Below are 53,961 nucleotides of genomic sequence, written 5' to 3' on the forward strand. Positions count from 1 at the left end.
CGTCAAGCTGAGCTGACCGGACACACACCGAGCCGCCACCCCACCAGGGGTGGCGGCTCAATGGCCTTTCCCGTCAGGTGGGGCGGCGGAAGTCGGCGACGTCGAGGAGCCGGTCGAAGCCGGCCGACACGTAGGTTGCCACGGCGCCGGTGTTGCTGCTCGGGGTGCACACCGTCGCGGTGGAGGAGCCCATCTGTCGCAGCGCGGCGGCTGCGGCGACGGTGATGGCGCGGCCGTATCCGTGGCCGCGGTGGTCGTGATGCACACCCATCGGTTCGAGCAGGCCCGGTCGGTCAGGTCCCGGGACAGTGGGGTCCACGGTTCGTCGGCCACCCAGCCGCTACGACGGAGAAGGTCCTGAAAGGCGGCGCCGGAACGGGCCTCGACGATCTGGGTGACGCCGGGCAGCGCGGTCAGCAACCCGGCGGCGAACGCGGCGTCGTCGTCGACGGCCGGGGTGATGCCCATGCGGATCAGCCCGTCGTCGGCCATGCCGGCGGCCAGGATCTGCCCGTCACGGGTCCACACCCGGACGGCCTCGGCCAGCTCCCGTGTGCCGAAACGCCAGTGCCAGCCGAGGTCGCCGGGGTGGAGCCAAGCCGTGACATCAGGAGGGGATCGTCCCCGGCCCGGATCGCCGCTCACCACAGTGGCCCGCAGGCCTGTTGCCGGACGGCCGGTGCCCGGCGCGGGTGCGTGACCCGCGCCAGGAGACAGCCGGACTACCGCGGGAATCGGTAATACAGATGTGTCACGCCGTCACCGGGCGTGATTCGAGTTGGTTCCAGTTCCTTCCAGCCGGTACCGATGTGGTCCCAGAGCCGGACCCCCGCTCCGAGCAGCACCGGTACCTGATGCAGATGCAATTCGTCCAGCAGGCCGGCGGCGATCGCCTGCTGGACGATGCTCGCACCGCCCGACACGAACACGTCACGTTCGCCGGCCGCGTCCGCGGCCTGCTCGACCGCGGACTCCAGTCCCTCGGTGACGAACGTGAAGGTGGTGCCCACCCGGTGCAGCGGCTCACGTTTGCGATGGGTGACCACGAACACCGGGGCGTGAAACGGCGGCTCCTCACCCCAGGGTTCTTCGCCGAAGTCGAACATCGAACGGCCCATCACGTAGGCGCCCGTGCCGGCGAACTCCTCGGCGACCAGGTCCGACGAGACCGAGGTCCGGCCACCGGTCATGCCCTGCCGTTCACGCCAGGCGGCCAGCTCGAACACCCAGTCGTGCACCCGGTTGTGCACGGGGAACCACTGCTCGGGATCACTGGCGCCGACGAACCCGTCGACTGAGATCGACATGGCGGCGACGACGTTGCTCATCGGCTCTCCCCGATCAGGTGGTGCAGGTGGACGACACCGGAGTCGAACGTGCGCGAGGCGGCCAAGGACATGTCGACGCGCTTGCCTTCGCGCGGAAACAACCGTGTCCCGCTCCCGAGAGCGATGGGGAACACCAACAGCTTCTTGCGGTACGTCACGTCGCTCCTCTTGCTCGTGATCAGTGACAGCGACAACTTTCGGTCAGCGGATGACCACCTTCAAGATCGGTTATGGGTACGGTCGTTGCGCCGGATGCAACGACGGAGGACGGATGCTGGAACGTTCCGAGACCGAGGTGCTGATCACCCTGGCCAAGGAGTTGCACTTCGGTCGCACCGCCGATCACTTGCGGTTGACCACCGGCCAGGTCAGCCGCATCGTGCAACGTATGGAGCGGCGCATCGGGACGGCTCTGTTCACCCGCACCAGCCGCATCGTCGCCCTCACCCCGATCGGCGCCACCCTGGTGGAGGAACTCGCACCCCACATCGAAGGCATCGACGCCGCCGTGCGGCGAGCGGTCGAGGCCGGGCGAGGGGTGACGGGAACGCTGCGGACCGCGTTCCTCGGTGCCGCCGCCGGCCAACTGCTGCTCAAGGCAGTCGCCCTTTTCGGTGTCCGCCACTCCGACTGCGAAGTTCACATCCACGAGGCGCAGGTGCACGACGCCTACGACCGCCTCCTCACCGGGGCGGTGGACGTCCTGATCGCCGTCCTGCCGGCGCATGGGGTGCAGGTAGGGCCGGTGTTGTTGTCCGAATCGCAGTTACTGGCCGTTCCCCGTCGCCACAGCCTCGCCACTCGGTCCGAGGTGACACGGGAAGTGCTCGCCGACCACCCGGTCGTTCAAATGCCGGACACGATGCCCAAGGCGACCCGGCACTACCGCATTCCGCCCATGACCCCCAGCGGACGTCCCGTGTCGCAGGGCCCGGCCGCCAACACCTTCCCCGAGATCCTCGCCCTGGTCGCGGCAGGGAAGGGTGTGTTCCCGGTCGGGGCGCACGCAGCCCGTTTCTACCCCCGGCCCGATATCGCCTACATCCCGATGCCCGATGCGCCGCCCGTGCAATGGGCTCCCGTGTGGCTCAAGGCCAACGAAACCGGCATTGTCCGCGCCTTCATCGGCTGCGCGACGGAGGCGGCAGAAGAATAGAACCGGCGTCGATGCTGCGACCGTCCAATACCGATGAGCCGGAAAAATTCGCCGGCCTTTGCAAATCATGATCATTTCGTACGGTCGGCAGCACCTGGCGGTGCCGGCCCGTTCGACGACCGGGCGCCGCCGGGACCATCCGCGCCACACCGGCGTCGTTCCGGGCGCTCAGCCGATGACGGTGACGGACAGGGCCGTCATCTCGGCGACGACATCGGCGCGCACCCCGATCACGATGTCGCTGCCGTCCATCCTCACCTCGTGACCGGTGACCGCGGTTCCCGTCGTCTCGTTCCAGACCGTGACACAGGGACGTCCACCGAGCGTCGCCGGATTCCGGAAACGGAACTCGACGAGACCGTCGGTCACCCGAATGCCGTGGCCGGTGGGGATCAGCACCGAGAACCTCAGCACCGGCGCCGGTCCGATGACCTCGATCTCTTGAGACATGACCCGAGTCTGCCCGCTTTCCCGGCGGCACGTAAGCAGAACCGGCTGCCGGCTCAGTCGATGCGCTGACAGATCGGGATTCGCAAACCGCGGCCGGGATGACCGATGGACTTTCGGCCCGCGAGCAGCGGGCTGACGGCCCTCGTCCGGCGTGGCACGGTGACGGTTGGGTAGAGGAGTGCACCGGTGATCCGATTCGAGGAGTGGCCGTGTTCACCACCGTCGAGACACTCGCAGAGCAACCTTTCCTGGCCGGGCTGACCGAACATCAACTGAGCCTGCTGGCCCCGCTGACCAGCCGCTCGATGTTCCACGCCGGCAACCGGATCTTCCGGGAGGGAACCCCGGCCGACCAGTTCTGGCTGCTCACCTCCGGCCACGTCTATCTCGACAGCGAGGTGCCCGGGTACGACAACTTCGTCCTGGAGAAGCTGCGTTCTCCGGCGGTCCTCGGTTGTTCGTGGCTGTTCCCGCCGTACCGGTGGCAGTTCGGCGCCGTCTCGGTCGACACGACGCACGCGCTGACGTTCAACGGTCCGCTGGTTCGTGCGCTGTTGCAGAGCGACCCCGGACTGGGTCACGAGCTCACCACCCGGTTCCTGCAGGTGATGGGCGACCGGTTGCAGTCGGCCCGCCGGCGGCTGGCCGACTGTCAGCGCGCGACGGGACATCGCACCAACCTGTGACGTGACCGCTCATCGCAATCGGTCTGGAAGCAGCAGCAGGACCGACAGCACCAGCGGGATCCCGAGCCCGACCATGTTGCCGATCGCATGCCAGGTCGTGAAGACGCCCAGGTGCAGGGCGTGCCACAGGAAGTGCTCGACGTTGAAGATCAGCCAAGCGCCGCCGGTGACACGCAGCAGGGCGAACGTCGGCCGGCGGAAGGCGAGCACGCTCAGCACCGCCAGCGCCAGGTAGAGACCGCCGACATCGCGGACGAGGTGCTCGTTGTAGGGCCCGAGCCGGGACACCCAGCCCCAGCCCGGCGCCGGGAAATCGTGGTGGAACGACAGCGGGAACGCCGCCGCCCAAACGCCGACGACGATGGCCACGACGGCCAGCACGAGAACGCAGATCCGCTTCCTGCCCAGAGTCATACCCATCCGACGATCACGGCCGGCCGGATGTGACAGGCCTTCACGCCGGCAAAGATCTCAGAGCCAAAACAGACTGGCGCCGCAAGCCGGATGGGCCATCCGCGTACGGAATCCTCGGCATCGATGCAGGTAGAGTGGCCGCAGCAATCGGCGCCGGTCAAGTTCATCGTGACCGGCCGTCTCACCGCGGGGGTCGGATGAGTGTCGGTGACTGGCGTTCGGCGCCGCTCGGCCGGGCGACCCTGGTCGTCCTCGAGGCTGGACCCCGGCCCTTGGAGGCCGTGCTCACCACCGGCGAACTCGACCGCCTGCGGCCGGTCCTGGAGACGACCGCCGACGCGGCCCGTGAGGGCGAGTTCAGCAGGATCCGTCTGCGGGACGCCGCCCGCGCCGCCATCGGCCGCGACCCGTTCAGCCAGGCCGCCGCGGAGCGGGACGCCGACGAGCGCTGGCGTCCGGCCCTGATGTTCGGCCTCGGGCTGACCATGGTCCTCAGCACGGAGCGCCCGCTCTGGATTCGCGTTGTCGGCGGCCTGTTCCTGGCCGGTGCCGTGGTCGACCTGGTTCGGCTGCTTCGCCACCTGCGCCGCCGCCGCGCATTCCGCAACGCCCGCTGACTTCGGGGCGCCGCCCTGGGCCGCCCGCGGGCAGCCGGACACGCTGGCGGTCCGCAACCGTCACGGCCACGGCGGTTCCTTGGGCGGTGGTAGGGAGGAGTAGCGGGCGAACCGGCTGTTGAAGTGGGCCAGATAGTAAATTTTGTCGCCACGTTCGAGCTCCAGCGGTGGCGGGTCGGCGACTGTGCCGCCGTCGACGTTGTCGAAGCGGACCTGCAACCGGGGCCTGTTCCAACGGTGGGCGTACTCCTGAGCCTGCTCGGGACCGTCCCACAGCGCGCCGAACCGGCGGTTGCCGCTCGGCTCCCATGGCCGGGTCAGGGCGATGTAGACGGCCGGGCTGTGGACCGGCCGTACGCGAAAGTTCGTCAGGCCGCGCAGTTCGATGATGATGTGGATCAGGCGGTGTCCCGGTCCACGATGACGGCCGACGACGTTCACGCGGCGGTAGGAGTCGTCGAAGCCGGTGCGCAGCACCCACAGCCGCGCGCCGGGACCGAATCGGCGCAGGCCGGATCGGATCCGCAGGCCGCCGTCGCCGGTATTCGTCTCAGCGGCGACGTTCGCCACGACGCACCAGGTGAGTGGTTCCACGGAACGATGATCATCGCACGTGGCGGCGCAGGCAAACCCTTTGTGGTGTCGTTGAGCCACCCCCGGGGCGCCGGTACAGTGACGTGATGGTCGCGGCCCTGCTTCCGTTCCGTACCATCGACAGCCTTCTGCGGCCGAACCTGGAACCTGCCGCCGGCCTGTATGTCATCCGCGACGCGGACGAGTGGTCCCGGCAATGGGCGGCATCGCCCTCTGAACAGCTCTCCGTGCCGCCGGTGCCGGCAGTGGACTGGCAGACCGAGATGTGCGTCGCCATCGCGCTGGGAGGATGTCCGAGCAGCGGATACAGCGTTCTGATCGATGGGATCGTGGTCGAGGATCACGGGTTGACGGTCGTGGCGTGGGAGATCCGGCCTGGCCCCACCTGCGGGACGACCTGTGCCATCACCTATCCGTTCCACGTGGTGGCGGCACCTGCCCACCCCGCCACGCCCACGCTCTACCGACAGATCGCCTACCAGGACTGCGAGGCGAGCGGGGCCGTGGTTGACCAGGGTGGCCGTGACCGGCCGGGCGCCACCGCCCGGCGCGATCGCCGGTGTCGTCACGTCGGTGAGGAACAGCTCCGCTCGCGAACCGTTCCACATCCGGGGCGCGGCCGCGCTCACCGGGGTGGACGGGAGCGCGAGCACCGGTAGCAGGACCAGGACAGTCACGGCGAGGACCGTCCACGGTCCGCGGGACCGGACGTTTGACACCCCCACGCGCACACCCCCTGAGCAGCGCCTTTGCCGCCGAGGGGAGTCTAACGGGGTGAAAAGCCACAAATAGGAACGTTCGCCGTTCATTATCTCGAAACCTTGCCGAAAACCTTTTCATAAGTCAGGGTGGACACCCATAGATGGCAGGCTATTCGTTGCCGACTGCGGGCCCCCACTCGCGGACGCCTGCAGCCACCGTGACCAGGCGACCGCGCCGAAACGGCCGAAACGCCGCGCGTCACCATCCCCATCGATTGGTGGTGTCACAGAATGCAGCTTCCCCGTGCGCGAACATGGCGACCCTGGCTGGTCGTCCTGCTCGCCATCACGCTGCTCACCGGCGTATCCCTCGCGCCGCGGCTCGTCACGCCGGCGGCCGCGGCCGCCAAGACCGTCTACATCCCCGCCCGCTGGACCCAGACCGGCGAGGTCCCCTGGACCGCCAACCGCAGCCGTGAGTCCACCAACTTCATCCTGCTCTGGGGCGAGAAGTCCGGCACCAACCCGGTGGCGGCGCCGTCCCCCTACAACTTCGACCCCGCCAACATCATCAGCCAGCTCGAAAACCTCTACAGCTTCTACGTGAACACCATGCAGTTCACGCCGGAGACCGGGCTGCTGGCCCAACACAAGATCATCGTCATCATCACCAACACCTGGAACCGCACCGAACTCAACGCCTGGGCGACCGGTGGCAGCGTCGACGGGCGCGTGGGCGTCATCAATCTCGCTCCCGGCGCGGCTCTGCCCGGCTCCTGGGGCGTCGCGCACGAACTCGCCCACGTCTTCCAGAACTACACGTTCCTGGGCCGCTCCGGTTACGGCTTCACCGACGCGTCGGCCGGCACGTTCTGGGAGACCAGCGCCGAGTTCATGGCCATGCAGGCGCTGCCCACGACGGCGGCCGGTGACCTGACCCGCTGGCTGCGTTCGGAGAACCTGTACTACTCGTCGAGCCGGCATCACTACGGCAACTGGATGCTCGCTCAGTACATCAAGGACCGCGACGGGCTCGCCATGTTCAACCGCATGTGGAACGAGGCCCGCAGCACCGAGCACCCACTCGAGGTGTACCGCCGCATCACCGGCATCACCCAGGCCGAACTCAACCGGCGTCTCGGTGAGTACGCCACCCGGACGGTCACGTACGACTTCGGCAACCGGTCGACATTGATGCCGTTCATCAACAACGTGTACGGCGCCGGGTTCCTCAACGCGTACAACGGCGGCAACGTCGAGGCGGTCAACGCGGGTCTGGGGCACTACCGGATCAACAGTCGCGTCGCGCCGTCCGACTACGGCTTCAACAAGATCAAGCTGGTGCCGTCAACTGACGGTGGACTGGTCAAGGTGCGGCTCAAGGGGCACGCCGAGACCGGCGCCACCGGCTGGACGTTCGGGCTGGTCGCCGTCCGCAACGGCACACCGCGCTACTCGCCGCTGTTCACCGGCACCGACGGCCAGATCGACTTCCAGCTCCAGACCGGCGAAACCGACGTCTGGCTGGTCGTCACCGGCACACCCGGCGCGGTCCCGCACTACGGCTTCCTGGACGGGTACACCAAGGCGCGCCGGTTCCCGTACGAGTTCCGCGTCTCCGGAGCCACGCCGTCCGGTTTCGAGCCCGGCCACGTGAAGCCGAACCCGACCGGCGGCGGCCGCTGGCACCCCAACGGCGGCGGCTGGGTCGCGGCGAACGCCAGCGTGGCGGCCACCGCGTACGTCGGGCCCAAGGCCGCCGTGATGGGTGGCACGGTCACCGGCAACGCCCGGATCGAGGGCCTCGGCTGGGTCAACGGCGGCACCGTCGGCGGCAACGCGGTGGTCAAGGACAACGCCCTCATCCAGGGCGGCGCCAACCTGTCCGGCAGCGTCGTCGTCGGTGGCGACGCGGAGATCGCCTTCGCCTGCTCGTCCGGCACGTACCTGCTGTTCAACCCGGACCGCCGATGCGACGGCGCCGGCGGCGAGACCGACATCAACCCGGCCTTCACCGCCTTCCCCAGCGCCGACCTGGCGATCAACGGCGCCACCACACCACCGCCGGCCACGGACAACAAGGCCCGCGCCGCGACCGCGTCGGCCTCCTACACCTCGCCGTGGGAATCGGTGAACGCCATCAACGACGGCCTCGAACCGGCCTCCTCCAACGACACCGTCAACCCGCGGTGGGGCACCTGGCCGGAAACCGGCCAGCAGTGGGCCGAGCTGACCTGGCCGAGCGCCACCACCCTGAACCGGGCCCAGGTCTACCTGTTCGACGACGCCGGCGGCGTGCGAACGCCCGCCTCCTGGAAACTTCAGTACTGGACCGGCAGCGCCTACACCGACGTGCCCGGCGCCGGCGGCTACCCGGTCAACGCCAACACCTACAACACCGTCACGTTCACCGCGGTCAGCACGACCCGGCTCCGTGTCGTCATGCAGGCGAGCGGCACCGCGTCGGTCGGCCTCCTCGAGGTGCGGGCCTACTCCTCGTAGAACCTGCCCGACCCGGACGGGCTGCTCACCGCTCAGGCCGCGCGGCGAGCAGCCCCGCCGGATCCTTTTCTCAAGGGCGATTGTGTACGAACCAGGCGTCACCGGCGGGCAAGGCGACGGCGACCTCCCAACGGGTGAGCTGCAGGTCCGGGGCGAGCGCCAGAAGCTGGCCGGCCGCGGCCCACGCCTCATCACCCGGAGCCGGGCGACGACCCACCTGAAACTGGAGCATGGTGCCCCACGACGCGACCAGACGGGCGTCCCAGCGATGACGCCACTGCGCCAGCACCTCACCGAGCTTGTGCTGGTCCTCGCGGGTGAGCGCGCCGTAGAAGTCCACCCAGTACGCCGAGGCACGGACGTCGCCGGCCGGCAGCAACATGAGCAGCACACTGTCCGGCGTGTACCAGTAGTCGGTCTGCGTGACGAGCCGAACCCGGTCGAGCACACGTGCGTGCAGGCCGGCGTCCGTGAGCAGCCGGTCGTACAGGGCCCGCTCCAGCGCCGGAAGCGAAGTGGGCAACGGTACGCCGGACGCCAGGGCCGTCAGGTCGACGCCGGTCATGCCACGGGCGTAGTTCTCGACCTCACCGTGGCCGACCTCGTCGTCCTCCCGGAAGTGACGGTAGCGGAGCCAGGGCTCGGACGACTCGGCCGCCGTGGCGAACGCGTGCACCTCCGAATCCGGCGGCGGTTCGGACGGCTCCCGCACCGTGTCGTCGAAGTCGTCGGTGACCAGGACGGCCTGGTACCCGATGATCGGTGCCAGTGCGTCGGCGGCCTGCCAGGCCTCGTACAGATGATGGGGGTCGACGTCGGAGACCAGGACGGTGCCCGACGGGCCGTGCCCGATCGGCAGGCCGGCCAGCGGTGTGCCGGCGAAGGCGGCTTCCAACTGATCGAGGTCGTAGCGCACGGTGACAGTGTCCCCGATCATCGGCGCGCCGTGGGGGTGGCCGGCCCCCAGCGCGATTGTCAGGGGCGGAGGGCGGCGAAGAGAAGGCGGTCACGCTTCTCGCCCCGGATGTGCAGGTAGTCGCGAAGGTGGCCCTCGTACTCCATGCCGATCTTTTCCAGGACGCGCCGGGAGGCGATGTTGGCGGGATCGCAGGTGGCGGCGACCCGGTGCAGTTCCGCCTGTTCGAAGGCGTAGGCGAGCACAGCCGCGGCGGCCTCGGTGGCGTAACCCTGACCCCAGGCGGACCTGGCCAGGACGTAGCCGAACTCGCCGCGGCGGTGGGCGGCGGCGGTGACCCGCAGTTCGACGGCGCCGATCAGGGTGCCCGAGCGTTCGACGGCGAACGGGTGGACACCGTCCGGCGGGCGCACCGCCGACGAGACGAAGTTCTCCGTGTCAGCGGGGCTGTTCGGGCCCCAGTCCATGTAACGGACCACCTCGGGGTCTCCGGCGTAGGAGTGGACCGCCGGGACGTCCTCGAGGCGGAAGGGCCGCAGGTGGAGACGCGGGGTCCACAGTTCGCTCACCCGGTCACCCTATCGATCTTCGGTCGCCGGGTTCTCGCACGGCGAAGAACCCTTCGGGATGAGGCCGAGCGAGTGCCCGAGTGGGGCACCGGTGGGCCGTGACCTGGAGGTGCCCGATGGCGTTCGATGACAAGGTCGACAACAAGGCCGAGGAGATCGGCGGCAAGGTCAAGGAAGGCGTCGGCAAGGCCACCGGCGACGAGCGCCTGGAAGGCGAGGGTAAGGCCGACCAGGCCGGCGCGAACCTCAAGCAGGCCGGCGAGAAGATCAAAGACGCTTTCAAATCCTGACCATTCACCGTACGGGCGGGCTGTGGCGATCTCGGCCGTGGCCCGTCTGCCGTTCCCCAGGACAGAAACGACGGCGCGGAGACGCCAGCCTCGGCCGCGGGCGCCCGCTACCATCGCCCGGAAACACGCCGGACACCGGAGGAAACGTATGGCGGCGTTGATGACAGTGGGACAGGTGCGGGACCGGGCGATGGAGCTCGGCATCGCGGTTGGTCCGGCCGAGGACGACCTGCGCGATCAGCCGTTGTCCTACTACGGCGAGGACGTCGCCGGTGCGCTCATCGACATGTTGGAGGGATGGGGCGCCGGTGTTCGGATACACCCGAAAGTGGATGGTCTCCTGGAGGGCTACCGGGACCTGTTCGACCGGTTCGCTGCCAGCAGCGGAGGCGCGGTGACCATCACCGACGTGGAGCTCCTCGACGGAGCCGACGGTGAGCGCATCCGGATGCTGGTCAACGGCGACGAACTCGTCTGGCACCTGGAGCACCAGTCCGACCGGTACATCGACACGCTGATGGTCTTCGAGATCGCCGATCGGCTGACGCCGCGCGACGACACGGACCCGCGGGTCTTCGTCGAGGTTCACGACGCCGACGAGCAGTCCGGGTACGTCTTCGCCGATCCGGCGGCCCTGTCGATCCTGATCCGGGAGCTCGGCATCGAGCAGGCCTGACCGGACCGGCCCCCTCGAGGCCATGCGCGCGGTGACTCCGCGCGCATGCCCCTCTGCCGTCCCGGGCCGGTGGGGCGGGCGGCACGTGACAGGGTGGGTGGATGGAGATCTGGATCAACCCTGAGTGCTCGAAATGTCAGTCCCCCTTTCGATTCTTGATGCGAGAACAGCGACACCTTCGCCACCACGGTCAGCGTGGCCGACCTGGCCGCCCGCGGGATCACCGGCACGGTCTACTACGGCTACCGCGCCTGGGGCCCCGACTGGACCTACGCCGCAGGCTGGACGAAGGGCTCGACCGCCGGATTCGTCTCCGATTGGGGTTGAACCGATTGCCGGCCGAGTCGACTGTCGACTCGGCCGGCAATCGGTTCAACCCCAACAAGCTGCTCATCGACCCGTACGCCAGGGAGATCAGCCACGACCCGCTCACCCCGAGCCGGACCAGCGCGGACGGATACCGCTCCGGCGCCGGCCGCGCCGCACCACCCGCCGGCAAGCAGTGGTACCGGGTCACCGACACCTCCACCTGGGCCGAAGGACCCGGCCAGGTGGCCGGCCCCGGCGCGGAGGCCCTCATTGGGGGCCTCCACCGCGTACGTGCTGCGCGCCCGGGCCGTGCTCCTGCTCGTCGCCGACGGCGGCGAGCCTCCGCGCCGACATCCAGGAATGTGTCGTACCCCGGCGGTAGGTTGCGCCGCGTGGAACACACCGGGACATCGAACGCCGTTGCGTCGGAGGACGTCTTCGTCCTGCCGGGCGCCTGGCTGAAGCACCTGCATCCGCGTCGCGGCGGCGCCGCGACGCTGCCATACGTGGCCGATCCGCAGGCACGTGCCAAGATCGACTCGATCCTTGCCGAGCGACACCACGACGTGGCACGGATTCTCGCCGCGGCCTCCACTCCGGAGGCCATCCGGGCGGCGGCCGCCCGGTGGCTGGCCGGGGCCGCCGAGCCCCTGGGAGCGGCCGCGGTCGCCATGGTCATCCGGGCGGACGGGGCGACCCTGGCAGACGCGTGGATCGATCAGCACGGGCTCCGGTTCGCGGCGCTCGCCGCGGCCGAGATGCCGACGCTGCTGCTCGCCGACGACGAGCTGCCACCCGGCTGGCACAACGCCCCCATGGCCGAACCCGGGATCCGGCGCCGGCAGCCCGGCGACAGCCCCCACGAACCGCCGACGGGCCTGAGGCAGCTGTTGAGAGTCCGAGCCGCGCTCGCGTCCACGCCGGAGGAGGAGTTCGACCAGATCGTCGCCGCGCTGACCGGCCACCGTGCGGGACCGGAACACGCCCGGGCCGCGACTTCGGTGCTGGTTCCGCGAGCCGACTGGGTGGAGCAGGACGTCACCGACACGCTGTCCGCTGATGATCGCTACAGGTCCGGGATGTTGCTCTACTCGGTGACGACCGCGGCGCAAGCCGGAGCGCTCGCCCGCATGGTCGACCTCATCGAGGCCGCCGCCGACGACCTGGTGATCACCCTCGCCGACGGTGTGGGCCCGGCCATCGCGCCCGTCCTGTTCTACTGGATCGACGAGGAAGACACGAACTACCTCTCCAGCGGCGCCGTGCCGCGTCTGCTCTCGACGCTGGCCGCACTGCCCGGCGACGACGCCATGCGCGGCCTGCTGTCCCGCTCCGGCCGCCGCAGTGTCAAGGCGGCCCTGGTGAAGTCGGCCGAGCGATTCCCGGCACGGGCCATGCGCATCCTCGCCGAGGCCGGCGGCGAGATGCTCCGCGTACACGTGAACAACCACCTCGACCTGGTCGACCAGGTCCTTCCGCTACTCAGCCCGGAGGCGGCCGGCCGGGTGCGGGCCGCGGCGGTCCGCAACGACGTGGCGACGGCTCCGGCGTCCGCGGTGCCGCCCGTGCTGGCCGACCCGCCCTGGCAGAACCGCACGAAGGCCGCCAAGCCACCCGTCGTCTCCGGCCTCACCTGCACCGACGCGGCGCGGGCGCACTGGCTTGCGGGCGAACGGCAGGACTGGGCGGAACGGGCCGACTGGTACCGGAACGAGCCCACCACCGATTGGCACGCCCTCGCCGAGGAGGTGATCAACGGAACCCGCCGCTGGTCGGATGAGCCCGGCCGGTTCTTCACCCAGGCACCGGAAGACGTGGTGCGCGCGGCGCTCACCCGGTGGAAACCGCGCGCCGACTACTACTCGTACCGGTGGCTCGCGGTCACCGCGGCCAGGTTCGGCACCGACCTGCTGCCCGCTCTGCTGACCGTCGCCCGGGCGTCACCCGCCGACCACGGCCCACTGCTCATGCCGTTCACCTCACCCGAAGTGGCGGCACAGATGGCGGACTGGTCGGCGCGGCTCAAGTCGATGCGCCGCATCACCCGGCAGTGGCTGCTGCGGCATCCGGCGGCTGCCGCCCGCGCCCTCATCCCGGCCGCCCTGGGCAGGGCCGGCAACGCCCGCCGCCAGGCCGAGCGTGCCCTGCTCGTCCTGCACGACCACGGCCACACCGCGCTGATCCGGGAAGCCGCCGCCGGATACGGTCCGGAGGCCGCCGCCGGAGTGGAGACGCTGTTCACCGCCGACCCGCTGATGGCCCTTCCGAGCCGGATGCCGACGCCGCCGCCGTGGGCGGCGCCCGGTGTGCTCCCGCCGGTGCGGCTGCGTGACGGCTCCGGCGCCCTGCCCGCCGAAGCCGCCGCCACCATCGTCCTGATGCTGATGATCTCCCGCACCGACGACCCGTACGCCGGCCTCGACCTGGTCCGGCAGGCCGTCGAACCGGCCGACCTCGCCGAGTTCGGCTGGGCGCTGTTCGAACAGTGGCAGGCCGCCGGAGGCATCGCCAAGGGCAGCTGGGTGCTCGACGCGGTCGCGCTGACCGGCAACGACGAGATCGCCGCCCGGCTCGCCCCGCTGATCGTCTCGTGGCCCGGCGAGGGACGCAGCGCCGCCGCGGTCGCCGGGTTGTCCGTGCTGGTCGGCATGGGTACCGACGCGGCACTACTGCACCTGCACCGCATCTCGCAGAAAGCCAAGTCCACGCCGCTGCGCCGCGCCGCCGCCGACCGGATCACCGAGGTCGCCGAGACACTCGGGCTCACCGCCGAGCAGCTGGCCGACCGGCTGGTGCCCGACTTCGGGCTGGACGCCGACGGCAGCCTGCGGCTGGACTACGGGCCGCGGCAGTTCGTGGTCGGTTTCGACGAGCAACTGCGGCCGTTCGTCGTCGGCGCGGACGGCAAGCGGCTCAAGGCGCTGCCCAGACCGGGCGCCCGGGACGACGCGGAGCTCGCCGAGGCCGCCTACCGGAGGTTCACCGCGTTGAAGCGGGACGTCCGCAAGATCTCCACCGAGCAGGTCAAGCGGCTCGAGCAGGCCATGGTCATCGGCCGGCGCTGGACAGGGGCGGAGTTCCGGCGGCTGTTCGTCGAGCACCCGCTCATGTGGCACATCGGGCGGCGGCTCGTCTGGGCCCATTTCGGCGACGACGGCGCCGTGGTGGGCGCGCTGCGGATCGCCGAGGACCGCAGCCTCGCCGACGTCGAGGACGAACCCGTCGACCTGGGTGAGGGCGACGTGGTCGGCGTCGCTCATCCGGTCCAGCTGGCCGCGGACACGCCCCGGTGGGCGGAGGTGTTCGCCGACTACCAGATTCTGCAACCGTTTCCCCAGCTCGGGCGGCCGGTGTACACGCTCACCGAGAAGGAGACGGCCACCGGGCGACTGGAGCGTTTCGAAGGCGTGACCGTGGCGACCACCAAGGTGATCATGCTGGACCGGCGTGGCTGGAGCCGCCAGGAAGCGGCGAACGCCGGAATCCAGCCGGGCTTCGACCGGCCGGCCGGCCCGGGGCAGGTCCTGTCCGTCCATCTCGATCCGGGAATCGTCGGCCAGGTCGGCTTCGACGCCGAACAGAAGCTGGTCGCGGTCTACCTGCACGACGGCAGCGCCCACGCGTGGGGCCTCACCGACGAACAGACACTGCCCCTGAGCGGCCTGGATCCCGTCACCGCGTCGGAGGTGCTGCGCGACCTGACCGACGTCACCACCTGACCGCGACCGGCTCGCCGGCGGGTGACAGTGGCGTGGCCGGTCCCTTCCACCCGCCGGCGCCGGCGACGGCCTCGTTGCCGATCTTGGGATTCGGTAGCGTGTGCCGCCATGAAACGCCGGCATCGCCTCATCGCCACTGATGCCGCCACCGGACCGATCGGCCGGCCGACGACGGTGGAACGGGTCGTGCTGCTGTCCCTCGCGGCCGCGTCGGCTGCGATCTGGGCGGTCGGCGTGACCGTGCTACAGCCGCTGAGTGAACCGGCCGGGCCGGGCGCCAGCGGTGAGAACAACACCTACTGGGCCCGTGAGCTGCGCTACGGCGCGCTGCTCGCCCTGATCCTGGTGTTGATCGTGACCGCCCGCGGCGACCGCCGGGCCACCCGCACGGTGTGCCTCGGCGGTCTCCTGTGGCTGGGAGCCGACCTCGCCCTGGACCGGATCGACCAGATCTCCGCCAGTGTCCCGCTCGCGGCCGGCGCGGCCCTGATGGCGATGGTCGGCTGCCTGGCCGTGTGGACGGTCCCGGGTCTGCCCCGCCCGGCGACACTGCTCACCGTGGGGACCGTTGCCGCGGTAGCAGCCGGGTTCGTGACGATCACCGAGTCACCCACCGACACCGAAGCCGCTCTCCACCTGGGTAGCGCGGCGGTCGGCTCCCTACTGGCCCTGATCGCGGTCGCCGCCGGAGTTCGCGCGGCCGGGATGTCGTGCGGAGCGCGCCGACCGACCATGCTCTCGGCGGGCCTCCTCGTGGCGCTGACGCCGGCACTGCTGCGATACCTGTCCCCGCAGCCGTCCGGGTGGCGGGTCCTCGGCGCCTTCGCGATCACGGCGCTGCTGGTGGGCATCATGTCCGCACTCGCCGCCGGAGAAGGCGGCTACCCGGTGGGGGTGGCCGTCCTGTCCGCGGTCCTGCTCCCCGTGATGTGGTTTCCGCTCGTGCTGGCGAGCGTCATCCTGCACCTCGGCGCGCCGTTCACCATGCTGGCCGCCAACCCACCGGTCAACGCCGCCGACGAGGACGTCCTCCTCGTCCTCCTGGCCATCCCGATCGGCCTGATCCTCGGCCGTGTCATCCGGGCCTTCGTTTCCCTGCGCCCCGCCGACGACCCGGTGTAGCGGCCGTCCGCACAGCCGGCGTCCCTTCTCGTCCGGCACGCGATGCCGGAGATCGATCCGGCCGTTCCGGCGCAACAGTGGCGGCTGAGCGCGGACGGCAGGGCCGCCGCCCGGGACCTGGCTCCGCTGATTCCGCCGACCGCCAGTCAGTCCTACGCGGTGGCGGAGAGGCTGACGAAAGCGGTCAGCGGCAGCAGCAGGAAGACGCCGGGGATCACGGCGCTGCGCCAGGTGCGAGTGGTCAGCCGGGCCACGGTCTCCGCCAGGAAAAGGACCACCAGCACCGACGCGGCGGCCAGACCCACCGGGCGGCGGACCGTGCCGACCAGCAGGCACACCGCGGCGCCCAGCTGGACCGCCGCGAACGGGCGCCACAGCCACTCCGGGTAGCCGTAGCGGCCGGGGACGTCCAGCTCCTTCACGTAGTCGGCCGGCATCCGCAGCTGCACCGACGCCTGCCAGATGAGGAACAGGCCGGCGAGCACGGGCAGCAGTAGTAGGTGTCCGTCGGTCACCCGGACACCCTACGTGCCGGTGATCAGGAGAGGTCGGCGGACTCACCCAGGGCGATCCGGGCGTACGTCGTCTCGCTCTTGAAATCCATCCAGGCGTCGAAGTTGGCGAAACCGATGTCGGTGGACAGCATCCGGTCATGGATCGGGAAGGCACGCAGCGGGGCGATCGCCCGGGTCATCTCGATGGCCTCGCGGTGCTTCGCCCACGGCGCCGCGGCCGGCACCAGCAGGGTGGTGACGGGCGTTTCCGGTACGAAGTACGAGTCGCCGGGGTGGTAGACGCCGTCCACGACGTAGCCGAGGTTGGCGCACCCGGGCAGTCCGTCGATGATCTCGGCGTGCTGCCCGCCGACCGCGGTCACCCGGAAGCCGGCGGCCTTGAACTCGTCGCCGGCGCCGACCACCGTGACGGTGGGCAGCAGCGCCCGCACCGGCTCCGGCGCGAAGATCTGCAGTTGACGTGATGCCGTCAACTCGTTGATGCGTTCGGCGTCAACATGGTCGTCATGTTCATGGGTGATCAATATGTCGGTGACCCCGTCGAACGCCGCCGCCTCGGTCCACACACCCGGATCGATCAACAGACGACGATCGCCGTTCTCGATCCGGACACAGGCGTGGGTGAATTTGGTCAGTCGCATCGCCTCACCCTAGTAGTGCTCTGTCGTGTGTACTCGGAAGTCTTTCATCGATCGGATTGAGGACATGCCGATGTCGACCGACCCGCTTCGTATGCTGTCCGCGGGTGCATTCCTCCATGGCACAGCGATTTCGCAGAGCATGACAGCGGTCAATCCGCCGGGTGGTCCAGAGCTGCGGCGTGGCCCGGTTGGGTGCCTGACCGCCTGCAGGGGAAGGGCCGGATCTCGCGGTGTTCGCCTGCATCGGGCACAACACCGGTGTCAGGCCCTTCCCTGTCCGCTGTCGGCGACCATTCGGACCTCGCCTCGCTTGTGAGTGAGTCACCGGACGGGCGCTGGCGAGTTCACGTAGCAGCGTGGTGGTTCGTCGCTGCTCGATTGGATCGCCGAACGGGGCCGCGGCGAACTCGGTGATGCCGGTGCCCTCGAGACGCCGGACGGCACGCGCCACCGTCTCCTCGTCGCCGACGATCGCGACGTCGGCGGGGCCGGTCACGCCCTCGCGGTCGAGGACCGCACGGTACTCGGGCACCTGGCCGGCCATGCCGAAACGCTCCGTGATGCGGGAGCGTGCGCCGGCCTCGTCGCCGGTGACACAGACCGGCAGGCCCGCGACGATGCGCGGGGGCGCGGGGGCCGCTTCGCGGATCAGGGGTACGACGTGCGACTCCAGTGTCCGGGGACCGGTCATCCACGTGATCGCGCCGTCGGTGGACGATCCGGCCAGGCGCAGCATCGCCGGGCCGAGGGCGGCCAGCAGGACCGGTGGGGGTGCGGTTGCCGGCAGTTCGACCGTACCGATGCTGGTCAGAAATCGACCGGTGTGGGTGACCGGCTCGCCGCGCAGGAGCGGCAGCAGGATGGATAGGTATTCGCGCAGGTAGCGGACGGGTTGCTCGGTGGGGAGGCCGAACATGCCGGCGGTCATCGCGCCGATGCCGAGGGTGAGGCGGTTGCCGGTGGCGGCCTGGACGGAGAGCGCTTGCCCGGCCAGCAGTAACGGATGTCGTTGCCGGACCGGGACGACCGCGGTGCCGAGACGGATGCCGGGCGCGTGGGCACCGGCGACGACGAGAGCGGTGAGGGCGTCCCAGCCGAGGGCCTGCGCCGCCCACACGCCGAGGCCGTCGGCGGCGGTGACCTGGTCTTTCAGGTCGGCGGCGCTCGCCGGGCCCCGGACGTCGCCGATCACGATGCTGATGTCCATGCGTGTTCTCCTCGCAGGGTGGCAGCACGATCCGGCGCCACCGGATCGTTCGGCCGCCGGGTCATGGTTCCGGAGTGGTTCTCCGGTACGATACGGAGAGGTTCTCCGGATGGGAAGAGTGGGATGAGAAGCGACGCACGGCAGAATCGCGACCGGGTGCTGGCCGCGGCGCGGGAGGAGTTCACCGCGCACGGTGCGGCCGCCTCGCTCAACAAGATCGCGCAGCGGGCCGGGGTCGGGCCGGGCACCCTCTACCGGCACTTCCCGTCGGCGCAGGCGCTGCTCGTCGCGATCATCACGACGGACGTGGCGGCGCTCGTCGATCACGGGCGTGAGCTGCTCGGCCATCCGTCGCCGGGCGAGGCCCTGCGGATCTGGCTGCGGGCCGTGGCGGTGCACGCGACCGCGATGCGCGGGCTGGTGGCGACCGAGTTGCTGGGTGCGGACCCGGCGCTGGCCGAGTGCCATGACCGGATCCGGGCCGTCGCCGGGAATCTGTCGCAGCGTGCGGGGGTCCGTGACGATGTGGACGATCTGTTGACGGTCGTCAACGCGGTGGCCTGGGCGAGCGAGCGGCATCCCGGGGATCAGGGGCGCCTCGACCGGCTGCTGACCCTCGTCACCCGGGGACTGCCATGATCCGATAGCGTGCCGACTCGTGAACCCCCTGCTGCGAAGGTTCGTCGATCTCCTCGAGGACGGGCTGGCGCCCGACGGTTTCGTGCGCCGCGGGCCGGTCTACCGGCATCTCGACGCCGACGGGAACGGCATCGTCCTCGACATCCAACGGACCACCGCGATGTACGGGGAGGTCGAGTTCTTCGTCAACGCCGGGGTGCTGCTCGGCCCGTACGTTCGGTATTTCCTGGATGACGAGGATCCGCGCCTGGACGTCATGCCGCGTCACGGTGTCTGGGAGCACCGCCTGGTGGCGGAGGACGGTGACCACCGGTTCTCGCTGGCCGATGAGGCCGGCGCCGACCGTGCCGCCGAGGTCGTGCTGACCTGGACGAGGGCGAACCTGCCCCGGCTGAAGGGCTGGCTCGGCGACTACGACGCCATGCTCGCCGCCGTTGCCGAGGACGGGGAACGGGCCAGGCAGGCCCGCGCCGAGCAGCTCGCCTCCGGGGAGTGGAAGGCCGGTCGCTGGCCCGACGGGACGTGGCGCGAGAAGGTCATCCGGCTGTACCGGGATGCCGAGCGCGGCGACGTCGGCGCGGTCAGCGCGTTGATCGGGACAGGGAAGGCCGTCGACCCGGACTCGGTCCACGCGGCCGCGCTGGCCTACGCCGAACAGCGCCGCACCGAACGGAAGGGCTGACCGACATGGGGTACTCGGGTCTGGTCGTCGTCGCGCGTACCGGTGACACCCGCCTCGACGATCTGGCGTGCATCGAGGATCTGCTCGTCGTCGCGCGCGGTGAACTGCGGGTGGGTGGCTGGCGGATCGGCTTTCTCGGGCAGAACGACGACACGTCACCCGGGCGGCTCGCGGCGGATCTGGCGCTGGAGACGGCGGCGCCCGCCATCGCGATGTGGGTGGTGGACAGCGACTGCGCCTTCGCGGTGGCGGAGCATCCCTCCGGGGAGCGGGTCGAGTTCTACCTCAACGAGGAGATCGTCAAGGAGCTGGCGGGGGACGACTTCGAGCCGCTCAACAGCGAGGCCGTCGCCGGGTTGATCCGCTGGGCCGGCGGCGGCGACCGCGATCGGCTGGCGGCCGCCCTGGAGGAGAGTCCCGGCCCGTTCGGCGACGGCATCTACGCGTTCGCCGAGGCGCTGGGGATCGGGCCGTTGCCGCCGGCGTGACGCCGGGTGAGTCCGCTGCCCCCAGTTTGAGCCGGGGGGCATCTGCCTCCAGCTTGAGCCGGGGGGCCCGCTGCCCCCAGCTTGAGCCGGGGGCAGCGGTCACCTCAGAGGACTGTGCAGGCGGTGCCGTTGAGGGTGAAGGCGGCCGGGACCGGGTTGGTGCCGGTCCAGCTGCCGAGGAACCCGAACGTGGTGGAGCCGCCGGCCGGGACGTTGCCGTTCCAGGACGCGTTCGTGACCGTGACCGAGGTGCCGGTCTGGACGGGCGAGCCGCCCCACAGCTGGGTGACTTTCTGGCCGCCGGTGAACTGCCAGTGCAGGTTCCAGCCGGTCAGTGCGGCCGGGCCGGTGTTGCCGATCTTGACCTCGCCCTGGAAGCCGCCGGGCCAGCTACCGGTGACCCGGTAGGTGACGGCACACGACGACGTGCCGGTCGACGGGCTGACGCTGGCGGAGGGACTGACGCTGACGGACGGGCTTACGCTGGCTGAAACGCTGGCCGACGGGCTGACGCTCGTCGAGACGCTGGCCGACGGCGATGTCTCGATCTTGCTGGGGTCGACCACACCCCAGTACGCCTGCTTGGCCTGCAGCCGTGTGTCGAACAGCAGCGGCGCGTCCTTGCGGGTCACCGGGAACGTGTCCAGCCACGTGTTGTCGTCGGCCAGGCCCCACAGCGTCACCGAGGTGATCTCACCCGGGTACTTGCGGAACAGGGCGAACATGTCGCGGTAGACGTATGCCTGCTTGAGAAGACGGTCCGCGGGCGGGGTCGTGAAGTTCTCACTGTTGCTCGTGTAGATGCTGACGTCCATCTCGGTGATCTGTTGATCAATGTTGAGTGGAATGAATTTCGTCAACATTGATTCAGTATCGGCGATGGTCGGCCAGTTCACGTTGATGTGCATCTGGTGGCCGACGCAGTCGATCGGTACACCCTCGGCCTTGAGTGTGCTGACCAGGTTGAACAGGTGATCACGCTTGGCCGCCACGTTGGTGTTGTAGTCGTTGATGCACAGCTTGGCGTGCGGCGCCACCTCACGTGCCACCCGGAACGCCGTCCGGATGTAGTCGAGACCGGTCACGTTGTACCAGCTGCTGCGCCGGTTGCCGTCCGACTGGCTCTCGTCGATGACCTCGTTGACCACGTCCCACACGCCGATGTCGGTGCCGTAGTGGGCGGCCACGTTGCGGATGTGGTTCTCCAGCCGGGCGAGCAGCAGTCCCTTGTCCTCGGCGGTGGCGGTCATCGGCTGACCGTCGGCGCCGGTGAACACCCAGGCCGGCGTCTGGTTGTGCCAGACCAGGGTGTGGCCGCGGACGGCCAGGTTGTTCGCCTTCGCGTACGCCATCAGCGGGTCCGCCTGGGCGTACGTGAAATTGTTCTCGGACGGCTCGGTGGCGTCCCACTTGAGCGCGTTGCCCGGGGTGACGCTGTCGAAGTGCTTGTTGAGCAGCTGACCGTGCTCGGTCACGATCTCCGCGCCGGTGATCGCCGCACCGACCGGGAACTCGGTGACCACGTCCTTCACCGACGGGATCCCGGTCTGGATCGGCAGCGCCGGCACATAGCTGGCGGTCACGTCGTCAATGTGGAACGAGCCGGTCGTCGACGAGGTCTCCACATAGACGCGCAGGAACTCGACGTCGGAGGCGAGCGTGTACCGGCCGGTCAGGTTCACCCAGGATCCGCTGGTCACCGCGGTGTTCCCGACGACCTGGTCGTAGGCGGCGACGCCACCGGTGCGGCGCTCCACACTCAGGCGGGCGTTGTCCGAGCCGCTGGCCATCCGGACCCACACCGAGATCGTGTAGGCGGTGCCCTTCTCGAAGGTGTCCAGCACGTCGAGCGACGGCCCCTGCCAGGCCGCGGTCCGCCCGGAGACGAGCAGGCTGCCGGTGCCGCCGTGCGCCTGGGCGGTGCTGTGCGCGACGGTCTCGGCCGACCGCCCGGACCAGCCCTGGACGGTGCCGTCCTCGAAGTCGCTGGTCAAGACGGTGATGGGGGTGGGGTCGTCGGCCGCATGGGCGGCCACGGTGACGGTTACGGCGGCCGCCGGGATCGCCACCAGGAGGGCGGCTATGGCCAGCCGGGGGAGAGCGCGCATGCGCGGCTCCTTCGGGGGGTCGTGACGGGGATAGAGCGACATCGTTGCATGGGAGCGCTCCCATTACAACGGCGTTAAATCTCTCATCGGTACGCCGTTCGCCGCCGTTGCGCGCGGTCGGGCGGAAACGACGTTATCGGGCGGTACGGCACCTCGGGGCCAGCGGCCCCGAACTCGGAAAAGTGCCGATTTGCCGGTGATTAGGCTGCTCGACATGCTGGTGCGACGTACTGCGGCGGCCTTCGGCGCGGCGGTCATTGTCGAGCGGTCCGCTGTGGCGGCTCAGGCCGAGCCGTCCGAGCAGGACACCGCACTTCTTGTGGGCCGCGCGGCGGCTGGTTGACGACATGCTTTCTTACTAGAGTCCTAGGAAGCCCTGGCAGTGGTGCGATGGGTCGCATCATGGTCAGGGCTTCATCGACAGGGGAGGAGACGCGGTGATCCGCCAGTTCGAGTGGCGTGACTACGACGCAGTGACCCGCGTGTGGGAGGCCGCCGGCCGCGAGGTCGTCCCGCGTGGCGAGCTCGAGGCGAAACTGGCCCGCGACCCCGAGCTCTTTCTCGTCGCCGAGACCGGCCGCCGGATCGCCGGGGTCGTGATGGGCGCCTACGACGGCCGCCGGGGCTGGATTCTGCGTCTCGCCGTCCACCCCGATCACCGTCGCCAGGGCATCGCCACCCGCCTCGTCGAGGCGCTGGAGGCCCGGTTCGTGCGTCTCGGCTGCCCGCGGGTCAACCTGCTGGTGCTGCCCGACAACGAGTCCGGGCTGCGATTCTGGCAGGAGCTCGGCTACCTGCCGTGCCCCGACGTGCTGTGCACGAAGCCGATGCAGGGCGGCGCCGTCAGCGCGGGCTGAGGCGATTCAGCGGACAGCCCCGCGCCGGACCTCGCCTCCGGCGTCACCGCGCCGGTGTTCCGGGCAGTGCTCGCCGTCAGTGGGGGCTGAGGCCGCTCAGCAGCGCGGACAGCCCCGCGCCGAACTCCGCCTCCGGCGTCACGGCGCCCGCGTCCCGGGCGGTGCTCGCCATCAGCGGGAAGTCGCTCTGCGCGGCGATCACCTTGGTGCCGGCCCCGGCCAGCGGGCCGAGATGCTGCAACTGGAGCACGCCGACCATGTAGCCGGTGATCGCCCGTAGCGCGGTGACCCGGGCCGGGCCGTCGTAGCCCGCCGCGGTGAGGATCCCGAGCACGGTCTCCGACCAGCGCAGCAGACGCGGTGACCGGTGCCGGTGGGTCATCAGCAGCGGTACCACAGCCGGGTGTGCGCTGACCGCCACGCGTACCCGTTCGGCGAGTGTGCCGATCTCGCCGCGCCACGGCGTGTCACCGCCGTCCGGGGTGGTGTCCACGTCGGCCAGTACCAGTTCGACGACCAGTGCTTCCAGCTGTTCGCGACCGTCGACGTACCGGTAGAGGCCCATCGTGCTGGTGCCCAGCTCGGCGGCGACCGCGCGCATGGTGAGCGCGTCGAGCTTCTCGCGGTCGATGACGGCGAGCGCGGCGGCGGCCACCTGGGCGGTGGTGAGGGAGCGCGGTCTCGGCATGGCGCGCATAGCGTACCGTCTGATTTTAAGCGTACGATGTACGCCTACGATGTCAGGAGGCCTCATGCTGTCGCTCACCGCCGTCCAGGACGGCACGCCCGTCCCCGTACCGGATCCGGTCCGCATGGTCCATCTGCAACTACGCCGCTTCGCCGGCTGCCCGATCTGCCACCTGCACCTGCGCTCGTTCGTCCGCCGCCACGCCGAACTCGAGTCGGCCGGCATCCTCGAGGTGGTCGTCTTCCACTCCACCACCGACGAACTGCGCCCCCACGTCACCGACCTGCCGTTCCCCGCGATCGCCGACCCGCAGCGCCGCCTCTACCGCCGGTTCGGCGCCGAACCGTCCGCCCGCGCCCTGCTCAACCCGCGCGTCTACCCCTCGGTGATCCGCGCCGTGACGGTCGGCACCGTCGAATTCCTGCGCGGCCGGGCGAAACTGCCGTCACGCACGCCGACCGGCGGCCGCCTCGGCCTGCCCGCCGACGTGCTGTTCGCCCCCGGCGGCGATGTGGTGGCCCGCAAGGCCGGCACGCACGCCGACGACCAGTGGTCGGTCGACGAGGTCCTGGAGCTGGCCCGGTGACCACGATGACGAACGCCGACCAGTACGAGGTGATCGGCGGCGGCTTCACCGAGCCGCTCCTGGCCGCCGCCGCCATCACCACGGGCGACCGGATCCTCGACATCGGCTGCGGCTACGGCGCGACCACCCGGGCCGCCGCCCTCCGATCCGGGTCCGGACTCGCGCTGGGCAACGACGTCAACCCCGCGATGGTCGCCGCCGCCCGCGAGTCCAGCGCCGGCATCCCGAACGTCACCTTCGAGGCCGGCGACGCGCAGATCCACCCGTTCCCGGACGGCGGCTTCGACGTGGCGGTCAGCCGCTTCGGGGTGATGTTCTTCGCCGACCCGGTGGCGGCCTTCGCCAACATCGGCCGGGCGTTGCGGCCCGGCGGCCGCCTCGCGATCGCCGCGGTCGGCCGGCCCGAGGACAACGACCTGCCCGCCCTGCTGGCCTCCGCGATCCCCGGCGCGGACAACGTGCACGCCCTCTCCGACCCGGCGTATCTCACCGCGGTCCTCGACGATGCCGGCTTCACGGAGATCACCGTGAGCCCGGTCGCCACGACGATCACCCTGGCCGGCGGCCCGGAGCAGGCGGCCGGGTTCCTCAGCGAATGGGGAGCCTTCCGCGACTTCCTGGCCCCCGAACGCCACGCCACCGTCATAGCCGCACTGGCCCGAGCCGCGCAGCCGTTCCGCACCGGCCGGGGGATCCGGTTGCGCAGCTCAGCATGGCTCGCCGGCGCGACCCGACCGCCCAGCCATCATCCTAGGATGCCGTAGGAGATGTGCGGCAAGCCGCACCACCAAACCCCGAAGGACGGCTTCGCCGACGACCCGAGGGTTACGGGGCCGGTGAGGGAGGGCGGATCTGCGGGGACGGCCAGGCCGCGGCGACGGCTGCCGGAGTCAGGCCGGTGAACTCTCGGGCGTCGCGGTGCAGGTGGGACTGGTCGGCGTAGCCGGCCGCGGTGGCCACGCCGGCGATGGGCTGCCCGGCGGCGAGCAGATGGGTGGCATGGTCGAAGCGGGCCAGGCGGGCAGCTCGTTTCGGGACGACGCCCAGCTGGGAGCGGAACCGGGACCACAGCCGCTGGCGGCTCCATCCGACCTCGCCGGCCAGGTCGTCGACGCGGGCTCGGCCCCGGCTGGTGCCGGATGCGGCGCCAGGCGTACGTCACCTCCGGATCGACGGGCCGTCCATCGTCGAGCATCCGGCCGAGCAGACCGATGGCGATCGCGAAGCGTTGCTGCCACGCCGGAGCCGTGCGCAGGCGTTCCTCGGTCTCGCCGGTCCAGACGTCGTGAAAGGCGGCCGCCGTGCCGGTGAGGTCGGCGAAGGAGCCGGGAAGGGCGGCCGCGACGGTCGGTTCGAGCCGGATCTGCAGGAGTTCGCCGTCCGAGCCGGCGGTCCGGGCGGCGCCGGGCAGGAGGCCGATGACGACGCTTCCCGACATGCGGCAGCCGGCTCCGGCGGGAGGTGGGAACGCAGGAGCGACACCCGGGTTCTGGTCTTCGGTCCTCCCGGCAGGCGCGGATGCGGCATGCGGGGTCAGGTCAGTGGTGAATCGGCCCGGTCCGAGGTTGAGCAGCAGGGTGACGGCAGGGTGGGCGACCATGGCGATGTCCACGACGGCCGGACCGCGGTGGGTGAACCCGGCCATGCGGACGCCGGGCAACGGGATCGGGGCGCGCGGGACGGCGATGTCGACACCGGTCCAGTCGAAGGCGGCCACGAGCAACGACCAGGCGGCGGTGAAGGAGAGCAGGAGTTTCGTGGTCTCGTTCGGGGCTTCGAGCATGGGCACGTGCCCGACGCCCGGTAGCAGTTCGACGCGGGCGCCGGGGATTCGGGCGTAGTCGTGGACCGAGTCGGGATGCCAGCGCGGGTCAGCGGCGCCGCAGACGGCCAGCACCGGCAGGCCCAGCGTGGTTCCTGGTCGGGTTCGGCGCGTTGCCCACCGGCCGGATCGCTGCGGCGGTGGAGGCGCTGGCGTCAGTGCTGTGATCGGTCAGGCCGACTCCGGCGACCCAGTGGCCGGCACGGGCTGATTGACAGGTCGCCCCTCGCCGAAGTCGTGGTGCAACCATGTGGTTCGGCCTTTCACCTCGGGAGTGAGGAGGGGACCGTCGAGCAGGTGGCGGTGGCGTGCGGGCCGTGTGCGGTGTTCTCGGCGAGCACGACGTTGCCGCCGATGGTGACCCGGCAGCCGATCGTGGTGTTCGCGCCGCTACCGGTGGCGCGGGCGGTGAGGGTGACCATCATGGGCGGTTCCACCAGCGATCGGGTGGTGGCGGCACGCCAGGGAACGGCCGCGTGCAGCTGGGTGGGGGACTGGCCGTACTCGTACGCGTAGGTGATGTCGGCCTTGCCGTCGCCGGTCACTTCGAGCGCCACCTCGACCGGCATCTCAAGCAGGGGCACCCGGTCGCCCGTCGACGGGGTGGGCGCGGCGGCGGGCGGTGGTGCCTGTTCGGACGATCCGCCGAAGCCACAGGCCACGGCGCCGCAGGCGAGGGCGGCGAGAGTGATGACGGTGATTCCGTTGCGGCGCACGGCGGTGATCATATGGAGTCGGCCAGGCGGCGGCACTCCCGCTGGTCGTAGGGCAGGCCGACGTTGCGGAAGACGAGAGAGCAGCTGCCGTCCCGGGGTCTCCAGAGCCGATCGTTGGCGGCCAGCGCCCTGAGGAAGGCTCGCTGTGCCGGGGTGAGTTGGCGGCCCTCCACATACGGCTCGGGGAAGGCGTAACCGAGCAGGATGCCCCAGGTATCGCCGAAGCCGGTCCCATTGTCGTCGACGGCGATCGCGCAGGCGGCCTCGGTGATCTCGTCGAAGTCGGCGGTGCGGCGGACGGCCACTTCGATGAGTTCGGATCGGGAGATGCCGGTGGGCAGTGGCCCGGCGAGCGCGCCAAGAATGAGGGCCCGGCCGTGGGGCTCGTCCTGATGGATGAGGGCGGCCCGGAGGCGGACGGCGGGGTCGGGGTGGGTGAGCCGGTCGCGGACGTCGGCGCCGACCATGCCGAGGCAGTAGAGCCACTGTTCCGGGGTGCCGTCGCCGTCGACTGCCCAGCCGTCGAGGCGGGCAGCCACGTCGCCGCGCTGGTCGGCGAGCTGCGGCAGTTGGGCGATCCTGGAGAGGGCGAAAGCGCGCAGCACGGTCGGACCGGCCTCGGTGAGAGCGAGTACGACCGGGTAGGCCTCGGCCGCCACCTCACCGTCGGCGGCCCGGTAGTCGTGGCCGTCGAGCCAGGTGACGCTGAATGCGGCGTCGCCTCATCGGTATGGTCGACTCACCCCATGTGATCTTCATCGGCCGGGGCGCCGCCCTGGTCGCTGAACCTGAGGGTGGCGAGGAGTCCGGCGAGGTCGCCTGGATCCCGCTGAACGCTGTCCGCGACTTGATTGCGAAGGGCGAGGTCCTCAGCTCCGGAACACTGCTGGCGCTGCTCCACATCCTGGCTTTCGGCGTCGAGCCGGAACAGCCACGGGGTAGCCCAGACGCCTGCAGTTCAAGTTGGGCAGGCGAGCCGACTTGGTCCGCCCACTGCACGGTCACGGTCACAATGACGGTCAAATGATCAACGGGCTGGTCGCGAACTTCCGCGATCAGCCCGTGTTTGTGGGTGAGTCTGTGGGGATCTGAACCCCGGATCCACGTCGCCATCGCGTGGTCACCGGCATCGCAGCGAACGCCGGGTCCTGCCATGGGCTACCGCTGGTGGTTGTTGACCAGGACGCGGGCCAGGAGAACGGTGATCAGGCCGGCGGCGACGACGGTGAGCAGGCCGACGCGGAGGCCGGCCTGGTCGGCGAGGTAGCCGACGACGAGTGGGGAGAGCAGGAAGCCGCCGCGCAGCATCCAGCTGACGATCATGAGGCCGGTGCCGGGGGCGAGGCCGGGGAGTTCGTCGGCGGTGTGCATGGCGGCCGGGACCAGGGTGGCGACGCCGAGTCCGGCCAGGGCGAAGCCGATGAGCGCGACCGGGACGGATGCGACGGTGAGGGCGGCGCCCATGCCGATCGCGGCGAGGGCGGCGCCGGCGCGGACGACGGTGCGCTGGCCGAAGCGGTCGACGACGCGGTCGCCGGTGAGGCGGCCGATGGTCATGGCGGTTTGCAGGGCGACGACGGCGAGTCCGGCGGTGGCGGCGCCGGCGTGCAGGTCGGTGAGGTAGATGGCGCCCCAGGAGGCGCCGGCGTCCTCGACCAGGGCGCCGCAGGCGGCGAGAATGCCCAGAACGGCGAGCAGGGGTACGGCGCGGGAGGCGACCGGGGCGCCCTTCTCAACCTCGCGTTCGGTGTCGTCGGGGCCGGGCAGCGTGTAGCGGTATGCGATCAGGGCGACCGTGCTGAACAGTGCCGCGGAGATGGCCAGATGCAGGCCGAGGGGCAGGTTCAGGCCGGCGGCGGCGGAGCCCATCAGGCCGCCGAGGACGGCGCCGACGCTCCAGACGCCGTGCAGGGAGTTGACGATGGAGCGGCCGTAGAGGCGCTGGACGCGCAGGCCGTGGGAGTTCTGGGCGACGTCGACGATGGAGTCGAGGGCGCCGACGACGAACAGGACGGCGGCGAGCGTGTAGACGTTGGGCGCTACGGCTGCGCCGAGGGTGGCGATGGTGGTGAGCAGGATGCCGAAGGCGCCGACGCGGGCGGATCCGAAGCGGCGGATGGCGGTGGCGGCGAGCAGGCCGGCGAGCAGGGCGCCGATCGGGAAGGCGGCGATGGCCGTGCCGAGGGCGACGTTGGTGAGGCCGAGGTCGGCTTTGATCTGCGGGTAGCGGGGGACGACGTTGAAGAAGATCGCGCCGTTGGTGAGGAAGAGGGCGGCGACGGCGGCGCGGGCGTGGCGGGCCTGCCGGGTGGGCGCGGCCGTGGTGACGGTGGTCAAGGTGATCTCCGGGGATGGCCGTGGACGGTCCGCCGGTGCGCGCAGCACAAGGCCGCGCTCACGGCGTACCGGTGAAGGGGTTCGGGATGCGCGCTCAGCGCAGGTAGCGCTCGATGGCGTGGCGGATCTGGGCCGGGCTCATCGGGTCGGTGGAGAGCGCGCTGTGCAGGGTGAGGCCTTCGATGAGGGCGTCGACCTCGCGGGCGGTGGTCGGGTCGAAATGGCGCTCCAGGGCGTCGCGGCTGCGCTGCATCCACGCCTGCGTGACGGCCTTGAGGCGCGGGTTGCGGGCCGCGGCGACGTAGAGCTCGACGGTGAGCACCAGGTCGTGGCCGGGGCTGAGCAGGTCGCCGGCGACCAGGGTGACGACGGCTTCGACGGCTTCGTCGCGGGTGCGGGCGGCGGCGAGGCGCTCGTCGAAGACGCGGGCGATCCCGTCGGCGTGGCGGGTGAACGCCTCGGCGAGGATCTCGTCGAGGCTCGCGAAGTGGTAGGTCATCGAGCCGAGCGGCACGTCGGCGGCGCGGGCGATCTCCCGGTGGCTGGCGCCTGCCACGCCACGTTGCGCGATCACCTGCAACGCGGCGCCGATGAGGCGGTCGCGCCGGTGCGGGTCATGCCGCCGGGTCCGCCGGGCGGTCGCGGTGGGCGCGGGGTCGCTCATGGTCAGGAGATGGTACGGACGACGCGCGCCGGATTGCCGACGGCCACCACGTTCGGGGGCAGATCCCGGGTCACCACCGAGCCGGCGCCGACGACCGTGTTGTCGCCGATGGTGACGCCGGGCAGGACGATGGCGCCGCTGCCGAGCCACACGTTGTCGCCGATCACGATGGGTTCGGCGGCCTCCCACTTGTCGCGGCGCGGCTGCGGGTCGACCGGGTGGGTCGGGGTGAGCAGTTGCACGTTGGTGCCGATCTGCACGTCCTCGCCGATGGTGATCGGGGCGACGTCGAGGGCGATCAGGCCGTAGTTGGCGAAGGTGCGGGCGCCGATGCGGATGTGGCTGCCGTAGTCGACCCGCAACGGTGGCCGGATGTCGACGCCGTCGCCGATCTCGCCGAGCAGTTCTTCGAGGATGCGGCGGCGCTCGGCCGGGTTGCGGGCGGAGGTGGCGTTGTAGGCGCCGGTGAGGTCCATGGCGCGCAGACTGGCCTCGGCCAGCTCGGGGTCGTCGGCGATGTAGAGGTCGCCGGCGAGCATCCGGTCGCGCATGCTGCGGCTGTCGGTGGTCATGCGTACGAGCGTACACATCATGCGTACAGTCGTACATAGTGAATGATGCAGAATGCTCGGGTGACCTTGCACGAGGGTGAGCTTGCTGTCGACGAGTCCGTGGTCCGGGCGCTCCTGGACGACCAGTGCCCCGAGTGGGCCGGGTTGTCCCTGGCCAGGGCCGGTGCCGGGACCGAGAACACGATGTACCGGCTGGGCGATGAGCTGCTGGTGCGGCTGCCGCGGACCCCGGACCGGGCCGCGCCGCTGCGCAAGGAACGCGAGTGGCTGCCCCGGATGGCGCCGCTGCTGCCGTGTGCGATTCCCGCACCGGTGCATGCGGGAGCTCCCGCGCCGGTGTATCCGTCGGAGTGGGCGGTGTACCGGTGGATCGACGGGGTGGAGGCGTCACCGGAGAGTGTGCGGGACTGGGCGGCGTTCGGGGCGGACCTGGCCGGATTCGTGCGGGCGCTGCACGGCATCGACCTGATGGGCGCGAGGCGGGCCGGGGAGCTGAGCTGGTATCGCGGTGGCGGTCTGCGCGACTGCGACGGCTGGGTGACCTCGGCGCTGGCGGACTGCCGCAGACTCGCCGGGGCGGAACTCGACGTGGACACCCTGGAGTCGTACTGGTGCGACGGGCTGGCGCTGCCCGGCTCACCGGCCGGGCAGGTGTGGATGCACGCCGACCTCAAACCCACGAACCTGCTGGTGGGGGCGGACGGGCGGCTGCGGGCGGTGATCGACTGGGGCAGTCTCACGGTGGGACTGCCGGACGCCGAGCACTCCACGGTGTGGGATCTGCCGGCGGGTGCGCGTCACGCGTACCGGGAAGGTCTTGAACTGGATGACGCGACCTGGATGCGCGCCCGTGCCTGGGCCGTCGCGGTGGCCGCGAGCGGGGTCGCCTACTACTGGGACACGTTCCCGGAGTTCGTGGCCGAGTGCCGGGCCCGCCTCGCGAACATCCTTTCTGCCTAGAATCCTAGGATGACTTAGCGGCAGTGCGGCAAGCCGCACCCAATCCAAAACCCGAAGGACGGCTTCGCCGACAACACCTAAAGAGCAATCGGCCGGTACGAGAGGATGAAGTCGACCAGCTCGGTGACGCTCGCGTCGTTGAGGTGCTCCGGCGGGTGGTGGAAGACGGAGACGGCGGCCGGGCGGACCGTGTTCGTCTCGAACAGGTGCACGTAGAAGTCGGTGTCCGGGTCGACCGCGACGATCCGTTCGGCGATCTCCACCAGCTCGTCGCGGGTGATGTCCGGGACCTTCGGGAACGAGGGCCAGGCCGCCTCGTACGCGAACTCCTCCAGCGATTGCGAGGAGTGGTAGCTGAGGAAGTCGTGCTCGTCGTAGTCGTTGTCCGTGTCGGCGTTGAACGCCTCGATCAGGGCGGTCGCGTCCTCGCCGCGCTCGAGGCGGTCCTCGATGGCGGTGATGGCGGCGGCGAGTTCGGCGAGGCGTGCGGCCGGGATGCTCGGCGGCAGGAGTTCGGGGCGCAGTTGCACGGCCGCATTTCATCACGGGCGTCAGCGGGTCGGACGAGATCGCGGCGTACCGGGCCATCACGGGCGTCAGCGGGTCAGGCCAGGTCGCGGCGGACCCGGGCCATCGCGGTGGCGAGATGTGGGGCGACCGTGTCGATCGCGGCCAGGTCGGTGCGCTGATTCAGCAGGTGGGCCCAGAGCACGGCACGGCCCGCCTCGTTGACCTCGACCGCCTCGCCGCTGTGGTGGCCGGCGGCGAGGACGGCCGCGGTGGCGTCGCTGCTGACGTCGGCGACCTGGGCGAGCCGGAATTCCTGGTCGGACCGTGGGACGCCGGGCCAGGCGACGACCGGCAGCAGGTCCACGGCGTGCCGGGCGGCGTGATCGGCGCCCGCGGTGTCGCCGGCTGTCGTGCGCGCGGCGATCAGTGCGTGTGCCGCCTGGATTCGGACGGCGGGTGCGGCGATCGGATGGTTCGCGGCGTCCGCGAGGAGCGTGCCGGCCCGGTCGAGGTCGGTGTGGTCGTGGTGGGTGGGCCAGCGGGCGAGTCGTGCGGCGGCGGCGGAGAGTGAGTGTTCGGCGTGGTCGGGATGTTCGGGTGGGGTCGTGGCGACGGCCTCCTCGGCCGAGGTGATCGCGGTGCGCAGATTCTCCGCGGTTCCCTGGATCTCGTGAACGGCGAGGTGGGCGCGGGCGAGTGCGGTCAGGGCTCCGGGGCGGTGGGCGCTGCCGCGGGCTTGCTCGGCGGCCGCTTCGAGTTCCGGGAGCATGCGGGTGATCAGGGCGAGCGCGTCGGGCTGCTTGCCTCTGGCGGTTTCGAGGATCTGTGCCCAGTTCGCGATGACGACCGGGCGGATGGCGGGGGCGGTGTCGAGGAGGTCGAGGAGTCGTTCGTAGTGGGCGGCCGCGCGTTCGCGGGTCTGTGGGTCGCGGGTGCGCTGGTGGTGTTCGACTTCGACGGCGGCGAGGTGTGCCAGGTAGCCGCTGTACTCCGGGTGGTCCGGCCGGGTTTGGTCGACGACGTCGGTGGCGAGGTGCAGAGCCTCGTCGAGGTCGGTGCGGGCGCTGAGGTCGCGGTGGCGGAGCATGAGGATCGAGCTGAGCATGTAGGCGGTTTTCGGGCGGACGGCTTCGGGTGCGTCCTGGTGGGCGCTGCGGGCGAGGGCGATCGCTTCGTCGAGGTTGTCGCGGTCGCGGGTGATGTCGTAGCGCAGCCGTAGTGTGAAGGCCAGGTTGTTTCGGAGTGCGGGGAGCATGCCGGGTTCGGTGGCGTGGGCCAGGTCGGCGGCGGCGCGCAGGTGGTCCAGGGTGGCGTCCAGGTCGGCCGGGTCCTCGGTGTACTGGAATCGGGCGTTGTGGACGCCGGCCAGGCTGGTGTGGAAGGCGAGTGGCAGTTGTGCCGCCGGTCCGGCCTGGTCGAGTTGTTGCCGGCCGAGTGTGATCGCGTCGTCGAGGTGGGTGCGGTCGGCGCTGGTGAGGAAGAGGGCGCGGAGGCAGGCCATCAGGTTCGCGGTCACCGGTAGGCGCTGGGGGTGCTCGGTGGGCAGTGTTGCGAGTGCGTGCCGGTAGTGGTGTGCGGCTTTGGGGAGTTGGCGGGCGTCCGCGCCGCCGGAGGCGACGTAGGCCTGGAAGATGCGTTCCGCGTCGTTCAGGGGGTCGTCGTCGCCGGGCATCTGGTCCCGCCCTTCGGATCGGGGAAACAGCCGGAGGGTAACCGTACGCCTTGACCTTGACACTGTGGCAACGTCTTGACTGGGTGTATGGGCATTGTTGACGGGTTGAGTGCGGCGGAGTCGTCGGTGCGGTTGCGGGCGGTGATGGCTGCGGGGACGGGTGCGGAGCCGGGGCTGTTGGAGGCGCTGGTGGGGCGGTGTGCGGTGGAGCCGGACTTTTTCGTGCGGGACATGCTCACGTGGGCGTTGACGCGGTTGCCGGCTGAGGTGACGGTGCCGCGGTTGCGGGTGGAGTTGGGGTCTTCGGCTGCTCAGGCGCGGAGTCAGGCTTTGCACACGTTGTCGAAGATCGGTGACCGGGGTGTGTATCCGGCGGTCAGTGGTGAGTTGTTGCATGACGGTGACGACGAGGTGGCGCGGGCGGCGTGGCGTGCGGCGGTCGCGCTGGTGCCCGAGGGGGAGGGTGAGCGGCTGGCCGGGGAGTTGGCGCGGGAGTTCGGGCGGGGGGACCGGGAGCGGCGGTTGAGTTTGAGTCGGGCGCTGGTCGGGCTGGGTTCGGTGGTCGTGCCGGTGCTGGAGGCCGCGATGGGGAGTGCGGATGTGGCGGTGCGGGAGCATGCGGCGGCGACCGGGGTGTTGTTGCGGGACCCGGAGGTGGGTTTCGACGCCGCTGTTCATGAGGCGACGCGGATCATGGCGCTGGGGTAGCGGGTGCTGATCGGTGAGGTGGCGCGGCGTTCGGGGGTGAGTTCCCGGATGCTGCGCCATTACGAGTCTCTGGGGTTGGTGCGGCCGACCGGGCGGACGGTGGGTGGGTATCGGGAGTATCGGGCGGAGGATCTGCGGCGGATCTTCGAGGTGGAGGCGTTGCGGTCGCTGGGGTTGTCGTTGCGGCAGGTGGGGCAGGCGCTGGGGGATCCGGGGTTCGAGCCGGCGGCGTTGATCGGTGAGTTGATCCGGTGGGCTGAGGATCGGGTGCGGCGGGAGCGGGAGCTGTTGGAGCGGCTTCGTGCGGTGGATGCGTCGTCGCCTGCGGGGTGGCCGGATGTGTTGCGGATCGTGGAGTTGATGCGGGGGTTGGGGTCGCCGGATGCGGCGCGGCGGCAGCAGGCGGTGCTGGCCGGTGAGGATGTGCCGGTGCCGGTGGAGTTGCTGGCGGGGGCGGTGCTGGCTGAGGCGGATCCGAATGTGGCGGGTGCGTTGCGGTGGGCGTTGGCGCGTTGCGGTGGTGAGGGGGTTTCGAGCCTGGCGGTGGGGGTGTCGTCGGTGGATGCCGCGGTGCGGCGGCGGGCGGTGGTGGCGCTGGGTGAGATGCCGGGTGACGGGGTGGTGGCGGTGCTGGTGGATGCGCTCGGTGATGCGGAGGTGTCGGTGCGGGGGCCGGCGGCTTTGGCGTTGGGGTCGCGGGGTGTGGTGGCGGCGGTTCCGGTGCTGGTCGGCATGGTGGTCGATGGTGTGAATGATGTGGAGGCGGCTGAGGTTCTGGGTGGGTTGGCGGGGGCGGGGCACGCGGAGGGGATCGTTTCGGCGTTGGCTGGTGAGTTGGTTGTTCATGCCGGGGATCAGGCGGTGCGGATTCGGTTGGTGCAGGCGTTGGCGGAGTTGCCGGGGGATGTCGGGCGGGGTCTGCTGGAGGTGTTGGCGGGTGACGGTGACCGGGCGGTGGCGTTGTTCGCGGGGACGTTGTTGCAGCGCCCGCTCTAGTCGAAATGGTGGCGATCTTGGACGTTCGACCACCCGTGTTGGTGGTCAAACGTCCAAGATCGCCGCCATTTCGGGTTTTGTGCCGGTGCGCGCCCGCCGAATGCCGACGCCTCTACCGGGTGGCGGGGAGCGGGGTGGGGCGACGGGTGAGGGGGTGGAGGGCGGCGAGCATGAGCAGGCCGGTGAGCGGGAGCAGGTTGAGGTCGACGGCGGCGAGCAGGACGGCGGTGAGTAGGAGGACGGGGCTCCACCAGGGCAGTGGTCGGGTGAGGGCGGCGAGGATGACGATGCCGATGAAGAACAGTTGTGGGCCGATGTCGTAGATGGCGAGTTGGACGCCGGGCAGGTCGGTGAAGCCGTGCTGCAGCGTGACGAGTTCGGCGCGGTCGGTGGCGATGGCGGCCTGGGTGATGTCGGCGCTGAACTGGATGATCGAGGCGGCGAGGCCGAGCAGGGTGGCGGCGGTGACGGTTTCGCGTAGTGGGCCGGGGCGGGTGTGGGCGCGCAGGTGCCAGATGATCGGGATGAACAGGAGCATGCCGGCGAGGCCGAAGAGGTGGGCGAGTTGCCAGTCGGCGCCGGGGCCGTACTGGTCGTCGAGCCGGCCGATGATGCGGGTGATCCCGTAGGCGGTCATGGCGAGTGGGCCGAGCAGGAGTGCGGCGCGTGTCATGTGGACGATCCTGGTGGGGTGGGCCCTGGGGCGCCTCCGGGCCGGGACCCGGAGAGTTCCCGGAGGTGGTCACCCTTAGATCGTCAGGAAGGTGGGTGGGTCGTGGCGCAGGAAGTCGTGGTGGGAGATGTCCCAGCCGTAGGCGCCGGCGCGGGCGAAGAGGAGCAGGTCGCCGGTGCGTAGGCGGGTGACGTGGTGGCCGCGGGTGAGGACGTCGCGGGGGGTGCAGAGTTCGCCGACGGCGTCTACTTCGGTGTCGGTCACGCAGAGGCGGGGGTAGGGGTGGGGCCAGTCGTCGACGGGTAGGACGGTGAAGGGGTGGCTGTAGCCCCAGGCGGCGGGGAGGCGGAAGTGGTGGGTGCCGCCGCGGAGGACGGCGAAGGTGCGGCCGTGGGTGGTTTTGAGGTCGAGGACTTCGGTGGCGTACCAGCCGGCGTCGGCGGTGAGCCAGCGGCCGGGTTCGAGGATCAGTTCGAGGCCGTCGGGCACCTGCACTGAGGCGAGCGGTGCGAGGTCGATGGACTGGTCGGACTGGTAGTCGACGCCGAGTCCGCCGCCGGCGTTGACGATGCGGATGCTCAGCCCGTACCGGTGCGCGGTTTTCAGGGACCAGCCGATCGCTTCGGTGAGGAAGGCGGCGTGCGCGCGGCCGTCGAGGTTGTTGGAGACGGCGTGCAGGTGGAAGCCGATGACCTGGAGTCCGTCGGGCAGGTTTTCGAGGATGCCGGGGAGTTGGGTTTCGTCGATGCCGAACGGGGTGGGGACGCCGGTCATGGTGTGGCTGCCGGAGAGGGCGGGGCCGGCCCGGTTGATGCGCAGGCAGATGTCGCCGCGGTGGCCGAGGGCGGTGAGGCGGCGTAGTTCGTGGGCGCTTTCGACGTTGATGAGGGCGCCGGCTGTGATGGCGGCGGCGAGTTCGGTGTCGGTTTTGGCGGGGCCGCCGAAGGCGATGCGGCGGGCGCCGGCCTGGACGGCCAATGCGAGTTCGCCTCCGGAGGCGACTTCCAGACCGTCGCAGACCCCGGCAAGGGTACGGACGACGTGCGGGTGTCCGTTGGCTTTCACCGCGTACAGGAATGTGGTGTCGGGGGGAAGCGCGGCCCGCAGCCGGGTGGCGCGTGCGCGCAGGATGCGGGTGTCGTAGAGGTAGGCGCAGCGGGGCGCCGGCAGTTGGCGCAGCAGGTCGTGGTGGTCAGACATGCAGCGGGTTCTTCACGGGGATGTGGATGTCGCCGGTGCCGGCGAGGCGCATGCGGACGAGTGCTTTGTGGGGGACGGTGGGGGCGATGAGCCAGGTGTGGTCGGCGGCGGCGTGGGGGTGGGCGCCGAGGGCCTCGTAGGTTTCGTCGACGACGTTGCGGATGAGCCGCCAGGCGTGATTCTCGTCGAGGTTGTGGGTTTCGCCGAGGCGGATGACGAGTTCGCCGAGGTGGGCCTGGAGTGCGGTGTAGCCGAGTTTGGCGCGCAGGATCTCGGTGTCGTCGGTGGCGATGACGCTGCCGGGCCACAGGTCGATGGTGTGGCCGGCCTGGTGGAGGCGGCCGGGGTGCAGGCGCAGGCCGGCGAAGTCGCGTAGGGCGAGGCGGTGGGGGTGTCCGCCGAGGAAGGTGGGCAGGCAGTTCTGGAGGTGGGCTTCGAGGGCGATGCCGTGGGTGGCCAGGCGCAGCAGTGGGGGTAGGAGGAGGCGGGTGTAGTCGGTGAGCCAGGTGGCGGGGTTGCCGCCGGTGGCGTCGACGAGGCCGGCGATCACGGTGGTGCGGGTGGCGGGGTCGTAGGCGGGTAGGGCGCCGCCGGGGATGGCGTGTTCGCCGGGTTGGAGGCGGCCGGTGAGTCCGGTGCGGGTGATGGCGGACAGGTCGCGGCCGGATCCGGCGGGTACGGCGGCGCCGGCGGTTTCGGTCATGAGGATCAGCCGGTGGCCGTCGGGGTCGTTGTCGACGAGTTTGTGCAGGAGGTGGGAGAGGGCGGGGCCGTTGCGGGTGGAGGCGACGCTGATGCTGCGGCGGGTGGAGGTGACCTGGATGTCGAGGCTGACTTTCAGGTAGGTGCCGCCGGGGAGCAGGAGGGTGCGCAGGGCGGCGGTGGGGATGGCGTCGAGGTGGCCGTCGACGCGGCGGAGGGTGCCGTCGGTGAACAGGTCGTGGTAGCGGTGCAGGACGGTGTCGTGTTGCCAGGCGTGGACGGGTTGGATGCGGTATCCGGGGGGCGGTTGCGGGAGGTTGAGCCAGGCGCCGAGGTCGTCGCCGAGGTGGGCGTGATCTTGGACGGCGATGAAGCGGATGGCGGTGTGGCCGGCTTCGAGGTCGTGGGCGAGGACGTCGGCGGTGTCCCAGCCGAGGCGGGTGCGTCCGCAGGGGTGCAGGTTGTGGCCGGCGACGGCGAGGCGTTCGAGGTGGATGGCGGTGGTGTCGGGGTCGGTGTCGGCGGGGATGCGGGCGTCGTAGCGGGCGAGGGCGAGGGCGAGGTTGAGGACGGCGTTGCGGATCTCGGCGGTCATGGTGCCGGTGGTGTCGATGCCGGTGAGCAGGTCGACGGGGTCGTCGACGCCGGCGGTCGGGTATTCGACGCGGTGGAAGGCGTGGGTGTGGCCGCCGGGGCCTGCGGGGGTGAGGTTTTCGCGGGCGAGGGCGGCGCGCAGGCGGCGGCCGACGGTGTCGGCGGCGTGGGGCAGGTGGTTGAGGAAGCCGTCGACGAGGTGGGGTGCGTGGACGGTGAGGGCGGCTTCGGTGTGGGCCGCGGCGGTGGCGATGCGGATCATGGGTGGTCCTTTTCGCGGGTGGCTCAGGCGAACGCGGCCATCGGGTTGGGTAGGTGGGTCCATTGGTCGTGCAGGGGGTCGGCGGCCAGGCGCATGGCGGTGGTGGCTTTGACCGGCAGGGGGTCGGTGCGCAGTTTCGGGTCGGCGTGACGTAGGGCGGTGGCGAGTAGCCGCCACAGCTTGTCGGGTTCGGCGTGGTGGTGGCGGCTCAGTGCGGTGATGGTCTGGCGGGCGACGGTGGCCAGCGCTGCGGCGGCGAGTTTGGTGCGCAGTTCGGCGGGGTCGTCGGTGGGGAGGTCGCCGTGCAGGTCGGGGGCGCCGGCTGTGGTGTGGACGCGGACGCCGCCGAGGTCGCGGTAGATGGTCCTGGTGGGGCGGCCGCCGGAGAGCAGGATGAGGGTGTTCTGGCCGTGGGCTTCGAGGGCGACGCCGCGGTCGAGGAGGGTGGCGAGGGGGGCGAACAGGACGGTGCCGAGGTCGGTGATGAAGGTGTAGGGGTCGTCGATGGTGTCGAGGATGGCGGGGGTGGTGGCGAGGACGCCGAGGGGGATGGCGCCGGGTGGTGGGGCTTGGCGGATGAGGTGGGCGAGGTGCCGGTCGGGGCCGTGGTCGGTGATGGCGGCGCCGGCTTCGGTTTCGGTGAGGACGTCGAGTGGCAGGTCGGCGGTGAGCGTGTCGAGGAAGGTGGAGAGGCGGGGGCCGTTGTGGACGGCGGCGGGGGAGACGGTGCGGATGGCGGAGGTCATCTGGATGTCGACGGCGGTCTTGATGTGGGGGCCGCCGTCGATGGGGGCGACGGTGCGCAGTGACATGAGGGGGCGTACGGGGGTGGTGGGGCCGTCGTCGGTGAGCCACGGGTGGCGGTCGAGGAGGTGGGCGGCTTGCCAGGGGTGGGCGTAGAGGATCGGGTAGGCGGTGCCGTACCAGCGGTTTTGTGGGACGCGCAGGCGGCGCAGGGGGAAGGTGGGGTGGTGTTCGGGGGCGTAGGCGAGCAGGTCGGCGACGGTCATGCCGCCGCGGGTGCGGCAGCAGGGGTGCAGGGGGTGGCCGTCGACGAGGAGTTGTTCGAGGTGGCCGGGTTCGGTGGGGTCGGGCAGAGCTTGCGGGGTGGGGTTGGCGGCGCGGGCCAGGGCCAGGTTGGCGACGCTGTTGGCGATTTCGGCGGCCAGTGCGGCGGCGGGCCACAGGTGGGCGGTGAGGGCGGCCGGGTCGGTGACGTCGGTGCCGTCCACGGCCACGGTCAGGCCGGCGGGTGGTTCGGTGAAGGGGGTGGCCGCGGTGGTGGGGTAGGTGACGGTGGTGTGGGTGAAGCGGAGGTGGGTGCGGCCGTCGTGGTGGTGGCGGGTGAGCAGTCCGGGCAGTGGTTCGTGTTCGAGGGCGAGCAGCAGCCGGGCGAGGATGGCGGCGTGGGCTGCGGGCAGGGCGGTGTCGTAGCCGGTGAGCAGGTCGGGGCGCAGGTCGGCGAGTTGCTTTCGGGTGCCGGCGGGGTCGGCGGTGGTGGTCGGCACAGGCTCATTGTCGCGGTCGGGGCGGTGGCTGTCCGGCGGGGACACTTCGTCAGCGGTGGTGATCACATTCGGGGATTTCCCCCACGCCGCTAATCCGATAAATTCTCGTATTCATTGGTGAAGGGGTGTGTGTCGTGGACGTCGACGTCATCGTGGTGGGGGCCGGTCTGGCCGGATTGGCGGCGGCCCACGAGCTCACCGCCGCGGGCAAGAGTGTGGCGCTGGTCGACCAGGAGAACCCGGCGAACCTGGGCGGGCAGGCGTGGTGGTCGTTCGGTGGCCTGTTCTTCGTCGGCAGCCCGGAACAGAAACGGGCCCGCATCACCGACAGCGTCGAGCTGGCCTGGCAGGACTGGAGCAACAGCGCCGGCTTCGACCGGCTCGGCGCGGGCGCTGAGGACGAGTGGGCGGTCAAGTGGGCGCGGGCGTACGTCGAGTTCGCGGCCGGCGAGAAACGGTCCTGGCTGTCCGGGATGGGGTTGCGGTGGCTGCCGTTCGCCGGCTGGGCCGAACGCGGTGACCTGCGCGCCGACGGGCACGGCAACTCGGTGCCGCGGTTCCACGTCACCTGGGGCACCGGCACCGGGGTGGTCGCCCCGTTCGCGGCGGCCGCGCTGGAGGCGGCCCGGACCGGCCGGTTGCGGTTTCACCACCGGCACCGGGTCGACGAGCTGATCGTCGAGGCCGGCACGGTCGTCGGGGTGCGCGGGGTGCTGCTGGCCGCCGACGACTCGGCTCGCGGGGTGTCCTCCAACCGGGATGTGGTCGGTGACTTCGCGTTGCGGGCGCAGGCGGTGATCGTCACGACCGGCGGGATCGGCGCCAACCACGATCTGGTGCGCGAGTACTGGCCGGCGCGGCTCGGCACCCCACCGGCCAGCATGATCACCGGTGTTCCGGCGTATGTCGACGGCCGCATGCTGGGCATCGCCGAGTCCGCCGGGGTGCGGCTGGTCAACCGTGATCGGATGTGGCACTACGTCGAAGGTGTCCGCAACTGGAATCCGATCTGGCCCGGCCACGGCATCCGGATCCTGTCCGCGCCGTCGCCGATGTGGTTCGACGCGCTCGGCCGCCGCCTGCCCGCCCCCTACTTCCCCAGCTACGACACGCTCGGCACGCTCAAATACCTGCGGTCGACCGGCCACGACCACTCCTGGTTCGTGCTGTCGCAGAAAATCATCGAGAAGGAGTTCGCGCTGTCCGGCAGCGAACAGAACCCGGACGTCACCGCCGGTGACCGGCGCGGCTTCCTCAAGGAGCGGATCCTCGGCAAGGGCGCGCCCGCGCCGGTGGAGGCGTTCAAGCAGCACGGCGCCGATTTCGTGGTCGCCGACACCCTCGACGAGCTGGTCGCCGGCATGAACAAGCTGACCGAGCAGCCGCTGCTCGACGCGGGCATGCTGCGGACGCAGATCGAGGCGCGGGACTCGCAGATCGCCAACAAGGTCACCAAGGACGCGCAGGTGCAGGGCATCCACAACTCGCGCCGCTACCTCGGCGACCGGATCGGGCGTACGGCGGCCCCGCACCGGATCCTCGACCCGGCGGCCGGACCGCTGATCGGCGTGAAACTGCACATCCTCACCCGCAAGACGCTCGGCGGCATCCAGACCGACCTGGACTCGCGGGCGCTCGGCGCCGACGGGGCGCCGATCGGCGGCCTGTACGCGGCCGGGGAGGTCGCCGGATTCGGTGGCGGCGGTGTGCACGGCTACAACGCCCTGGAAGGCACGTTCCTGGGTGGCTGCCTGTTCTCCGGCCGGGCGGCCGGCCGGCATGCGGCGGCCAGCCTCTAGATGCCGAGGAGCTTGGCCTCGATCTGCGGGTCGAGGCCGGGCTGCGGCCGGTCGGTGCGCTGCGGCGCACCGCCCGGCAGGGTTTGCAGCCACGTCCACGTGTCGGTGACCGTGTCACGGGCCGGCCGGCAGGACAGGCCGGCGGCGAGGGCTTTGCCGACGTCGCCCTGGTGCATGAACGCGTACCCGGTCTCGGGTGTCAGCCAGATCGGCAGTTGCGTCCACGGTTGCACGCCGGCGGCGGCGATGTCCTCGCCCGGCAGCCACCGCAGGTCGGCGTGAGCGCCGGTCACCTCGTTGGCGATGTCCAGCAGCTCACCCATGGTGGTGTGGCCGGGTGGGCTGACCACGTTGAACGGGCCGTGCCGGCCGGCGGCGTCGAGCAGGAACGCGGCCAGGTCGCGGACGTCGATGTACTGCAGGGCGAGGTCGCGGGGGCCGGGCGCCAGGGTGGGGCCGCCGGTGTGGAGGCGGCCCAGCCACCAGGGGAGGCGGCCGATGTCCTCGTACGGGCCGAGGATCAGCCCGGCACGCGCGAGCAGGACCGGGCCGTCGAACGCGGCGGTCGCGATCTCGGCGCGCAGCTTGTCGCCGGCGTAACCGGGGTCGTCGACGTCGGCCAGGGGTGAGTCCTCGGCCAGCGGTGGGGCGTCGAGATCCCATCGGTAGACCGACCGGCTGGAGACGTACACGAAATTGGTGGCCCGGCCGGACAGCAGCGCCGCCGCCGCGCCGACCGCCGCGGCGCCGGCCGACCAGGTGTCGATCACCGTGTCCCAGGCGCCGTCGCGCAGCGCGTCCAGGCCGCCGGTGGCCAGGCGGTCGCCGGTCAGGGTGGTCACGTGTGCGACCGGGTCGCGCCGACCGCGGTTGAACACCGTCACGTCGTGGCCGCGGGCCACCGCCAGTTCGGCGGTGGCCCGCCCGACGAAACCACTTCCGCCCAGGATGAGAATCCGCATACCGGCGAGCCTGCCCGACCGTGCGGCGACACGCCCAGGCGGCTCTGCCGACAGCAGAGGGCGTCAGTCGACGGCCAGGAACGTTTCGATCGCCTCGACGACCAGGGCGTGGTCGTCGGCCTGCGGCAGCCCGGACACGGTGACCACGCCGATCACGCCGGCGTTGGCGAGCCGTACCGGAAACGCGCCGCCGTGCGCCGCGAACAGTGTGGGGTCGGCGCCCTGGGAGGCGTCGAGCTGGCGGCCATGCGCGGCCAGCCGGCGGCCCACCAGGTAGGAGGAGGCGCCGAACCGGTAGACGACGCGGACCTTGCGCTCGATCCAGGTGTCGTTGTCGGCGCTCGAGCCGGGCAACCCGGCATGGAACAGCTGCTGCTGCCCGCGGCGGATGTCGATGGCCACCGGCAGGCGCCGTTCGGTGGCCAGGTTCACCAGCAGGCAGCCCAGGGCCCATGCGTCGGCTTCGGTGAAACCCGGGAACACCAGCCGCGCCTCCTGCTGTTCGATGTCTTTGATCAACTGGTCCAGGTCGTCGCTCATGCCGCCCATTGTGTCGTCCTAGCTTTCCTGCCAGTGCAGGTATCCCAGGCGGGCGATCAACGCCAGCACCACCACCAGCAGCACGACGCGGACGAAGCCGGCGCCGCGTTTCAACGCCATCCGGGCGCCGATCACCGAGCCGATCACGTTGCACACCGCCATACCCAGGCCGAGTTTCCAGGCCACATGGCCGGTCGCGGCGAACACGGTCAGCGCGCCCAGGTTCGTCGCCGTGTTGACGATCTTCGCCATCGCCGAGCCGTGCACGAAGTCGGCGCCGACGATGGTGGTGAACGCGAGCACCAGGAACGTGCCGGTGCCCGGGCCGATCAGCCCGTCGTAGGTGGCGATGAGACCGCCGGCCACGGCCACCGCGGCACCCCGGCGCCACGGGGTGCGTTTCTCCGGGTGCTCCATCAACCCCATCTGCGGGCGTACGGTGACGAACACCGCCACCGCCACCAGCACGCCGATGATCAGCGGCCGGAACGCGGTCGCCGGGATCCCGCCGGCCAGCAGCGCCCCGCAGCCGGAACAGATCAGCGCCAGCGCCGCCGACGGGCCCGCCACCCGCCAGTCGATCTTCGTGCGGCGGGCGTAGGTGACCGCCGCCGTGCTCGTGCCGCAGATCGCCGTCAACTTGTTCGTCCCCAGCGCCGTCGCCGTCGGCAGATGCGGCGCGGCCAGCATCAGCGCCGGCAGCAACAACAGGCCGCCCCCGCCGACGACCGCGTCCACCCAGCCCGCCGCCGCGGCCGCCACCAGCAGTGTGGCGATCACCGGCGGCCCCGGGCCTTCTGCAGCCAGATCCCGAACGCCGCACCCGCGATGAACAACAACGCCAGGCACAACACTGCCTTGATAAACATCCCACTCACCCCGTTGGCTAGGGTCGGCTGGTGCGCCTGGCCACCTTCAACCTGCTGCACGGCAGATCACTGTCCGACGGCACCGTACACGCCGGCCGGATCCGCACCGCGATCGCCGACCTCGACGCCGACGTCCTGGGACTGCAAGAGGTGGACCGGGCCCAGCCGCGCTCCGGGCTGCTCGATCTGACCGCGCTGGCCGCCGACGCCCTCGATGCCACCACCCACCGGTTCGCCGCCGCCGTCGTCGGCACCCCCGGCCAGACGTGGGAACCCTGGCACTCCGGCGCCGACATCGCCCACCCGCAGTACGGGATCGCCCTGGTGTCGCGGTACCCGGTGGACCGCTGGCAGATCACCGAACTGCCCGGCGCGCCGGTGCGCTCCCCGGTGCTGGCCCCGGACGGTGGTCTGCTGCTACTGCGCGACGAGCCGCGGGTGCTGCTGGCGGCCGTCGTGCAGACCCCGTCGGGGCCGATGACGGTGGCGACCACGCATCTGTCGTTCGTGCCGGGCTGGAACGTGCGGCAGCTGCGGCATGCCGTGCGCGCGCTGCGGGCCCTGCCGGCGCCGCGGGTGCTGCTCGGCGACCTGAACATGCCGGCCGGGCCGGTGCGGGCGTTCACCGGCTGGCGGCCGCTGGCGCGGGCCGCGACCTTCCCCAGCCCGGCGCCGAAGACCCAGCTCGATCATGTGCTCGCCGATCCGCGGGGGGTGGCGGATCTGGGCCGGGTCGTGCAGGTGCGCACCCCGTCGCAGCCGATCTCCGACCATCGCCCGCTCGTCGTGCGTCTCGACCGCCGTTGAAGCCGGGTTGCGGTCCGCGTTCCGCTTCCTTTCCGGTACGGGTGGCCCTGTCCCGCCGTGTTCGGGGCCGCCCCGCCCGGCCGCGCGATCTGGCTGCATGCTTGCGCCTGCCGGGCTGAGCTCGGTGGTCACCCGCGGCTTCCCCGGCACTGGCCACCGCACACGACCGCGCCGCCGTGAGGACTCACCCCGACCATCAGGTCGGCCACCGCACACAGGGCGTCTTTCGTGTGCTCGCGGCCGGCCTGGACGGAGGACGCGATCGTGGTCGCGGGCCGAGGTGACCGAGCACCGCCGGTAGCCCTCGCGTGCTGTGCCGTTCGATCGCCCCCGTGACGACGACCGGCACAGCACACGCAGTCGTCAGGCGACGCCGGGGGCGCGATGGCCGAAGCCGGGGACGGCACGGTCCTTGAGCTGGGCCTCGGCGGCAGCGGCGCGGCGGCGCAGCCGTTCTGCCTCGGTGGCCAGAGCGGAGGCGCCGTCGTCGGTGAGCCGGTAGTAGCGGCGCAGGCGGCCCTCGACGGCCTCCTCACGTTCGACCTCGATCAGGCCCTGCTCGGCGAGCCGGTCCAGGGCGCCGTAAAGGGTGCCGGGACGCAGTTTGACCTCGCCTTCGGACAGGGTGATCACGGACTGGATGATGCCGTAACCGTGCAGCGGTTGCGCGGCCAGCGCGGTCAGGATCAGAAACGTCGGCTCCTGCATCAGCCGGCCACCTCCCGCATCGTCGGCCCGGCCGGGTGTGAGAGCCGGGACACCACGACCGTGACGACGGTCAGCGTCAGGCCGGCGACGGTGAGCGCCGGATTGAGCCACGGTGGACCGGACTGCCAGTACGACGATGTGACCAGCACGTGATGCACTGTCGCTCCCAGGTGGGCGCGGTGGAAGAGGTTCGTCAGGGTGTCGGCGACCGACAGCACCGGCAGGGTCAGCGCCGCGAAGGCGAACACGGCGGTCGCCGCGGCCGGGCGGGAGCGGCGCTGGGCGGCCGCGGCCGCGATCAGCCACCCGGTGAGGGCGCCGGCCAGCAGACCGGCCGTGACCAGCGGCCGCATCCATCCGTTGTCGACGGTCGACACGGTGGACCAGACGGTGGACCGGGTGACGTCGGTGTTCGCGTGGATGCGCCGGTAGTGGCTCGGGTAGGCGTGCAGCAGACGGCGGTAGAAGCGCTCCAGGGTGGGCTCGGCGCGCGGCCAGTCGGAAGCAGACATGTCAACAACCTACGGGCGACGTCATATAACGTCAACCGTACTATCCGGATCGGGTGAGGCCGGTGCGGCCGGGCGTCCGTGCGCCGTTTCGCAGTGATCTAGGGGACCCCTAGCTAGCGTTAGGGTATGCCTCCGAAGATGACGCTGCAGACCCAGCTGGTGCTGCGTGCGCTGCTCGAACATCCCGCCCGGGAGCTGTACGGGCTGCAGATCAGCCAGGCCGCCGGCCTGGCCACCGGCACCATCCACCCGATCCTGGCCCGCCTGGAAGGTCTCGGCTGGCTGGAGTCGCGGTGGGAGGACATCGACCCCGCAACCGAGGGCCGGCCCAGGCGCCGCTACTACCGGCTCAGCCCGGACGGCGCCCAGCACGCCCGGCATGCCCTGGACACCGCTCGTACCCCGCTCACCGGGCTTCTACCCGGACTGCGACCCGACTTCGCCTCCCCCGGAGGTGCCGGATGAAGACTCTCCGCGCCCAGCGCATTCGTGTTCCCACGGTCGTCCTCGCCCTCTTCAAGGCCCGCGACCTCACTCTCTCCCTCGACCGTGCCCGCGACCTCACCCTCGACCTCGACCTTGATCTCGATCTCGATCCCGCCCGTGACCTCGCCAGCGGCCTCTACCGCGTCCTCGTCCTGGCCCGCGTCCGGGCCCGCGTTCGCGACCGCGACCTGGTCCGTGCCCATGACCTCATCCATGCTCACGACATCGCCCGCGACGTCGCCCGCGCTCTCGACCTCGACCGTGCCCGCAACCGGGCCGGCGCCCGCGCACGCGCCTGCCACCTGGACCTCGACCGTCTCTGGGATCTCATCGAGGCCATCGACGCCGCGCGCTGCACGGCCAAAGCGCTGGTCGCGGATCTCGCGGCATGCGTTCCGGCCGGCCAGGAGGCGGCGTCGGGTCCGGTCAGGCCGGCGCGTATGGCCGCGCGGCTCACGCGCGGCGCGGCCAGGGTGCTGCCCGCTGGGGCGCGTTCCCGGTACGCCGACGAATTCGCCTCCGAGTTGTACGAACTCGCCGCGGCCGGAGCCTCCCGAGCGGCCCAGGTGATATACGGGCTGCGGCTTTTCGACCGTGCCTGGGTCCTGCGGGCCGAACTGCGTGCGGCTGTCGTGCGGGGCAAGGCGGCCCGGCCATGACCGCCGGAACCCTGCCGCCGGGCGGTGACCTGCGCAGCGGCGAGCGGGCCCGGGTGCGGCTGGCGGGCTGGGCCCTGGTGATCGCGGGGATGGGTACCCCGGCCACGGTGACGGTTCTGCTCTTCGGTCAGGGCGGCGCGGCGACCGCCGGTGCCGGTGTGATCGGCATGATGACCGTCGCCGCGTTCGCCGCCGCCCGGGCCTTCCACCGATCCGGCCCGGATCCCGCTTCCCGGCATCGCCGTGCCGGCCGGCGTTCCGTCGTGCTTCCTTCCGGCACGGCGGTCAGATGATCCGTACGGGTCTGCTCCCCGAGCGGCGGCGTGGCCGAGGCGACATGTATCGGCGGCCGTATTATTCGACAAGGGTGAGTGGATATTCCGGTTGCGCCGGGGCGGGAGCGGCGGGCATGGTGGGAGCCGGACCTGACGCCGAGAGAACCGGGAGCGCACCAGCGCGATGTGAGAGACAACCGACCCCCAGATCCCCTGTCGGCGCACTCTCCCCTGGAGTAGATCTTGCAACAGTCCGCTCATCTCAAGACCGTCCGGCTGGGCCGCGCCCACGACGGTGACCTGCTCTTCTCCGGCCTCGACCTGGTGCTGCGCCCCGGCGACCGGATCGGGGTCGTCGGCCCCAACGGCGCCGGCAAGACCACCCTGCTGCGGGTGCTGGCCGGCGAGCTCACCCCCACCGAAGGGCACCTCGGCCTCGCCGCGGGCACGCGCGTCGCGTACGTCCCGCAACGGATGCCGGACCCGGACGGGGGAGTCGGCGCGTTTCTCACCGGCGGCCTCGGCGAGCTCGCGGACGTGACCGCGAGGCTGCGCGAGCTGGAGAAACGGCTGGCCGAAGGCCAGGACGTCCTGGAGGAGTTCGCGGCCGTCCAGGAACGCTGGACCGCCCTGGAGGGCTGGACCGCCGAGACCCGGCTCACCGAGATCCGGCAGCGCCTGGACATCGACCACCTCGACGACGACCTGCCGCTGCGGGCGGTCAGCGGCGGCGAGCAGGCGCGGCTGATGCTGGCCCGGGCCCTGCTCGCCGCACCCGACCTGCTGCTGCTCGACGAACCGACGAACCACCTCGACGCCGAGGGCGCGGCCTGGCTGCGGCAGTGGCTGCGCGATTTCGAGGGCGGGGTGCTGGCGGTCAGCCACGACCGGGCGTTCCTGGACGAGGTCGTCACCCGGATCGTCGAGCTCGACGGCATCGACGAGCAGCCGCAGGACTATCCGGGCGGCGGCTACACCGCCTACCGCGCCGAGAAGCAGCGGCGATGGGAGAAGCTGCTGCTCGACTACGAGGCGCAGGAGAAGGACCGGATCCGGTGGGAAGCCGACATCGAGAAGACCAAGGGGTACGCCCGTGGCGTCGAACTGACCACCCCGGCCAGCGCCGCCGCCCCGCACATCAAACGTGTCGCCCGGCTGGTCGCCCGCAAGGCGAAGGTCCGGGAGCGGCGGCTGCGGCGGCAGATGGCGTCGGTGTCGTGGATCGCCCGGCCGCGGACCCGCCCGCCGCTGACGCTCGCCTTCCCCGGCGACGACGGTGACCCGGGCGAGATCGTCCTCAAGGTTCGCGACCTCAACGTGACCCACGGTGACCGGGTTCTGTTGCGCGACGTCGACCTGGACGTCACCCGCGGCGACCGGATAGTGATCACCGGCCGTAACGGGGCGGGCAAGACGACCCTGCTGCGCTCGATCGCGGACCGGCATCGCGGCGACGTGGCGGTGCTGCCGCAGACCGACGACGGGCTGCGCGACACCACGACGGTGATGGAGTTCTTCCGCGCGCGGGTGCCGGTCTACCTCGACGACGCGGAGAAGCTGCTGGCCGGGCACCAGTTCGACGCCGACCAGTGGGACGCGTCGACGAGGGACCTGTCGGCGGGGGAGCTGCGGCGGCTGCTGCTCGCGGTGCTGGTCAACAGCCCGTCACGGATCCTGCTGCTGGACGAGCCGACCAACTTCCTCGACTTCGCCGCACTCGACGTGGTCGAGGAGGCGCTGCGCCGCTACCGGGGGACGTTGCTGGTGGTCAGCCACGACCGGTATTTCGCCGATGCGATCGGTCACAGCCGGCACTGGCATGTCGCGGACGGCCAGTTGATCGAGAACTGAGACGATGACGGGCATGTCGTTGCAGCCGCACCTGGGCCGGGAACCCGTCATCGGCACGGGCGCGCGTGAGTTCACCGACGCGTGGCTGGCCAACCGGCGGCTGTCGGAACACACCCGGGCGGCGTACCGGCGCGACGTCGACGGCTGGCTCACCTGGTGCGCCGGCCGTGACCTCGACCCGCTGCACGCCTCGTTCCTGGACGTCAACTCCTACGCCCGCGAGCTGGAGGCCCGGCCGCTGGCGCCCGCCTCGGTGGCCCGGAAACTGTCCGGCCTGTCCAGCTGGTACGACTTCCTGGTCAAACTGCGGGCGGTGCCGGCGAACCCGGTCGGCGGCGCGGACCGCCCGCAGGTCGACCGGGACCACTCGTCCACGGTCGGGCTCACCCCGGCCGAGGTCGACGCGCTGCTCGCGGCCGCCGGGCGGGCCGGCCGCCGCACCCACGCGATGATCACCGTGCTGGCCGATCTGGGGCTGCGCGTCGGTGAGCTGGTCGGGCTGAACCTCGACGACCTCGGCCACGAACGCGGCCACCGTACCGTCCGGTTCACCGGCAAGGGCGGCAAGGCCCGCCGCCGGGCGGTGACCCCGGCCGTGGCGGCGGCCCTCGACGACTACCTGGCCGAACGGGGCAGCCGGCCGGGGCCGCTGTTCGTCACCTCGACCGGTTCCCGCGTCGACCGGCACGCCATCTTCCGGCTGGTCCGCAGGCTGGCCGCGGAAGCCGGCATCGCCTCGGCCGACCGGTTGTCGCCGCACTCGCTGCGGCACTCGTTCGCCACCACGGCCCGCGCCGAGGGCGTACCGCTGGAAGACGTGCAGGACGCCATGGGCCACGCCGATCCGCGTACCACGCGCCGCTACGACCGTGACCGTTACAACTTGGACCGTGACCCCGCGTACACGATTGCGGCGGCCCGTGCCCGCCGCAACAGGGGGTGAAACGGCCCCCTATGCTCTGAACCCGGCTACGGAAAGCGGGCGGGTGTTTTGAGCACGGAAATGAGTCTCGTCGAGGCGATCATCCTCGGCGCGGTCGAGGGCGTCACCGAGTTCCTCCCGGTGTCCAGCACAGGGCACCTGACGATCCTGGAGAAACTGTTCGGCCACACCATCGACGACCCGGACATCACCGCCTTCACGGTGATCATCCAGTCGGGTGCGGTGCTCGCCACCATCCTGTTCCTGCGCAAGGACATCGCCCGGGTGGTGCCCGCCTTCTTCAAGGGCCTGTTCAACAAGTCCGACCGCGAGCACATCGACTTCAAGTTCGGGCTGGCGGTGCTGCTCGGCTCCATCCCGATCGTGATCGCGGCGCTGCTGTTCAAAGACGCCATCGAGGGCACCCTGCGCAGCCTCTGGTTCGTCGCCGGGGCGCTGATCCTGTGGAGCGGTGTGATGGCGTTCGCCGACCACGCCGCCACCCAGATCCGCCACCAGGACGACGTCACCTGGAAGGACACGCTGATCATCGGCACCGTGCAGTGCATGGCGCTGATCCCCGGCATCTCCCGCTCCGGCGCCACCATGTCGGCCGGCCTGCTGCGCGACATCGACCGGGTCACCGTGACGAAACTGTCGTTCTTCCTGTCGATTCCGGCGCTGACCGGCGCATCGATCCTGCAGGGCGTCAGCGAGGCCGACCGGATCTCCGCCGGGGTCGGCTGGACCAACACGATCGTCGCGACCGTGGTCAGTTTCGTGGTCGCCTACGCGTCGGTGACGTGGCTGCTCAAGTTCGTGTCCAAGCACTCGTACAGCATCTTCATCTTCTACCGGGTGGCGCTCGGCTCGTTGCTGTTGCTGCTGCTGGCCACCGACACGATCGCCGCCAAGTAACGGCCATGACACCGGGGGAACGAGCGCTCGCCCACGTGCGGGCGCTCTTTCCGTCCGGCGGTCCGGTGCCGGGCACGCCGATCACCGTCAACTTCCACCCCGACCGGCCGCTCGCCGACGGCCGCACCGTGATCGAGCACCTCGCCGTGGACGGCGTCTACCGCACCCAGTACGAGACCGGCATCTCCAACGGCGGGCTCGGCGGCGACCGGCCCCGCTGGGAACAGCGCATGTTCGGTGACAGCGGCAGCCGGCCCGTCTACGGGGCGCTCAACCTGGCCGGGCATCCCGACGGGGCGGCGCCACGGTTCGGCAGCTGCCATCTCGAACTGCGGGCGCACTGTCTCGAGCGGGCCACGTTCAGCCTCGGCGACAGCTACACGGAGCCGACGATTCTGGGCACGGCGGGCACGTTCGGCGCCGTCTGGGAGGGGCTTCTCGCGCAGGTCACCCGTACCGGAAACGCTGTCGGGGTGAGCGCGAGCGGCACGGACCAGTGGGTGGCCGCGCTCGGCGTGCCCCGCACGCAGGCCGGCCGGGCCCTCGACGACTACGTCGAAGCGCAGGTCCACGACGGGCTCACCCTGAGCGCCGACGTCGCGGCCGTCGTCGCCGACCCCTCATTCCGCGGTACGGCGTACGAAAGGCATCTGCGTGCCCTCGGGTTGCCGCTGCGCTGGCACGGCGGATTCCGGCTGCCCGCCGGCGAGTTCCCCGACGAGTTGCGCGGCCCGCAGGCGGTGGCGCTGGGCCGCCGGATCGCCGCCCGCTACGGCGAACAGGTGCTGGACGCGGCCGTGCTCGGCCGGGCCGCCCGCGACGGCGACCACCCGCAGCTGATCAAATATTTGTGGCACATCCTGGTACTCAAGGGGCGGCCAACCTAGCCACCAGCTTCTCGCCCTCCGGCCACGGCCCGAACCCGGATTTCGAATCCAGATGCCCCACCCGGCCGGCGTCGTGGACCTCGGCGCCCCACTGCCCGGCCAGTTGCTCACCATAGGCGAACGTGGCATGCGGATCGTTACGCGACAACACCGCGATCGACCGGAACGGCAGCGGCGAACGCGGCATGTCGTCGATTTCCGGCGGCGTCACCAACAGCGCGCCCGCCACCGGGCCGGTGTGCTCGGCGGCCCACAACGCCACGGTGAGACAACCCGCCGAATGTGCGATCAGGACCGCCGGAGCGTCGCCGGCCGTGATGGCCGCATGCAGGGCGGCCACCCGCTCGCCGGCCACATAGGGCGGGCCGGGCGGCTCCGGCGCCCACGTGTGGTCGCGGTGGGCCCGCGCCCACTGCCGTGACCAGTGATTCGGAAACGGCACCCCACGGCCGGGCACCAGCAGAAATCGCGTCACCCACGAGAGGGTAACGGCTAACGTCGATGCATGCCCGATGCGATCTTCGCCGACCCGCGGCTCGCCGCCCTGTACGACACGTTCGACGGCGACCGTGACGATCTGGACGCCTATCAACGGATCGTCGCCGAACTCGGGGCGCGCACCATCGTCGACGTGGGCTGCGGCACCGGCTGCCTGGCGCTGCGGCTGGCCGTGGCCGGCTGCACGGTCACCGGCGTCGACCCGGCGGTCGCGTCGCTCGACATCGCCCGCGGCAAACCCGGCGGGGACCGGGTGACCTGGCTGCCGGCGCTGCCGGACCAGCGGTTCGACCTGGCGGTGATGACCGGCAACGTCGCCCAGGTGTTCCTCACCGACCGGGAGTGGCAGGACACGCTGACCGGCCTGTACGACGTTCTCGTGCCGGGCGGGCACCTGGTGTTCGAGACCCGGCGGCCCGAATACCGGGTGTGGGACGAGTGGGCCCGCGACACCGGGCCGGTCGTGCGGGCGGTGCCCGGCGTCGGCGAGGTGCGGCAGCAGCGCCGGCTCACCGGGGTGCGGCTGCCGCTGGTCAGTTTCCGGTACACGTACACGTTCCCCGACGGGCAGGTGCTCGAGTCGGATTCGACGCTGCGGTTCCGCGACCGCAACGAACTCTGCGACACACTCACCGGCGTCGGTTTCGAGATCGTCGAGGTGCGCCAGGCCCCGGACCGGCCCGCCCGCGAGCGGGTCTTCCTCTGCCGGCGGCCCGCCTAGAGAACCTTTCCGGTCGAGGTCCGCGTTTCGCTTCCCGCTTCCTTTTCCGGTACGCGTGTCCTCGTCCCGTTCCTATCAGGGCCGTTCCGCCCGCCCGGCCCCGCTCGCTGCCAACTCCCGCCTGTGCCGCCCCCGCCGGGCGTAGATCCGTTGGACACCCCCGCATGTGCCGCCGCTCGCGCCGGGCGGGT

62 protein-coding genes are annotated in these 53,961 nt (G+C 70.9%); 31 read left to right on the top strand and 31 right to left on the bottom strand.

Going from position 1 to position 53,961, the window contains the following annotated elements; genetic code table 11:
* Positions 1–73: 73 nt before the first annotated feature.
* The 3 genes from IEZ13_RS46905 to IEZ13_RS29080 all read right to left on the bottom strand — a co-directional run bounded on the left by IEZ13_RS46905 (position 74) and on the right by IEZ13_RS29080 (position 1,486).
* Positions 74–271 (bottom strand): GNAT family N-acetyltransferase, encoded by a 198-nt coding sequence (locus IEZ13_RS46905; RefSeq protein ID WP_203833940.1) that lies wholly within the window; start codon positions 269–271, stop codon positions 74–76.
* A gap of 451 nt (positions 272–722) precedes the next feature.
* A complete protein-coding gene (locus IEZ13_RS29075; RefSeq protein ID WP_183224450.1) occupies positions 723–1,328 on the bottom strand; it encodes a dihydrofolate reductase family protein in 606 nt (201 codons plus the stop codon).
* On the bottom strand, positions 1,325–1,486 hold the full coding sequence (locus tag IEZ13_RS29080) for a dihydrofolate reductase family protein (RefSeq protein ID WP_183224452.1): 162 nt from the start codon (positions 1,484–1,486) through the stop codon (positions 1,325–1,327). Before IEZ13_RS29080 ends, IEZ13_RS29075 begins: the two co-directional genes overlap by 4 nt.
* 50 nt (positions 1,487–1,536) lie before the next feature.
* On the opposite strand from IEZ13_RS29080, the gene IEZ13_RS29085 reads away from it, so the two are divergent.
* Positions 1,537–2,484 (top strand): LysR family transcriptional regulator, encoded by a 948-nt coding sequence (locus tag IEZ13_RS29085; protein ID WP_229795170.1) that lies wholly within the window; start codon positions 1,537–1,539, stop codon positions 2,482–2,484.
* 168 nt (positions 2,485–2,652) lie between these two features.
* Here the strand turns inward: IEZ13_RS29085 and IEZ13_RS29090 are convergent, their stop codons facing one another.
* A complete protein-coding gene (locus IEZ13_RS29090; protein ID WP_183224454.1) occupies positions 2,653–2,934 on the bottom strand; it encodes a hypothetical protein in 282 nt (93 codons plus the stop codon).
* Positions 2,935–3,143: 209 nt separating this feature from the next.
* Here IEZ13_RS29090 and IEZ13_RS29095 point away from each other — a divergent pair, with 209 nt between their 5' ends.
* Positions 3,144–3,620, top strand: coding sequence for a Crp/Fnr family transcriptional regulator (locus IEZ13_RS29095; protein ID WP_183224456.1), 477 nt, complete (start codon positions 3,144–3,146; stop codon positions 3,618–3,620).
* 9 nt (positions 3,621–3,629) lie between these two features.
* On the opposite strand, the gene IEZ13_RS29100 is transcribed toward IEZ13_RS29095, so the two are convergent.
* The gene (locus IEZ13_RS29100) at positions 3,630–4,034 is read right to left on the bottom strand and encodes a hypothetical protein (RefSeq protein ID WP_183224459.1); all 405 of its coding nucleotides are present in this window, start codon (positions 4,032–4,034) and stop codon (positions 3,630–3,632) included.
* A 197-nt stretch (positions 4,035–4,231) separates the two neighbouring features.
* Here IEZ13_RS29100 and IEZ13_RS29105 point away from each other — a divergent pair, with 197 nt between their 5' ends.
* Entirely contained in the window at positions 4,232–4,651 is a 420-nt protein-coding gene (locus IEZ13_RS29105) for a hypothetical protein (protein WP_183224461.1), read from the top strand.
* A 60-nt stretch (positions 4,652–4,711) separates the two neighbouring features.
* Here IEZ13_RS29105 and IEZ13_RS29110 read toward each other — a convergent pair whose 3' ends face one another.
* Positions 4,712–5,245 (bottom strand): hypothetical protein, encoded by a 534-nt coding sequence (locus IEZ13_RS29110; protein ID WP_183224463.1) that lies wholly within the window; start codon positions 5,243–5,245, stop codon positions 4,712–4,714.
* A gap of 86 nt (positions 5,246–5,331) precedes the next feature.
* On the opposite strand from IEZ13_RS29110, the gene IEZ13_RS29115 reads away from it, so the two are divergent.
* Entirely contained in the window at positions 5,332–5,904 is a 573-nt protein-coding gene (locus IEZ13_RS29115; RefSeq protein ID WP_183224465.1) for a protease complex subunit PrcB family protein, read from the top strand.
* A gap of 333 nt (positions 5,905–6,237) precedes the next feature.
* Positions 6,238–8,448 (top strand): DUF6055 domain-containing protein, encoded by a 2,211-nt coding sequence (locus IEZ13_RS29120; RefSeq protein ID WP_203833941.1) that lies wholly within the window; start codon positions 6,238–6,240, stop codon positions 8,446–8,448.
* Positions 8,449–8,518: 70 nt separating this feature from the next.
* Here IEZ13_RS29120 and IEZ13_RS29130 read toward each other — a convergent pair whose 3' ends face one another.
* Both IEZ13_RS29130 and IEZ13_RS29135 read right to left on the bottom strand, forming a co-directional pair.
* Positions 8,519–9,385 carry a DUF4253 domain-containing protein gene (locus IEZ13_RS29130; protein WP_183224469.1) on the bottom strand — a complete coding sequence of 289 codons (867 nt, stop codon included), beginning with the start codon at positions 9,383–9,385 and terminating at the stop codon, positions 8,519–8,521.
* Between the two features lie 38 nt (positions 9,386–9,423).
* Complete coding sequence (locus IEZ13_RS29135) at positions 9,424–9,933, bottom strand: GNAT family N-acetyltransferase (RefSeq protein WP_183224471.1); 510 nt, start codon at positions 9,931–9,933, stop codon at positions 9,424–9,426.
* A 116-nt stretch (positions 9,934–10,049) separates the two neighbouring features.
* Here IEZ13_RS29135 and IEZ13_RS29140 point away from each other — a divergent pair, with 116 nt between their 5' ends.
* The 5 genes from IEZ13_RS29140 (at position 10,050) to IEZ13_RS29155 (ending at position 16,049) form a co-directional block, all read left to right on the top strand.
* Positions 10,050–10,223: a CsbD family protein gene (locus IEZ13_RS29140; protein WP_183224473.1), complete on the top strand. Its 174-nt coding sequence runs from the start codon at positions 10,050–10,052 to the stop codon at positions 10,221–10,223.
* Positions 10,224–10,383: 160 nt separating this feature from the next.
* Entirely contained in the window at positions 10,384–10,899 is a 516-nt protein-coding gene (locus tag IEZ13_RS29145; protein WP_183224475.1) for a hypothetical protein, read from the top strand.
* A gap of 195 nt (positions 10,900–11,094) precedes the next feature.
* The gene (locus tag IEZ13_RS47595) at positions 11,095–11,226 is read left to right on the top strand and encodes a hypothetical protein (protein WP_260179454.1); all 132 of its coding nucleotides are present in this window, start codon (positions 11,095–11,097) and stop codon (positions 11,224–11,226) included.
* A gap of 5 nt (positions 11,227–11,231) precedes the next feature.
* Positions 11,232–14,927, top strand: a complete 3,696-nt coding sequence (locus IEZ13_RS29150; protein WP_229795172.1) for a DUF4132 domain-containing protein — start codon at positions 11,232–11,234, stop codon at positions 14,925–14,927.
* 108 nt (positions 14,928–15,035) lie between these two features.
* A complete protein-coding gene (locus tag IEZ13_RS29155; protein ID WP_183224477.1) occupies positions 15,036–16,049 on the top strand; it encodes a hypothetical protein in 1,014 nt (337 codons plus the stop codon).
* A 152-nt stretch (positions 16,050–16,201) separates the two neighbouring features.
* On the opposite strand, the gene IEZ13_RS29160 is transcribed toward IEZ13_RS29155, so the two are convergent.
* From IEZ13_RS29160 to IEZ13_RS29170, 3 genes are read right to left on the bottom strand one after another with little or no spacing between them, the layout of a single operon-like run.
* Positions 16,202–16,564 (bottom strand): DoxX family protein, encoded by a 363-nt coding sequence (locus IEZ13_RS29160; RefSeq protein WP_183224479.1) that lies wholly within the window; start codon positions 16,562–16,564, stop codon positions 16,202–16,204.
* A 23-nt stretch (positions 16,565–16,587) separates the two neighbouring features.
* Positions 16,588–17,205, bottom strand: a complete 618-nt coding sequence (locus tag IEZ13_RS29165) for an MBL fold metallo-hydrolase (protein ID WP_183224481.1) — start codon at positions 17,203–17,205, stop codon at positions 16,588–16,590.
* Between the two features lie 4 nt (positions 17,206–17,209).
* The gene (locus tag IEZ13_RS29170) at positions 17,210–18,412 is read right to left on the bottom strand and encodes a TIGR03564 family F420-dependent LLM class oxidoreductase (RefSeq protein WP_183224483.1); all 1,203 of its coding nucleotides are present in this window, start codon (positions 18,410–18,412) and stop codon (positions 17,210–17,212) included.
* Positions 18,413–18,535: 123 nt separating this feature from the next.
* Here IEZ13_RS29170 and IEZ13_RS29175 point away from each other — a divergent pair, with 123 nt between their 5' ends.
* Genes IEZ13_RS29175 through IEZ13_RS29185 form a run of 3 tightly spaced genes read left to right on the top strand, consistent with a single transcriptional unit; the run spans position 18,536 to position 20,221 of the window.
* Entirely contained in the window at positions 18,536–19,051 is a 516-nt protein-coding gene (locus IEZ13_RS29175; protein ID WP_183224485.1) for a TetR/AcrR family transcriptional regulator, read from the top strand.
* Between the two features lie 19 nt (positions 19,052–19,070).
* On the top strand, positions 19,071–19,733 hold the full coding sequence (locus IEZ13_RS29180) for a hypothetical protein (RefSeq protein ID WP_183224487.1): 663 nt from the start codon (positions 19,071–19,073) through the stop codon (positions 19,731–19,733).
* 5 nt (positions 19,734–19,738) lie between these two features.
* Positions 19,739–20,221: a hypothetical protein gene (locus IEZ13_RS29185; protein WP_183224489.1), complete on the top strand. Its 483-nt coding sequence runs from the start codon at positions 19,739–19,741 to the stop codon at positions 20,219–20,221.
* A gap of 104 nt (positions 20,222–20,325) precedes the next feature.
* On the opposite strand, the gene IEZ13_RS29190 is transcribed toward IEZ13_RS29185, so the two are convergent.
* Positions 20,326–22,329, bottom strand: coding sequence for an endo-1,4-beta-xylanase (locus IEZ13_RS29190; protein ID WP_183224491.1), 2,004 nt, complete (start codon positions 22,327–22,329; stop codon positions 20,326–20,328).
* A 214-nt stretch (positions 22,330–22,543) separates the two neighbouring features.
* Here IEZ13_RS29190 and IEZ13_RS47600 point away from each other — a divergent pair, with 214 nt between their 5' ends.
* Together IEZ13_RS47600 and IEZ13_RS29195 are read left to right on the top strand one after the other, a co-directional pair.
* A complete protein-coding gene (locus tag IEZ13_RS47600; RefSeq protein ID WP_260179455.1) occupies positions 22,544–22,672 on the top strand; it encodes a hypothetical protein in 129 nt (42 codons plus the stop codon).
* A 94-nt stretch (positions 22,673–22,766) separates the two neighbouring features.
* Positions 22,767–23,186, top strand: a complete 420-nt coding sequence (locus IEZ13_RS29195) for a GNAT family N-acetyltransferase (protein ID WP_229795174.1) — start codon at positions 22,767–22,769, stop codon at positions 23,184–23,186.
* 76 nt (positions 23,187–23,262) lie between these two features.
* Here the strand turns inward: IEZ13_RS29195 and IEZ13_RS29200 are convergent, their stop codons facing one another.
* Positions 23,263–23,874, bottom strand: coding sequence for a TetR/AcrR family transcriptional regulator C-terminal domain-containing protein (locus tag IEZ13_RS29200; protein ID WP_183224492.1), 612 nt, complete (start codon positions 23,872–23,874; stop codon positions 23,263–23,265).
* Positions 23,875–23,938: 64 nt separating this feature from the next.
* On the opposite strand from IEZ13_RS29200, the gene IEZ13_RS29205 reads away from it, so the two are divergent.
* Together IEZ13_RS29205 and IEZ13_RS29210 are read left to right on the top strand one after the other, a co-directional pair.
* Positions 23,939–24,460, top strand: a complete 522-nt coding sequence (locus IEZ13_RS29205) for an AhpC/TSA family protein (protein WP_229795176.1) — start codon at positions 23,939–23,941, stop codon at positions 24,458–24,460.
* Between the two features lie 5 nt (positions 24,461–24,465).
* A complete protein-coding gene (locus IEZ13_RS29210; protein WP_229795220.1) occupies positions 24,466–25,224 on the top strand; it encodes a class I SAM-dependent methyltransferase in 759 nt (252 codons plus the stop codon).
* Here IEZ13_RS29210 and IEZ13_RS48230 read toward each other — a convergent pair.
* The 3 genes from IEZ13_RS48230 to IEZ13_RS29225 form a co-directional block, all read right to left on the bottom strand.
* Complete coding sequence (locus tag IEZ13_RS48230; RefSeq protein WP_423243954.1) at positions 25,206–26,357, bottom strand: alpha/beta fold hydrolase; 1,152 nt, start codon at positions 26,355–26,357, stop codon at positions 25,206–25,208. The genes IEZ13_RS29210 and IEZ13_RS48230 overlap by 19 nt on opposite strands.
* Positions 26,358–26,545: 188 nt before the next feature.
* On the bottom strand, positions 26,546–26,998 hold the full coding sequence (locus IEZ13_RS29220; RefSeq protein WP_183224498.1) for an MmpS family transport accessory protein: 453 nt from the start codon (positions 26,996–26,998) through the stop codon (positions 26,546–26,548).
* Positions 26,999–27,006: 8 nt separating this feature from the next.
* Positions 27,007–27,657: a hypothetical protein gene (locus IEZ13_RS29225; protein ID WP_183224500.1), complete on the bottom strand. Its 651-nt coding sequence runs from the start codon at positions 27,655–27,657 to the stop codon at positions 27,007–27,009.
* A 71-nt stretch (positions 27,658–27,728) separates the two neighbouring features.
* Between IEZ13_RS29225 and IEZ13_RS29230 the strand changes: the two genes are divergently transcribed.
* Positions 27,729–28,025, top strand: a complete 297-nt coding sequence (locus tag IEZ13_RS29230) for a hypothetical protein (RefSeq protein ID WP_189285760.1) — start codon at positions 27,729–27,731, stop codon at positions 28,023–28,025.
* Between the two features lie 131 nt (positions 28,026–28,156).
* On the opposite strand, the gene IEZ13_RS29235 is transcribed toward IEZ13_RS29230, so the two are convergent.
* The 3 genes from IEZ13_RS29235 to IEZ13_RS29245 form a co-directional block, all read right to left on the bottom strand.
* Positions 28,157–29,335, bottom strand: coding sequence for an MFS transporter (locus tag IEZ13_RS29235; protein WP_183224504.1), 1,179 nt, complete (start codon positions 29,333–29,335; stop codon positions 28,157–28,159).
* Positions 29,336–29,429: 94 nt separating this feature from the next.
* Positions 29,430–29,999 (bottom strand): TetR/AcrR family transcriptional regulator, encoded by a 570-nt coding sequence (locus tag IEZ13_RS29240; protein WP_183224506.1) that lies wholly within the window; start codon positions 29,997–29,999, stop codon positions 29,430–29,432.
* A gap of 2 nt (positions 30,000–30,001) precedes the next feature.
* Positions 30,002–30,571: a sugar O-acetyltransferase gene (locus tag IEZ13_RS29245; protein ID WP_183224508.1), complete on the bottom strand. Its 570-nt coding sequence runs from the start codon at positions 30,569–30,571 to the stop codon at positions 30,002–30,004.
* Positions 30,572–30,631: 60 nt separating this feature from the next.
* On the opposite strand from IEZ13_RS29245, the gene IEZ13_RS29250 reads away from it, so the two are divergent.
* Positions 30,632–31,531 carry an aminoglycoside phosphotransferase family protein gene (locus tag IEZ13_RS29250; protein ID WP_183224509.1) on the top strand — a complete coding sequence of 300 codons (900 nt, stop codon included), beginning with the start codon at positions 30,632–30,634 and terminating at the stop codon, positions 31,529–31,531.
* Positions 31,532–31,608: 77 nt separating this feature from the next.
* On the opposite strand, the gene IEZ13_RS29255 is transcribed toward IEZ13_RS29250, so the two are convergent.
* On the bottom strand, positions 31,609–32,061 hold the full coding sequence (locus tag IEZ13_RS29255) for a hypothetical protein (RefSeq protein ID WP_183224511.1): 453 nt from the start codon (positions 32,059–32,061) through the stop codon (positions 31,609–31,611).
* Between the two features lie 74 nt (positions 32,062–32,135).
* The gene (locus tag IEZ13_RS29260; protein WP_183224513.1) at positions 32,136–33,713 is read right to left on the bottom strand and encodes a hypothetical protein; all 1,578 of its coding nucleotides are present in this window, start codon (positions 33,711–33,713) and stop codon (positions 32,136–32,138) included.
* 87 nt (positions 33,714–33,800) lie between these two features.
* On the opposite strand from IEZ13_RS29260, the gene IEZ13_RS29265 reads away from it, so the two are divergent.
* Positions 33,801–34,421, top strand: a complete 621-nt coding sequence (locus tag IEZ13_RS29265) for a HEAT repeat domain-containing protein (RefSeq protein ID WP_183224515.1) — start codon at positions 33,801–33,803, stop codon at positions 34,419–34,421.
* Between the two features lie 3 nt (positions 34,422–34,424).
* Positions 34,425–35,417 carry a MerR family transcriptional regulator gene (locus tag IEZ13_RS29270; RefSeq protein WP_183224517.1) on the top strand — a complete coding sequence of 331 codons (993 nt, stop codon included), beginning with the start codon at positions 34,425–34,427 and terminating at the stop codon, positions 35,415–35,417.
* 112 nt (positions 35,418–35,529) lie between these two features.
* Here the strand turns inward: IEZ13_RS29270 and IEZ13_RS29275 are convergent, their stop codons facing one another.
* From IEZ13_RS29275 to IEZ13_RS29290, 4 genes are all read right to left on the bottom strand, one after another.
* Complete coding sequence (locus tag IEZ13_RS29275; RefSeq protein ID WP_183224519.1) at positions 35,530–36,090, bottom strand: hypothetical protein; 561 nt, start codon at positions 36,088–36,090, stop codon at positions 35,530–35,532.
* 75 nt (positions 36,091–36,165) lie between these two features.
* On the bottom strand, positions 36,166–37,290 hold the full coding sequence (locus IEZ13_RS29280) for a type III PLP-dependent enzyme domain-containing protein (RefSeq protein ID WP_183224521.1): 1,125 nt from the start codon (positions 37,288–37,290) through the stop codon (positions 36,166–36,168).
* Complete coding sequence (locus IEZ13_RS47605; protein ID WP_183224523.1) at positions 37,283–38,848, bottom strand: IucA/IucC family protein; 1,566 nt, start codon at positions 38,846–38,848, stop codon at positions 37,283–37,285. Before IEZ13_RS47605 ends, IEZ13_RS29280 begins: the two co-directional genes overlap by 8 nt.
* Before the next feature lie 23 nt (positions 38,849–38,871).
* Positions 38,872–40,356, bottom strand: a complete 1,485-nt coding sequence (locus IEZ13_RS29290) for an IucA/IucC family siderophore biosynthesis protein (protein WP_268240151.1) — start codon at positions 40,354–40,356, stop codon at positions 38,872–38,874.
* A 134-nt stretch (positions 40,357–40,490) separates the two neighbouring features.
* Here IEZ13_RS29290 and IEZ13_RS29295 point away from each other — a divergent pair, with 134 nt between their 5' ends.
* The gene (locus tag IEZ13_RS29295) at positions 40,491–42,155 is read left to right on the top strand and encodes an FAD-binding dehydrogenase (RefSeq protein WP_183224525.1); all 1,665 of its coding nucleotides are present in this window, start codon (positions 40,491–40,493) and stop codon (positions 42,153–42,155) included.
* Here IEZ13_RS29295 and IEZ13_RS29300 read toward each other — a convergent pair.
* The 3 genes from IEZ13_RS29300 to IEZ13_RS29310 form a co-directional block, all read right to left on the bottom strand.
* The gene (locus tag IEZ13_RS29300; RefSeq protein WP_183224527.1) at positions 42,152–43,117 is read right to left on the bottom strand and encodes an NAD-dependent epimerase/dehydratase family protein; all 966 of its coding nucleotides are present in this window, start codon (positions 43,115–43,117) and stop codon (positions 42,152–42,154) included. The genes IEZ13_RS29295 and IEZ13_RS29300 overlap by 4 nt on opposite strands.
* Before the next feature lie 63 nt (positions 43,118–43,180).
* On the bottom strand, positions 43,181–43,657 hold the full coding sequence (locus tag IEZ13_RS29305) for a heme-degrading domain-containing protein (RefSeq protein ID WP_183224529.1): 477 nt from the start codon (positions 43,655–43,657) through the stop codon (positions 43,181–43,183).
* An 18-nt stretch (positions 43,658–43,675) separates the two neighbouring features.
* Positions 43,676–44,437: a sulfite exporter TauE/SafE family protein gene (locus IEZ13_RS29310; RefSeq protein ID WP_183224531.1), complete on the bottom strand. Its 762-nt coding sequence runs from the start codon at positions 44,435–44,437 to the stop codon at positions 43,676–43,678.
* 119 nt (positions 44,438–44,556) lie between these two features.
* On the opposite strand from IEZ13_RS29310, the gene IEZ13_RS29315 reads away from it, so the two are divergent.
* Positions 44,557–45,333 (top strand): endonuclease/exonuclease/phosphatase family protein, encoded by a 777-nt coding sequence (locus IEZ13_RS29315; protein ID WP_183224533.1) that lies wholly within the window; start codon positions 44,557–44,559, stop codon positions 45,331–45,333.
* A gap of 363 nt (positions 45,334–45,696) precedes the next feature.
* Here IEZ13_RS29315 and IEZ13_RS29320 read toward each other — a convergent pair whose 3' ends face one another.
* Positions 45,697–46,041, bottom strand: coding sequence for a PadR family transcriptional regulator (locus IEZ13_RS29320; protein ID WP_183224535.1), 345 nt, complete (start codon positions 46,039–46,041; stop codon positions 45,697–45,699).
* A complete protein-coding gene (locus IEZ13_RS29325; RefSeq protein WP_183224537.1) occupies positions 46,041–46,553 on the bottom strand; it encodes a hypothetical protein in 513 nt (170 codons plus the stop codon). The genes IEZ13_RS29320 and IEZ13_RS29325 overlap by 1 nt, the downstream gene beginning before the upstream one ends.
* Before the next feature lie 126 nt (positions 46,554–46,679).
* Between IEZ13_RS29325 and IEZ13_RS29330 the strand changes: the two genes are divergently transcribed.
* The 7 genes from IEZ13_RS29330 to IEZ13_RS29360 all read left to right on the top strand — a co-directional run bounded on the left by IEZ13_RS29330 (position 46,680) and on the right by IEZ13_RS29360 (position 52,551).
* The gene (locus IEZ13_RS29330; RefSeq protein WP_229795180.1) at positions 46,680–47,018 is read left to right on the top strand and encodes a PadR family transcriptional regulator; all 339 of its coding nucleotides are present in this window, start codon (positions 46,680–46,682) and stop codon (positions 47,016–47,018) included.
* Entirely contained in the window at positions 47,015–47,698 is a 684-nt protein-coding gene (locus IEZ13_RS46925) for a hypothetical protein (RefSeq protein WP_229795182.1), read from the top strand. Before IEZ13_RS29330 ends, IEZ13_RS46925 begins: the two co-directional genes overlap by 4 nt.
* A complete protein-coding gene (locus IEZ13_RS29340; protein WP_183224766.1) occupies positions 47,695–47,991 on the top strand; it encodes a hypothetical protein in 297 nt (98 codons plus the stop codon). The genes IEZ13_RS46925 and IEZ13_RS29340 overlap by 4 nt, the downstream gene beginning before the upstream one ends.
* A 225-nt stretch (positions 47,992–48,216) precedes the next feature.
* On the top strand, positions 48,217–49,824 hold the full coding sequence (locus IEZ13_RS29345; protein WP_221245926.1) for an ABC-F family ATP-binding cassette domain-containing protein: 1,608 nt from the start codon (positions 48,217–48,219) through the stop codon (positions 49,822–49,824).
* 4 nt (positions 49,825–49,828) lie between these two features.
* Positions 49,829–50,767 carry a tyrosine-type recombinase/integrase gene (locus IEZ13_RS29350; protein ID WP_183224539.1) on the top strand — a complete coding sequence of 313 codons (939 nt, stop codon included), beginning with the start codon at positions 49,829–49,831 and terminating at the stop codon, positions 50,765–50,767.
* A gap of 60 nt (positions 50,768–50,827) precedes the next feature.
* Entirely contained in the window at positions 50,828–51,664 is an 837-nt protein-coding gene (locus IEZ13_RS29355) for an undecaprenyl-diphosphate phosphatase (RefSeq protein WP_183224541.1), read from the top strand.
* Positions 51,665–51,669: 5 nt separating this feature from the next.
* Positions 51,670–52,551 carry a DUF3626 domain-containing protein gene (locus IEZ13_RS29360; RefSeq protein ID WP_183224544.1) on the top strand — a complete coding sequence of 294 codons (882 nt, stop codon included), beginning with the start codon at positions 51,670–51,672 and terminating at the stop codon, positions 52,549–52,551.
* On the opposite strand, the gene IEZ13_RS29365 is transcribed toward IEZ13_RS29360, so the two are convergent.
* On the bottom strand, positions 52,532–53,026 hold the full coding sequence (locus IEZ13_RS29365) for an RBBP9/YdeN family alpha/beta hydrolase (RefSeq protein ID WP_183224546.1): 495 nt from the start codon (positions 53,024–53,026) through the stop codon (positions 52,532–52,534). The two genes, IEZ13_RS29360 and IEZ13_RS29365, sit on opposite strands and share 20 nt — an antisense overlap.
* Positions 53,027–53,056: 30 nt before the next feature.
* Here IEZ13_RS29365 and IEZ13_RS29370 point away from each other — a divergent pair, with 30 nt between their 5' ends.
* Positions 53,057–53,770: a class I SAM-dependent methyltransferase gene (locus IEZ13_RS29370; RefSeq protein ID WP_183224548.1), complete on the top strand. Its 714-nt coding sequence runs from the start codon at positions 53,057–53,059 to the stop codon at positions 53,768–53,770.
* Positions 53,771–53,961 lie beyond the last annotated feature (191 nt).

It is taken from the genome of Actinoplanes campanulatus (genome assembly GCF_014647795.1).
GTDB classification, from domain to species: domain Bacteria; phylum Actinomycetota; class Actinomycetes; order Mycobacteriales; family Micromonosporaceae; genus Actinoplanes; species Actinoplanes campanulatus.

Bases quoted from the DNA above. Each gene is read 5' to 3' on its own strand.
- IEZ13_RS46905 (WP_203833940.1), bottom strand. From the start codon at position 271: ATGGGTGTGCATCACGACCACCGCGGCCACGGATACGGCCGCGCCATC.
- IEZ13_RS29075 (WP_183224450.1), bottom strand. From the start codon at position 1,328: ATGAGCAACGTCGTCGCCGCCATGTCGATCTCAGTCGACGGGTTCGTC.
- IEZ13_RS29085 (WP_229795170.1), top strand. From the start codon at position 1,537: ATGACCACCTTCAAGATCGGTTATGGGTACGGTCGTTGCGCCGGATGC.
- IEZ13_RS29090 (WP_183224454.1), bottom strand. From the start codon at position 2,934: ATGTCTCAAGAGATCGAGGTCATCGGACCGGCGCCGGTGCTGAGGTTC.
- IEZ13_RS29100 (WP_183224459.1), bottom strand. From the start codon at position 4,034: ATGACTCTGGGCAGGAAGCGGATCTGCGTTCTCGTGCTGGCCGTCGTG.
- IEZ13_RS29105 (WP_183224461.1), top strand. From the start codon at position 4,232: ATGAGTGTCGGTGACTGGCGTTCGGCGCCGCTCGGCCGGGCGACCCTG.
- IEZ13_RS29115 (WP_183224465.1), top strand. From the start codon at position 5,332: ATGGTCGCGGCCCTGCTTCCGTTCCGTACCATCGACAGCCTTCTGCGG.
- IEZ13_RS29120 (WP_203833941.1), top strand. From the start codon at position 6,238: ATGCAGCTTCCCCGTGCGCGAACATGGCGACCCTGGCTGGTCGTCCTG.
- IEZ13_RS29130 (WP_183224469.1), bottom strand. From the start codon at position 9,385: ATGATCGGGGACACTGTCACCGTGCGCTACGACCTCGATCAGTTGGAA.
- IEZ13_RS29140 (WP_183224473.1), top strand. From the start codon at position 10,050: ATGGCGTTCGATGACAAGGTCGACAACAAGGCCGAGGAGATCGGCGGC.
- IEZ13_RS29145 (WP_183224475.1), top strand. From the start codon at position 10,384: ATGACAGTGGGACAGGTGCGGGACCGGGCGATGGAGCTCGGCATCGCG.
- IEZ13_RS29155 (WP_183224477.1), top strand. From the start codon at position 15,036: ATGAAACGCCGGCATCGCCTCATCGCCACTGATGCCGCCACCGGACCG.
- IEZ13_RS29165 (WP_183224481.1), bottom strand. From the start codon at position 17,205: ATGCGACTGACCAAATTCACCCACGCCTGTGTCCGGATCGAGAACGGC.
- IEZ13_RS29170 (WP_183224483.1), bottom strand. From the start codon at position 18,412: ATGGACATCAGCATCGTGATCGGCGACGTCCGGGGCCCGGCGAGCGCC.
- IEZ13_RS29175 (WP_183224485.1), top strand. From the start codon at position 18,536: ATGAGAAGCGACGCACGGCAGAATCGCGACCGGGTGCTGGCCGCGGCG.
- IEZ13_RS29185 (WP_183224489.1), top strand. From the start codon at position 19,739: ATGGGGTACTCGGGTCTGGTCGTCGTCGCGCGTACCGGTGACACCCGC.
- IEZ13_RS29190 (WP_183224491.1), bottom strand. From the start codon at position 22,329: ATGCGCGCTCTCCCCCGGCTGGCCATAGCCGCCCTCCTGGTGGCGATC.
- IEZ13_RS47600 (WP_260179455.1), top strand. From the start codon at position 22,544: ATGCTGGTGCGACGTACTGCGGCGGCCTTCGGCGCGGCGGTCATTGTC.
- IEZ13_RS29200 (WP_183224492.1), bottom strand. From the start codon at position 23,874: ATGCCGAGACCGCGCTCCCTCACCACCGCCCAGGTGGCCGCCGCCGCG.
- IEZ13_RS29205 (WP_229795176.1), top strand. From the start codon at position 23,939: ATGCTGTCGCTCACCGCCGTCCAGGACGGCACGCCCGTCCCCGTACCG.
- IEZ13_RS29210 (WP_229795220.1), top strand. From the start codon at position 24,466: ATGACGAACGCCGACCAGTACGAGGTGATCGGCGGCGGCTTCACCGAG.
- IEZ13_RS29230 (WP_189285760.1), top strand. From the start codon at position 27,729: ATGGTCGACTCACCCCATGTGATCTTCATCGGCCGGGGCGCCGCCCTG.
- IEZ13_RS29240 (WP_183224506.1), bottom strand. From the start codon at position 29,999: ATGAGCGACCCCGCGCCCACCGCGACCGCCCGGCGGACCCGGCGGCAT.
- IEZ13_RS29245 (WP_183224508.1), bottom strand. From the start codon at position 30,571: ATGACCACCGACAGCCGCAGCATGCGCGACCGGATGCTCGCCGGCGAC.
- IEZ13_RS29260 (WP_183224513.1), bottom strand. From the start codon at position 33,713: ATGCCCGGCGACGACGACCCCCTGAACGACGCGGAACGCATCTTCCAG.
- IEZ13_RS29265 (WP_183224515.1), top strand. From the start codon at position 33,801: ATGGGCATTGTTGACGGGTTGAGTGCGGCGGAGTCGTCGGTGCGGTTG.
- IEZ13_RS29275 (WP_183224519.1), bottom strand. From the start codon at position 36,090: ATGACACGCGCCGCACTCCTGCTCGGCCCACTCGCCATGACCGCCTAC.
- IEZ13_RS29280 (WP_183224521.1), bottom strand. From the start codon at position 37,290: ATGTCTGACCACCACGACCTGCTGCGCCAACTGCCGGCGCCCCGCTGC.
- IEZ13_RS47605 (WP_183224523.1), bottom strand. From the start codon at position 38,848: ATGATCCGCATCGCCACCGCCGCGGCCCACACCGAAGCCGCCCTCACC.
- IEZ13_RS29300 (WP_183224527.1), bottom strand. From the start codon at position 43,117: ATGCGGATTCTCATCCTGGGCGGAAGTGGTTTCGTCGGGCGGGCCACC.
- IEZ13_RS29305 (WP_183224529.1), bottom strand. From the start codon at position 43,657: ATGAGCGACGACCTGGACCAGTTGATCAAAGACATCGAACAGCAGGAG.
- IEZ13_RS29320 (WP_183224535.1), bottom strand. From the start codon at position 46,041: ATGCAGGAGCCGACGTTTCTGATCCTGACCGCGCTGGCCGCGCAACCG.
- IEZ13_RS29325 (WP_183224537.1), bottom strand. From the start codon at position 46,553: ATGTCTGCTTCCGACTGGCCGCGCGCCGAGCCCACCCTGGAGCGCTTC.
- IEZ13_RS29330 (WP_229795180.1), top strand. From the start codon at position 46,680: ATGCCTCCGAAGATGACGCTGCAGACCCAGCTGGTGCTGCGTGCGCTG.
- IEZ13_RS46925 (WP_229795182.1), top strand. From the start codon at position 47,015: ATGAAGACTCTCCGCGCCCAGCGCATTCGTGTTCCCACGGTCGTCCTC.
- IEZ13_RS29340 (WP_183224766.1), top strand. From the start codon at position 47,695: ATGACCGCCGGAACCCTGCCGCCGGGCGGTGACCTGCGCAGCGGCGAG.
- IEZ13_RS29350 (WP_183224539.1), top strand. From the start codon at position 49,829: ATGACGGGCATGTCGTTGCAGCCGCACCTGGGCCGGGAACCCGTCATC.
- IEZ13_RS29355 (WP_183224541.1), top strand. From the start codon at position 50,828: ATGAGTCTCGTCGAGGCGATCATCCTCGGCGCGGTCGAGGGCGTCACC.
- IEZ13_RS29360 (WP_183224544.1), top strand. From the start codon at position 51,670: ATGACACCGGGGGAACGAGCGCTCGCCCACGTGCGGGCGCTCTTTCCG.
- IEZ13_RS29370 (WP_183224548.1), top strand. From the start codon at position 53,057: ATGCCCGATGCGATCTTCGCCGACCCGCGGCTCGCCGCCCTGTACGAC.